This is a genomic window from Rhizobium sp. CFBP 8752 (genome assembly GCF_014842035.1).
Lineage (GTDB): Bacteria > Pseudomonadota > Alphaproteobacteria > Rhizobiales > Rhizobiaceae > Neorhizobium > Neorhizobium soli.
The window spans coordinates 172,476-230,146 of sequence record NZ_JACYUZ010000002.1; the positions used below are offsets into that span (position 1 = coordinate 172,476).

Sequence of the window (57,671 nt, forward strand, 5' to 3'; positions counted from 1 at the left end):
CATGGTCTCTTCTACAGTCCAGCAACGCAACCTATTGGTTGCCTGGAGGACTGAAAACAGCAGCGGCCGGGGTGCAAAACAAACCCGTCTACTATGGAATTCGGATCGAAAGCGTCTCGGGGAGAGAGGCTTATCTTTCGAGCGAGAGCGAACGTGTGTCCGGCATGCATCCGCATTGATGCGCGCGATGTCGCCCGGCTCACGCGCCAGCCGGGCGACATCAAAGCCGTCCGGCTTCGGCTGCCGCAAGACTTAGACGCGCGCTACTCTGCGGGGTGCTGCTTGCGCGTGTGGAACCGCGCTTTCAGCCAGACCAACAGATCATCGAGGAATGTGAACACGACTGGGATGACCAGCAAGCTCAGGAAGGTTGAGGTGATGAGGCCGCCGATCACCACGATGCCCATCGGCTGGCGGAAGCTTGAATCGCCGGATACGAGGCTGAGGGCGGCAGGCAGCATGCCGCCCGCCATGGCGATCGTCGTCATCACGATCGGCCGCGCCCGCTTGTGGCAGGCATCCACCAGCGCGTCATAGCGTGACATACCGGCGCGCCGCGCCTCGATCGCGTATTCGACGAGCAGGATCGAGTTTTTCGACACGATGCCCATCAGAAGCAGCAGGCCGATGACCGCAGGCATCGAGAAGCTTGTTCCCGTCAGCACCAGTGGCAAGAGCGCGCCGCCGAGAGCCAGCGGCAAGGCCATCAGGATCGTGACCGGCTGCAGGAAGTCATGGAAAAGCAGGACCAGCACCGCGTAGACGCAGAAGATGCCGATCGCCATCGCCAATCCGAAACTGCTGAACAGCTCGCTCTGGCGCTTCAACTCTCCCTGCTCGACGAATTTCACGCCCTGCGGAAGGTTCTTGTAGCCGGGCAGCTGCGCTGCCTCGTTCGTCACTTCCGAAAGGCTACGGCCGTTGAGCTCGATCGTGAGCGAGACGTTGCGCGACCGGTCGAGCCGGTCGATCTGGCTGGGGCTGGAGCCTAGCGATATGTCGGCGATGGCGCCGAGCGCGACATTGCCGTCCTTGCCCTCGACCGGGATGAGCGACAGCGCATCCAGCGATTGCCGGCTCGCCGTGTCGAGCATGACCCGGATGGGGACCTGGCGTTCCGGCAGGTTGAGCTTCGACAGGGCCGCATCATAGGCGCCGGCCGTTGCGACCCGAATGGCGTCGGCGATCGCCTTCGACGTCACCCCCAGAGACGCGGCTTCTGCGAGGTTAGGCCGGATGGTGATCTCTGGCGATTGGGTCGCGGCCGACGAGGTCACGTTGCCGATGCCGGGTAGCGTGCGCAGATCGGATTCGAGGCTGGCGGCCGCTTTTTCCAGAAGGTCGGAATCGTCGCCGGCCAGCGTCAGCGTCAGCTGCGTACCATTGCCGCCGGATCCGATCTCAAGACGGACGCCGGGCAAGGTTTCCAGCGCCTTGCGCAAACCCGCTTCGATCTGAGATTGCTTGACGTCGCGGTCGTCGATCGACGTGAGGTTGACGACGAGCGTCGCACTGTTGGTGCTGGCATTCGAGGTGCTGTTCATCCCGCCTGTGGAGGCCGTGCCCGTTGCCTGGAAAACCGAGGTGACGTGGTCGACGCCGGCAATGACCGCGGACGCCTTTCGCGCCGCTTCGTCGGTCGATTCAATGGTCGAGCTTGGAGGCGTCGTGATCGTGACCTGGGTCTGGCTGCTATCGGAAGCCGGAAAGAACCCGGTCGACAGATGGCTGAGCAGCAGGATCGTGAAGGCCAGAAAGCCGACCGTGCCGAGGACCGGTATCCAGCGCCGACGAAGCGCGCCTTTGACGGCCCAGAGGTAGGATCGCATCAGGCGACCGTCCTCTTCGTGTGCCTTGCCGCTCGGCTTCATAATGTAAGCCGCCATCATCGGCGTCACCAGGCGCGCGACGAGAAGCGAGGCGAGGACGGCGACGGAGGCCGTGATGCCGAACTGCTTGAAGATGATGCCGGGAATACCGCCCATGAAGGCTGTCGGCAGGAACACGGCGACCAGGGTGAAGGTGGTGGCGATCACGGCGAGGCCGATCTCATCGGCCGCTTCCATGGCTGCATCCATGGGGCTTTTCCCCATGTTCAGATGTCGTTCGATATTCTCGATCTCGACGATCGCATCGTCGACCAGGATCCCGACCACAAGAGACAGCGCCAGAAGCGTGATCGTATTCAGTGTATAGTCGAGGAGATACATCACGAGGAACGTCGGAATGATCGACAAGGGCAAGGCGACGGCGGCCAAAAGCGTCGCCCGCCAGTCACGCAGAAAGAGCCAGACCACGAAGATCGCAATCAGCGCGCCCTCATAGACCATATGCATCGACGATTCGTAGTTCTGCTCGATCGGTACGATCGTGTTGTAGGCCTCCTCGATCGTCACTTGCGGATTGGCGGCGGCAAAGGTCTTCATCGCTTCGCGGATACTGTCCGTGACGGCAACGTCCGAGTAGCCCTTGGACCGCTTGATCTGCGCGGCAATGACCGGCTTGCCGTTGATATAGGCAAGCGAGCTGAGATCGCTGTGGGAATCGGTGACTGTCCCGAGTTCATCCAGCCGAACCCAGTTTCCTGCCGGCAATGGTATCGGCAGTGCGCGGAGCTGTTCAACGCTGCCGACGGCCGCCAGCGTTCGGACAGACTGGCTTTCGCCGCCGATCCGCCCCTTGCCGCCCGACAGGTCAGACTGCACTGAATCGAGCTGCCCGTTGACGTCGTTTGCAGACAGACCGAGGCCATCGAGCAGATTGGCGTTGAGTTCGACGCGGACCTCCCGGTCGACACCACCCAGGCGCCCAACTTCGCCGACGCCTTCGACAGCCATCAGGGCACGCGACATGTTGTTGTCGATGAACCAGGAGAGTTCGGCCGCATCCAGCGTGTCTGACCGCACCACATAGGTAATCAGCGGCGATGCATTCAGCGACTGTTTGGAAACCGTCGGTGCGTTCATTTCTTCCGGCAAGTCGTCCTGCGCCTGATCGACGGCGCTCTTTACCTCGTCGAGTGCCTCTTGCGTGTTCTTTCCAACTTCGAAGGCGACGGAAATGCTGACGGAACCATCGGTGACCGTCGTGGTCACGGAATCGAGCCGCGTCAGTCCCGTCAGTTCGTCTTCGATCTTGCGGGCGACCTCGGTCTCAAGCTGTGAGGCTGCGGCCCCGTCGAGCGACGCACTGATCTCGATCGTCGGAAGATCCATGTCGGGAAAGTTCTGGATGTCGAGACGGTTGAACGCCCACAGGCCGCAGGCCGTCAGCAGGACGAACAGCAGGATTGGCGGAACGGGATTGCGGATGGACCAGGAGGAAAAATTCACTTCGTCGCCTCCGTCTCGGCTGCGGCGACCGTATCGACCACCCGCACCACGGAACCGTCCGCAAGAAACGCGCCGCCGGAGACGACGACTTCCTCGGTCGTGTCGATCCCCGATACGATCTCGACCCGGTCGCCTTGCCGCCGGCCGGTCTCGACACGCTTGCGGGTGACCGTCGGCTGATCTGTCGCGTTGAGGACGAACGCGTAGGAAAAGCCGTCCCTCAGGGTGACGGCCGTTGCCGGAACTGTCAGCGCATCGGTGGCGCTGAATTCGAAATTGCCGCTGACGAGAATGCCGGTCTTCGGTTGTGGCATTCCGACTGCGGGCTGCAGGGCGACATAGACAGTGACCCGACCGTTGGCGGTCGAGCTCGTGGGCGAGACAAGCCGCACCTCGCCACGGACATCGCCGAGCGGCGTGGGAATGACCGCTTTGGTGCCTTCCTTGACATCGGCCAGCCGCTTGACCGGCAGCTCCGCCTGCCACTCGATGCGGTTCTGGCGGATCAGCTTGAATAGTTCGTCGCCGGCGGTCACCACCTTGCCAAGCGACGCGGACCGTTCCGAGATCACGCCATCGTCGTTCGCGTAGACCTTCGTGCGGTCAAGGGTCAGCTGCGCGGATGCCAGCGCGGCCTTCGACGACGCAAGGGCTGCTTTCGACTTGCGCTCCGTGATCAGATACTCCGTCGTCTGCTGGGCGGAGATCGCACCGGAGCCGGTCAGCCCGCGGGCACGGTCGGCATTCGCGACCGCCTGATCGAGATCGGCCTTTGCCTGCTGTTGCTCAAGCTCGGCCTGCGCGGTTTCGGCGTCGAATTGCACCAGCAACTCGCCTTTTTTTACCGTCGCTCCCACATCCGCATTGATGCCGATGATCCGCAATCCGCTGACTTCGGCGGCGATCACCGCTTCATGCCAGGCCGCAAGGCGCCCACTTGCCGGAATGAGCACCGGCCACTGGGAAACCTCCGGTTTCGTCACGCTGACCGTGAGGGCGGCCGCGCCGGCGGTCGTCTGCGTCGCGTCCTGTGCCCGGCCTGCGGGCGTGAAAGCAAGACAGACGACGCAGGCAAGCGCCATCGTCGTGAGCGGGTGTGATGTTTTAAGCATTAGTTGAGTTCCCGTGCAGAAGAGGCAGCGGCGGTCGGAATGGACCAGCCTCCGCCAAGCGCTTTGTAGAGGGCGATCCAGTATTGGACGGCGTCGCGCCTGATTTCGATGAGAGTGATGGCCGCCGATTGCGCCGATCGGCGGGCTTCTTCGCGGTCGAGAATGCTGACGCCTCCGGACGCCCAGTTCTGGTCGACCGCGCGAAAATAGCGCTGATAGTTGTCGGCAGCGCTTTTCGCATCCGAAATCCGCCGAAGCGCCGTATCGACCCGCAACATCGCCGTCTCGACTTCGGCAACGGCACTGAGAACGCCCGACTTATAATTTGCGACCGCGAGATCGTAATCCGCAACTGCGCTACGCACCGCCGCCCGTCGTGCTCCGCCATCCAGCAACGGCACCGACAGCGCCGGTCCGAAGGACCAGGGAACAGACCGGCCGGTCACGCTGGACTGGCTGATCGAGATCGATCCGCTGAGGCTGAGGCTGGGGTAAAGATCGGCCTTCGCCGCGCCAACATCCGAAATCGTTGCGGCGACTTCAGCCTCCAGCGCATTGACGTCGGGCCTCTGTCGCAGGACGTCGGCAGGCACGGCAGTGATCCGCACCGCAGATGGCTGCGGAATACGCCGTTTGCCCTGATTGAGTAGCCGGCGGACCGCCGGTTCGTCTCCGCCCGTCAATTGTGTGATCGATTTGATCAGGATCTCGCACTCGCCGCGCTGGGCCGTCAGGCTTGACGAGGAGGCCGCAGCGCTTGCCCGTGCCAGCGCCAGGTCGCCGGTGGAGGTAAACCCTGATTGCGCCGACCGTTCCGTGGCGCGGATGGTGGCCGTCTGCGATGCAAGCTCGTCGCGGTAGAGGCGCTCCAGTTCGCGGCAGGCGCGGTACTGGACATAGTCGTCGCCCACTTCGGCGGCAATTGAAACGCGGGCATCGTGCCAGGACCAGACTTCGCCAGCGGCCCGCGATGCAGCGGCGCGCACCTGCTTCTTGGTCTTGCCGAACAGATCGACTTCCCAGGCGGAATCAAGCCCGCCGCTTTTTGTCGTCCCGGCGGTCAGCCTGTTATTGTCGTTACCCTTATTGCCCTCACGGCTCGCCGATGCAGAGCCGTCGAGCGATGGGAAAAGCCCTGACGCGGTGCTGTCGAGCGTGGCGCGCGCCTTGTCTATATTCGCCACCGCTTGCTCGATAGTCGGGTTTTCGCGGTCCGCCATGTACAACAAGGCATCCAGCGAGGGATCCTTGAAGCTTGCCCACCAGGTCACGAGATCGGCTGATCGACCGCCATGCGGAAGCGTCGCATGCCAGAAGGCGGCAACAGCCGGCGTCGCCGACTTGAGAGTGCCGATGCTTGTGCAGCCGCTAAGCAGGGCCGCGACGGCCAGGACTGGTAGAACTGAAGAAAGAGTGCTGCGCATCGATTGGACACCGCCTTAACTGAAGGCCGCAGTATAGGGATCGCCATGTTAATGTCGGTCAAGAGCAGGTTAAGTTAGGTAAAACTGCTGTCTTCGCAGCCTCAAGGTCGTAAAGCTGAAGTTATCGAAGGAGCAAGAGCAGGGCATGACCAAGCTACTATTGATCGATGACGATGCCGAGCTGACCAACCTGCTGGGCGAGTATCTGACAGAGGAAGGCTTCGCCGTCGAAACGACCGCGGATGGTCGCGTCGGCGTGGCCGAGGCCATGTCCTCCTCGACGGATCTGATCGTGCTCGACATCATGATGCCGCGGATGAACGGCATCGAGGTTCTCCGCAAGATCCGGCAGGTGAGCGACGTGCCGGTGCTGATGCTGACCGCGAGGGGAGACGATATCGACCGCATCGCCGGCCTCAATCTCGGAGCCGATGATTACGTCTCCAAGCCCTGTTCGCCGGGGGAACTGGCCGCGCGCATTCGCGCCATCCTGCGCCGCTCGGGCCGAACCGAGCGGGACGGCACCGTCAACGAGATCAGGACGGGCGAACTGGTGCTTTATCCGTCGAACCGCAGGGCGATGTGGCGGGCGGCACCCCTGGAACTGACCGGAACCGAGTTCAGCCTGCTGGAAGTGCTTGCCCGCTCCTCCGGCCAGCTCGTCTCCAAGCAGGAGATATCGTTGCGGGCGTTTGCCAAGCCGCTCACCGCGTTCGATCGCCGGATCGACGTCCACATCAGCAGCATCCGGCAGAAACTCGGCGCCCGCCCGGATGGGCAGCCCTGGATCCAGGCCGTGCGCGGCCGCGGCTACCAGTTGCTGGAAGGCTGACCATGCATCGCCTGTTCTGGAAATTCTTCACCGTCGTCTGGTTGGCCATGGCCGGCTCGATTGCGATCCTGTTTGCGATCAGCACGCTGTTCCAATCACCGTTCGAGGAGGAGGTTGCTGGCCGGGAACTTAGCCTGACGCTGGAGACCGCAGCCCAGGTGCTCCAGTCGGATGGCCTGGAGGCGACGGCCAGGCTGGTGGCGGCGGTTCGGCGGACCGGTCGCGACATCCCGGTTACCGTCACGACCGACGGGCCGGCGATCGATTGTGCCGAACAAAACGAGGAGGCGCTCGTTCGAACCGCCGTGCGCGACGGAGAGTGTTATCGCCTGGAAATTGCCGGCGCAGCGCCGAGCATGATGGCTAAAACCTGGCCTCGGGCTGTTCCGTGGCTGGCAGCCCTTCTTGCGGCAGCAGCTGCGGCCTATTGGCTCGCCCGCTATTTCATTACCCCGGTCGAGCAGCTGCGCTATGGGCTGCGCTCGCTTGCCAGGGGAGAACTGGATGTGCGGATCGCCCACAAGATCGGCGCCAAACGCGACGAGATCGCGTCGCTGGCGCACGATCTGGATATCACCGCTGCCCGGTTGCAGGAGCTCCAGATGGCTCAGCAGCAGCTGTTCCACGATATTTCACACGAACTGCGCTCGCCTTTATCGCGTCTGCAAGCTGCTATCGGCGTTTTGCAACAGAACCCCGTACGGCTGGCGGTGATGATCGAGCGGATGAGCCGCGAGGTCGAGCGGCTCGACGAACTGGTCGGCGAAATCCTGACTCTCGCCCGGCTGTCGGATCGCGATACACCGAGATTCGAGCGGCAGACGCTCGACCTTGTCGATCTCCTGCGTGAGATTGTGGACGATGCCGGCTTCGAGGGACAGGCGCGCGGGGTAACCGTCCAGTATGAGGGCGTCGACACATTCGTGGCTTCCGTCAACGGCGAGCTGATCTACCGCGCGCTGGAAAATGTCATCCGCAACGCCATCACCCACACGGGACCAAGCACCGCTGTCCGTGTGACGTCCAAGGTCTTGGACCGGAAGCTGATCGTGACCGTCGAGGACGACGGCGAGGGTGTGCCGGAGACGGAACTGGAGGCGATCTTCAAGCCGTTTTCGCAAAGTTCAACCGTCACCACCCGTTCCGGCTTCGGCCTTGGGCTTGCCATTACCCGGCGTGCGGCGGAATGGCACGGCGGGGGCGCAAAGGCAGAAAACAGACCGGCCGGTGGTCTGTCCGTCCAAATCACAATTCCGACCTGTGCTGTCCCACGAAAGCTTGTGGCAGCAAATTAAGCGCCCATCGCGGTTCGGCCTTGGCAAATCGGTGTCGCCGACTACTTCACCCGGGAGTCGACAACGACAAGGAGACACAGGATGACCGCCATTCGCCGCATCGTCTTGGCAAGCCGACCGACCGGTCAGCCCGAGGCTGGGAATTTCCGCATCGAGAATTTCGAACTTCCGGAAGCCTCAGAAGGAGAGGTCACCTTGCGATGCCTCTATCTTTCGCTCGACCCTTACATGCGCGGTCGCATGAGCGACGCAAAGTCTTATGCAGCGCCCGTTCCCATTGATGGTGTTATGGAAGGCGAGACGATCTGCGAAGTGGTGAAGTCGCGCCACACAGCCTTTTCGCCCGGCGATATCGTTCGTGCTCGGACCGGATGGACGACCAATGCGGTTGTCCACGGAGATACCCTGACGCGTGTCGAAACGCACGGCGCACCGCTGACAACGGCACTCGGCGTGCTGGGAATGCCAGGCTCCACCGCCTGGAGCGGAATGAAGTTCATCGGGAAGCCGAAGCAAGGCGAGACCGTCGTTGTCGCCGCTGCCTCCGGGCCTGTCGGTTCGCTGGTCGGCCAGCTTGCGAAACTTGCCGGGGCGAGGGCAGTCGGGATTGCCGGTGGACCGGACAAATGTGCGTATGTGAAAGACGGTCTCGGCTTTGACGCCGTTGTCGATCACCGCTCGAAAGATTTTGCGTCCGATCTCGCTGCTGCATGCCCTGACGGCGTCGATGTCTATTTCGAAAATGTCGGCGGGCACGTTTGGGACGCCGTCCTGCCGCTGCTGAACCAGTTTGCCCGTGTCCCCGTCTGCGGGCTTGTCGCGCACTACAATGGCGCCGGATCTGCGGAAACCGACCGGCTTCCGATCACCATGTCGGCGGTTCTGAGGCGCAGCCTTCTCATCCGCGGCTTCATCCAGACTGAATTCATCAGCCACTTTGGAGACTTCCTCGATGAGGTTGGCCCGCGCGTCGCGTCCGGCGACATAAAGTATCGGGAAGATATCGTTGACGGCCTCGAACGTGCGCCGGAGGCTTTCATCGGTATGCTCACCGGCGGCAATTTCGGAAAGCTGATCGTGAAGATCGCTGACTGATTGGCTCAAGCAGCCTAATCCGGCCATGAATTCGCCGTGTGTAACAAAGACCAGACCCCGCACCGTGGCAACACCGTCGGGGGCCTGCAAATCATGGCCTGCCTCGGATCTCTCCGCTTGAATGATGCACTCGCGTTCCGGTCGACTGGCCAGGTGGTGCAGGCGAATTTGGCGTGGATTTCAGCCAGTTGAGTTCGGCAACATTTCGTGGCATCAACCGGCACCATTCACCTTTCGAAAGTCGCTGGTTACGATGCAGTATTCCGTATTGACGCGGCGATGGATCTCGGTTGCGATTATCGCGATCGTGTCCGCTCAGCTCGTTGCCTGTGCCAACAGGCCTTCGGCCTCTGTTCTCGATCCGGTCGCGGTCAACCCGGCATCCAGCCGTCAGCTTACCGTCCTTACTGCGACGAACCGGTCGCGGGACGGCGGCGGATACTCGTCCCGCCGTAACGCAGATCCGGCCTTCGAAACGTTCACGGTCGCAATCCCGCCCTCGCACCGCCCGCCGAAGATCGAATGGCCTGTCGGTAGACCCGACGCGTCGACGGACATGGTTGTTTCCGAAAGACGCTCTCTCGACCAAAAACAGTTTCTGGCGTTGGCGGACGCGCCCAACAAGGATGGGGCGGTTGGCATCTTTGTCCACGGGTATAACTATACGTTCCAGGAGGGATTGTACCGGCTCGCTCAGGTCGCAGCCGATTCCAAGACGGATGGAAAGCCCGTCCTTTTCTCTTGGCCGTCGCAGGGATCCCTTGCCGGATATCTCGCGGATCGTGACGCGGCCCTGGCTTCGCGTGACACCCTGGTCTGGCTCGTCAAATCGATGGCAGCCAAACGCGATGTGAAACGGGTCATCCTGTTCGGGCACAGCATCGGCGGCTTCCTGATCATGGAAACGCTTCGCCAGCTGAAGCTGGAAGGCCGCGGTGACGTCCTCGACAAGTTGGTCGTCGTGCTCGCGGCTCCAGACATTGACGACGATCTGTTCAGGTCGCAGCTGGAGGTCGTCGGTCGGATGCGTACCCCCATCACGCTGTTTGTTTCCAAGGACGACAAGGCGCTCAAGATCTCCAGTTTCATCAGCGGGGAGAAGCCGCGCGCGGGATCGCTCAATGTCGATAGCCCTTCGGTGCGCGACGCAGCCTTGCGCTATGGTCTGCGGATCATCGACATCTCGTCGGTCAAGGCAGCAGATGGGGTCGGGCACGACCGGTACGCCAATCTCGCACAACTGGGTCCGCAGCTTGCGCAGGCGGGTGGCGGGGCGGTTTCGGTGCCGGAGGCGGGCGCCTTCGTCTTCGACGTCGCGGCATCGGTCATTTCAAGTCCGTTCAGATTGGCAGGCGCGGTCGTCGGCGGGCGCTGAGCTTGCGGTTTCTGGCGGTAGACCAGGGAAGGATGATTGATCCTTCTCTCTCATTCTTGTGTCCGTGCGTGGTCGCACTTGTCGATTGTCACCCTATGTTGCGTGTGTTGAACCGAGAGACACCGATTTGCGCCGAGCATTCCACTTCCTCGCCCTGACGGGCGTTTTCATCGTCATTCTACTCGTCTCGGCGTGGTCATCGCTGGCACTGTGGTACCGTCTGCCATCGCCGCTCCCGGCAAGAGCGGTGATCGCTGCGCTGTTTGCCGCTCTCGGTGTCTGGACCATCGTCTCTGTGATCCGCCACCGATGGCGGGCTCCGACGGGCGTGTTCTCGGTGGCCTTCGCGATCGTGCTTTCGTGGTGGTTCACGCTCGCGCCCCCAGCGGTAGGAGACTGGTCGCCGGACGTTGCGCGACAGGTCACCGGAACGATTTCGGGCGACACGTTGACCCTGAACGGTGTGCGAGACTTCACCTGGAGAAGCGATACCGACTATACCGAAAACTGGAAGACCAAGACGTATGATCTAAAGACGCTGACGTCGGTTGATCTCTTCATGTCCTACTGGTCGGGACCGCTGATGGGCCACATGCTGGTCAGCTTCGGCTTCTCGAATGGCGAGCACGTCGCCTGGTCCGTCGAGGTTCGTCGCCAGCGCGGCGGCGCGTTTTCGCCGATCGCCGATCTCTTCAAGGCCAATCCGCTCGTGATCGTCGCGGCAGAGGAACGGGATATCATCGGGGTTCGTACGATCGTGCGCGGTGAGGACGTCCAGCTCTACCGGGTAAATGTCTTGCCGCAGACAGCACGCAACCTCCTGGTCGCCTATGTCGAGGATGCAAACAGGCTGTCCCGCCAGCCGCAGTGGTACAACTCGCTGATGACGAACTGCACGACTGCGGTTGTGGCCATCGTCAGAACGCTTGGAGGCACGGTCCCTCTCGACTGGCGGCTGTATGTGAACGGCTATTTACCGGAATACGCCTATGATCAGGGCATCCTCGACACTGGGTCCCCGATGGCGGTGCTCAGGCAACAGTCCCATATTGCCGAGAAAGCCAAGACGGCGGGCATGTCCGAGGACTTTTCAGAGGCGATCAGGCGAGATCGGGTAACCGAACCGCCTGCAACGAACTAGGCGCAGCTACCGGGAGCCTGTCACCTTACGACGTATAGGCGTTAAGCGTCTGCCAGACATCATAGGCCGAGATCACCGTCTCCATCTGCGCCGTATGGCCCGTGACGAAATCGTCGCCGTAGATAGTCTCGTCAGGATATTCGGTGATCAGCGTCAGCGGTACGGTATGGCGATCGTCAATCGACGACAGGCACGGGAAGCCGTTGATGATGCGGAAACCCGTCTCGCCGGCATGGGTTTCGTAGAGTGCGATCTGGCGATTGTTGTAGTCGAGAATGCCTGGAATTGCGCCGAGATGCCGGGTGACGTGGTCGAGGATGGCTTCCGCCTGCTGCGTCCAGCCGGCGTGGTGGCGCATGATCAGGAAGAAACCCTTCGGCAGCGTCCACATGCCAAAACCGCGCGGCACGTAGCCGGATAGCGGCCGCGTCCATTCATGCGACGGATAGCCGTGCAGGTTGATATGCAGCTGTGCGCCGCTCAATTCCTGCGCTGTGAAACGGATGGCTTTCTCGTTGAGATGCTGGCCGGAATTTTCCGCCGTCCGGTATTCAAGATCGTCGCCGAGCGCGGTGTAGCGGGCGGCGTGGTGCATGTGGCGCGGGTTATCGACACGCAGGCGCTGGTGCAGCGCGTAGCCATCCGGGTTCTCGATCGGCGAGATGGTGAAATGGGCGCCGGCACGCTGCTTGAGCGCACGGGCAGCGCGGATCGCGCCGACAATTCCGGTCGTCTCGTTCGGATGCTGGCCGCCGCTGATCATGACCGCCGTGTCGCTGCCACGCACATAGTGCGCCGAGAGAACGCGGCCGGAGCGCGACCGGGCATCGAATTCCTCTCCGCCGATGTCCGACAGCAGTCTCGACATCTGCGCAACGGCCGGTGGTTCGCTGGCCGTATCGATTTCCTGTTCGGGGCCATCCCTAAAACCTGTGCTCAGCGGCCGGGTTTCGACACGCACGCTGATCTCACCATTGCTGCGCACGATTTCCGGCACGATCTGGCCGGGCTTCAGACCACGGTCGCCGAGCGGGCGTCCGGACTTCTTCTGGAAGAATTCCAGCAGCGAGAAATAGAAGTCCTCGTGCAGGGCCTCGCGGAGGCTGACGACCTCGTCGCCAACCGCCAGCGGCATGTCTTCCGCCGGATGGGAAACGGCGATGTTGAGTTCTTCGAAATAGGGTTCTTCGTTGCCCCAGTCGTGGTTTGCGATCGCGTCGATTGCGAGGCTGAACAGGCGCTCGTAATCCGTCTCCAAGCTCTCGCCGGTCGCGCCATCGCGGCTGATCCAGCCGATCGGGGAGAGATTGGTTTCCCCGACCGCATCGGTATGCACGCGGTTCGGTGCCTGAACCTTCAGCGTTTCCGTCTGGCCGTTGCGGGTGAGCGCGACGTCATAGACCAGTTCGTCATCTTCCCGCGCGATGAACGCGATATCAGCGTCTCCGACAAGTGCCGCAAGCGGATAGGCTTCGAGCCGGAAACGGTTGGCTGGGGCGTCCGCATGAACCGGATAACGCACCTCGATCGCTGTGACGCCTTCACGGTCGATCTCTTCCAGAAACGCAAACAGAAGCGGCTTGTAGGCGCTGTGGATCCGCGCCGTGACGCCTTTGTCCTTCAACGCCTGTTCGGCGGCACGACGGCTTTTCGCATCGTCGAATGTCCAGGCTTCGATCGATTGACCGGGCGCTGCGCGCTCCACCAGAGTGTCGAGCGTACGCTCCAGTTTGGTTTCAAAGATCGAAGTCATGACGCTTAACCCTTGTTGAATGCCGTGCTGGTTATCGGGACGTGCGGCCGGTCGGATCGAGGCTGTCGCGCAGCCAGTCTCCGAGGAGGTTGAGCCCGAGCACCGTGAGCAGGATCGCAAGGCCCGGGAAGACGCTGACCCACCATGCGGTCTGCAGATAGGTTCGGCCATCGGCCAGCATGCCGCCCCAGCTTGGAATGGTGGGATCGACGCCGAGGCCGAGGAAGGTCAGGCTGCTTTCGAGCAGAATGTTGTTGGCGACATTGAGCGTCATCAGAACGATCACCGGTCCGATCAGGTTCGGCAGCAGGTGCTGGATGATGATGCGCCAGTCCTTCACCCCGATCGCGCGGGCCGAGAGGACGAACTCGCGCTCCCTCAGCGTCAGCACCGAGCCCCGTACCAGACGGGCATACTGCACCCATTGCGACACAATCAGAAGGATGATCGTGTTGGTCAGGCTTCCGCCGACGATGGCGATGAATGTGATAGCGAGCAGAATGAACGGCATCGCGAGCTGCAGGTCGGCAAAACGCATCACCAGCATGTCCCAGAAACCGCGGTAATAGCCGGCGATCAGGCCTACCAGCACGCCGAAGACGACGGCGCCGATGACGGAGGTGAAGCCGACCAGGAGCGAGATCTTTCCGCCGGCAACGACACGCGCCAGCACGTCGCGGCCCAGCGGATCGGTTCCGAACGGGTGAGCGGCGGTCGCAAAGGGTTTGGCGAGCCGCGCCATCAGGTCGATCTTGTCGGCGCCGCCCGGAAACAGCAGGTCGGAAAACAGCACTGCGAGGCAGATGACGACGGTGAGGGACATGCCGAGAACGAATTCGAGGCTTGCGAAGCGCCACCGGCTAGAGGTTTTTGTTGCCATTGCCGGTTACTCCGTGCGGATGCGGGGATCGACGAGGCCATAGGCGATGTCGACCAGAAGGTTGATGCCGACGATCATCAGCGACAGAACGGTGATGACGGCCTGAAGCACGGGAAAGTCGCGGGCGCCGACGGCGTCGAAGGCAAGCGTGCCCAGTCCCGGCCAGTTGAAGACACGCTCGATGACGACGATGCCGCCGAGCAGGCCACCGAACTGCAGGCCGAAATAGGTGATCAGCGGAATGGCGCAGTTGCGCAGCGCGTGCTTGTAGAGAACCTTGCTCTCGCTCAAGCCTTTGGCGCGCGCGACCATGATGTATTGCGACTGCAGCGTTTCCAGCATCGAGGTGCGGACAAGACGCACATTCGTCGCGGTCAGGATCACGCCCATGGTGACGGCGGGCATGACATAGCTCGAAAAGCCCGACATGCCGCTTGGCGGCAGCCAGCCGAGCGTGATGGAGAACAAGAGGACCAGCATGGTGGCGAGCCAGAAATTCGGAAACGACAGGCCGATCAGCGAGAAGATGCGGATGGCCTGGTCGGCAGCCTTGCCGCGCGAGGTGGCAGCCTTGATGCCGAGCGGGATTGAAAGCGCGATCGACACGAACATCGAGATAAAGGCGAGCAGCAGGGTCGCCGGCAGGGCATTGCCGATCAGCATCGAGACCGACGTGCCGCCGGAAAAGCTGCGGCCGAAATCGAGCGTGACCAGCCCCTTCATGAACGTCCAGTACTGGACGAGGAACGGCTGGTCGGTTCCGAGCGCTGCGCGAATGCGCGCCAGATCGTCTTCCGTCATGCTACCGCCGCCCTGGAACATCGTGACGGCCGGATCACCGGTGAGGCGAATGGCGAACGAGACGATGAGCGTGATGGCGATGACGACGAAAATCGCCTGTAGCAATCGCTTGATGAGGAAACCGGCCACTGTGTTGTCCTTAAGGAGAAGTTCGGCCCCGCCCGGGTTGGCCCGGGCGGGGTGGCTTTTCAGATGACTACTCGACGGTGACGTCGGTCAGCTTCAGGCGGTTGTCCGGGGGCGCGATAAAGCCCTTGACCCGTTTGTTGATGCCGAAGATGGCGTTGCTGTTGTAGAGCGGCAGTTCGAGCGCGCGTTCCGACGCATAGGCGCCGACTTCCCGCAGGATCTTTTCGCGGGCCGCACGGTCGGTCAGCGGACGCTGCGATTCCAGCAGCTTGTCCAGCTTTTCGTCCTTGTCGTACGGGTTCCACTTTTCGCCAGAGTGGTACATCGAGTAGGCGGTGTTGTCGTAGTCGAAGGTCCAGCCGCCCCACTTCTGCTGGAACATCGCGCCGGTCTTGCCCTGCGGGATGATGTCGTTCAGGAGAACGTTGGTCTCATAAGGCTTGATGGTGGCGGTGATGCCGACCATCGACAGGTAGCTCGAAATGACCTGTGCCACTTCGTTCATCGTCGCATCATTGCCGCGGATATCGATCTGCAGCGTCGCACCCGTCTTCACGCCGGCTTCGGCAAGCAGCTTCTTGGCGCCCGCCGGATCGTAAGGGATTGCCTTCAAGTCTGGATCGAAGCCGAAGGAAAGCGCGCTCTGGAAGCTGGTGATCTCTGAGGCCTGGCCGGCGAGGATCGACTTGACGATCGTGCCGCGATCGACAGCCATGATGATCGCCTTGCGCACCTTTGGGTCGGCAGTGATGCCGTCGCGGGTGTTGAAGCGCAGCGCGTCGACAGTCGGGCCGGGAACGGAAACGATTTCCAGCTTGTTGTCGCCTTCGATGACCGGCAGCATGCCGATCGGAATGGTCGGCGGGATCACCAGATCGACGCGGCCAGCCTGCAGTTCGGCAACAGCGGTTGCCGGCTCAGAGATAAAGCGGAACTGAAGTTCCGAAAGTTTCGGCGCGCCCCCCCAATAGTCGGCATTGGCTTCGAGCTTGATGTCGACCTTGGGCTGGTAGGATACGAACTTGAACGCGCCCGTGCCGACCGGGTTGAGGTTGAAATTGTCCTCACCCTTTTCCTGGATGTATTTCGGCGGAACGATCATCGCGCCGTAACCGGCGAGCTTGGTCAGAAGAACCGGATCGGCAGCCTTCAGCTTCAGGTCGACCGTATAGTCGTCGATGACGTCGATGCTCTCGATCGAGATGTAGTTCGAACGCTGCGGACCCTTGGCACCCTGTTCGCCGAGAAGGCGCTCGAAGGTGAACTTGACGGCTGCTGCGTTGAAGGGCTCGCCGTTGTGGAACTTCACATTCTGGCGCAGCTTGAAGCGGATCCGCTTTCCTTCGTCGAGTTCTTCCCAGGATTCAGCCAGACCCGGAACCAGTTTCAGATCGGGACCACGATAGGTCAGTCCGTCGAAGATGTTGGTGGCAACGGCTGCCCACTGCACGAGAAACGTATCGATCGGATCCCAGCTGCCCGGATCCTGTGGGCTCGAAATGGTCAGCTTTCCGGCAGCGAAGGCGGGCGCAGACGCGAAAGCTGTCGAGAGCGCAAGCGCCACTGCGGTCGCCTTCAGTCCCCGTTTGAATGTTGTCATTGATCTGTTCCTCTTCAGATGGTTGCGATTGTGTCGCTGGTTTCAGGCGCTCTTCGCGACGAAGTGGCCTGGATTGATTTCCTCGTGCACGAGGATGGCGGGCTCGTCACCGACGCGCTTCACCGGATTGGGAATTTCGCCCTCGATCATCGCCGACTGGCGGGCAACGGCCGGATCGGCGACCGGTACCGCGGACAGAAGGCGACGGGTGTAATCGTGGGCAGGCGTCTCGAAAACCTGGCGTCGTGAGCCAAGTTCCATGATCTGGCCGAGAAACAGAACCGCGACGCGGTGGCTCATCTTCTCGACGACGGCCATGTCATGGCTGATGAACAGGTAGGCGAGACCGCGTTCGGCCTGCAGGTCCATGAACAGGTTGATGATCTGTGCCTGGATCGACACGTCGAGCGCCGACAGAGCCTCGTCGGCGATGATCAGCTTCGGATCGGAGGCGAGCGCGCGGGCAATACAGACGCGCTGCCGCTGGCCGCCGGAAAACTCGTGCGGATAACGGGTTGCGACATCGGAGGTGAGGCCGACACGCTCCAGCAGTTCGTCGACGCGGCGGCGGACGGCCTTGGCATCGGAGATCAGGCTGTGGGTGTTGATCGGCTCTGCAATTGAGAAGCCGACGGTCTTGCGCGGATCGAGCGAGGCGAACGGATCCTGGAAGATATACTGCACATCCTGGCGTAGGCGGAAACGCTCGGCAGCCGACATGGACGAGAAGGTTCGGCCATTGAAGGCGATGTCGCCGGACATGGCAGACTGAAGCTGCTGGATCGTCCGGCCGATCGTCGACTTGCCCGATCCGCTTTCGCCAACCAGTGCCAGCGTCTCACCGGGGTTGATGTCGAAACTCACTTTCTGCACGGCGCTCAAGCGATGGGTGGCCTTGCCGAACAGGTTTTTCTTGATGTCGAAGCGGACGTAGAGATCCTTGACCGACAGGAGCGGCGTTGCGCCATTCTTGACCGTGTCCTGGATCCGCTCCTCGCCGACGACGGTCGGCTTGCCATCTTGCAAAATGGTCAGCGGCAGACGCTTGGGGAAAGTCTCTCCCGTCATGCTGCCGAGCTTCGGCACGGCGGAAAGCAGGGCCTGGGTATAGGGGTGCTGCGGGTTGGCGAAGATCTCGCGAACCGGGCCTTCCTCGACTTTCTTACCCTTCCACATGACGACGACATGGTCTGCCATTTCGGCAACGACGCCCATGTCATGGGTGATGAACACCATGCCCATGCCGAGGGTCTTCTGCAGATCGCGCATGATGTTGAGGATCTGCGCCTGGATGGTGACATCAAGCGCAGTCGTCGGCTCGTCGGCAATCAGCAGCTTCGGGCGGCAGGCAAGCGCCATCGCGATCATCACACGCTGCCGCATGCCGCCGGACAGCTGGTGCGGATAGCGGGTCAGAAGTTCTTCAGAGTCAGGCAGGCGCACCATGTCGAGCAGCCGGCCGGCCTCGGCCAGGGCCGCGCTCTTGCTCATCTTCTCGTGCAGGACAAGCACTTCGCAGATCTGGTCACCGATGGTGAAGACCGGGTTGAGCGAGGTCATCGGCTCCTGGAAGATCATGGCGATCTCCTTGCCGCGGACCGATCGCATCTCTTTCTGGCTGGCTTGCAACAGGTCGCGGCCGTTGAACATGATGCGACCGGATGCATAATGTGCACCCATCATGTCGGCGAGACGCATGGTCGACAGCGAGGTCACCGATTTGCCCGAACCGGACTCGCCGACCACGGCAACGGTTTGCCCGGCCTCGACCGTAAACGACAGGTCGTCGACCACGCGGCTTGCGCCGAATTCGACGCTCAGGCCCTCGACCGACAGGAGCGGCTTGCTGTTTTCGGTCATGCTCATGTCCGCGTCTCCGTCGTGCTAGTGGTTCCGGCGTCGTCCGGGGCGATACGGGCAATGACTGCGCCGGCAGTCTGGGAGGATCCGGCCTTTGCCAGTAGGCTGATGATACCGTTAACGGGTGCGGTGACGGCGGTTTCCATCTTCATCACGTCCATCATGGCAAGAACCTCGCCTTCACGGACGGCTGCGCCATCCTCGACATTCCATTGCACGAGCAGGCCGGGAACGGAGGCGCGAACAGCGCCGGCATCATTCTCGGCAGCGTCCGGTCCGGCGCTCGATGCCGTCGCAGGCATCTGGCCCAGCAGGCGAAGGAAATTATCGGGAATGCCGATCTCGACACGTTTGCCGTCGATCTCGACATGGCCGCGAAGAAGCCCGCTGGCGGGTGCAGGGGCAGGGCGGGCAGCGTCTTCGAGCGTCTCTGCGAAATCCGTTTCGATCCAGCGCGTGTGGACGCGGAAGTCCGCGCTCGAGAAATCAGCGTGGTCGAGCACCGCGCGGTGGAACGGCAGGACCGATGGCACGCCTTCGATCGTGAATTCGCTGAGCGCACGGCGGGCACGGGCAATGGCCTGATCGCGTGTCGCACCCCAGACGATCAGCTTGGCAGCCAGCGAGTCGAACATCGGCGGAATGACCGAGCCTGACGTGACGCCGCTATCGAGACGCACGCCCGGCCCCGATGGCGCCGTGAAATTCGAGATCTCGCCGGCGGACGGCAGGAAGCCGCGACCGGGATCTTCCATATTGATGCGGAATTCGATCGCGTGGCCACGCGGCTCCGGCATCGTGGTCACGCTGATCGGCAGCTCTTCGGCAATGCGGAACTGTTCGATGACGAGGTCGAGACCGGTGGTCTCTTCGGTAACCGGATGTTCCACCTGCAGGCGGGTGTTCACCTCGAGGAAGGAGATGACGCCATCGGCGCTGAGCAGGAATTCGACTGTGCCGGCACCGGTATAGCCGGCCTCCGCGCAGATATCACGCGAGGCGGCGTGGATCTTTTCGCGCTGCTCGTCCGAGAGGAACGGTGCGGGGGCTTCCTCGACAAGCTTCTGGTTGCGGCGCTGCAGCGAGCAATCGCGAGTGCCGACGACAACCACATTGCCGTGGCTGTCGGCCAGAACCTGAGCTTCGATATGCCTTGGGCGGTCCAGGAACTGCTCGACGTAGCACTCACCACGACCGAAGGCCGCGACCGCTTCGCGCGTAGCCGATGAGAACAGTTCTTCGACCTCATCGAGATCGCGCGCGATCTTCATTCCGCGTCCGCCACCGCCATGCGCCGCCTTGATGGCGATCGGCATGCCGAATTGGCGTGCGAAAGCTAAGGCCTCGGCAGGCGAGGTGATTGCGCCGTCGCTACCGGCAACCAGCGGCGCGCCGACCTTCTGCGCGATCGCGCGGGCCTGGAGCTTGTCGCCGAGCGCTTCGATCACGTGAGGGGCAGGGCCGATCCAGATCAGCCCGGCATCGATGACAGCCTTTGCGAATTCAGCGCGCTCGGAGAGAAAGCCATATCCCGGATGCACGGCGTCGGCGCCGGAGCGCTTTGCGACCGCGATCAGCTTCTCGATGTCGAGGTAGGTTTCCCGGGCCGTGGCACCGTTCAGGGAATAGGCTTCGTCTGCCTGAGCCACGAACATCGCATCGGCATCGGCGTCCGCATAGACGGCAACCGAGGTCAGGCCGTAATCCTTGCAGGCCCGAATGATCCGCACCGCGATCTCGCCGCGGTTAGCTATCAGAACCTTCTTCATGGGTATTTTCCTAAGATGGACCGGGGAGCGAAGGCGCTGATCGCGTTGAAACGGATCTTCGCTCCGACAGGGATCTGGCCTGCGAGATCGAGATGATGGCGGGCGACATTGGCAATGACCGGATAACCGCCGGTCAGCGGATGATCGGCAAGGAACAGGACCGGCTGACCGCTCGCCGGCACCTGAAGCGCCCCGCGCACGGTTGCCTCGCTCGGCAACTCTGCGTGGTTCTGGCGCTCCAGCGCTTCACCGGAAAGACGGATGCCGACTCGACTCGATTGCGGTGTCACCGACCATTCCTGGGAAAGGAAGTTCTCGACGGCGCTTTGTGTGAACCAGTCTGTGCGCGGCCCCATGACCACGTCGAGCACGACGGTTTCGCCTGCGACCGGCATGTCGAACGCCGGTAGTTCTGACGCAGCAACAGTCGATCCGGGCGCGGGTGGGAGAATTCCGATAACGGCGCCCGCGCCAAGTGCTGCAGGCCCGATCTGCGCCAGGGTATCCGTCGCCGCGCTGCCGAGAACCGGCGTCACGTCAAAGCCGCCTCGCATCGCCAGATAGGAGCGCATGCCGGCCGGAGGCTGTCCGAGAGAAACGATGTCGCCGTCATCGAGCGCGATCGCCTCGCCATGGGCTACCGACAGCTTTTGGCCAAAGGTGATGACAATCGTGATCGGCGCCAGCGCACCCGTCACCGCCATCACGCCGCGGCCGCGCATGCGAAAACGGAAGCCGCCAAGGGAGATCTCCAGCGCCGGCGTGCCGACCGGATTGCCGACGAGGCGGTTGGCGGCCTTGAAACTGCTGCGATCGACTGCGCCAGATACGCTGATGCCCTGGTTTGCTTGACCAGCGCGGCCGAGATCCTGAAACAGGACCGGCAGGCCGACGGCCAGAACCTCGATTGCGCAGTTTGAATAGCTTGCCGCGACAGGAGCAGTCGCAGTTTTCGCAGGGGCCGAAACTTCGTAGGCTTTGTCGGCCGCCATATCGCGAAAACGCACGCGACTTCCCGGCTGGAGAAGCGAGGCGGGTGCGCGATCGATATCGAACATGGCAAGCGGCGTCCTGCCGATCAGCTGCCAGCCGCCTGGGCTGGTCTTGGGATAGATGCCGCTGAATTCGCCGGCAAGGCCCACCGCTCCTGCCGGAACTCGTGTCCGGGGAGACTTGCGCCGGGGTACGTTGAGCCGTGGATCGCCGCCCGACAGATAGGCGAAACCCGGTGCAAAGCCCGTGAAAGCCGCGACATACTCGCTTTCGCCATGCATGCGAATGACTTCAGTGACGCTCACTCCCAGGATGGCGGCAACTTCGCCAAGATCCTCGCCATCGTAGCGAACCGGGATTTCGACCAGCGGGCCTGACGCCGCCTTGCGCTCCCCACCCGAGAGTGCGGCAACCGCATCCGTCAGCGCTTCGTTGGAGATCACGCTCGGATCAAAGGAGATCAGAAGCGTCCGCGCTGCCGGAATGATCTCACGGATACCGTCGACTGGGTTGGTTTCCAGTGCGTCGAACAGCGCCAGCGCCTCGGCCAGATCGGCGAGTTCGACCAGAATGCTGTCGTCACGCACGGGCAGAAAGCGCATGGATGTATCACGAGGCATGGACGGGGGAGCGATATGCATGCCGGGTTATACGGCCGGCGCGAAGGGCTGGACGGCATGGCCGGATTCTTCCAGAAGCGCGCGCAGCCGCTGCGCGATCGCGACTGCGCCTGGGCTGTCGCCATGCACGCAGATGGACTGCGCATCGATCTTCGTCATCGTGCCGTCGATCGCTTCGATCGCACCGTCGCGGACCATGCGCAGCATCCGCTGGGCCACGAGTTCGGGATCATGCAGGACCGAGCCTTTTTCGCGGCGGGAGACAAGGTTGCCTTCCGGCGTATAGGCGCGATCGGCAAAGGCCTCGGCAACGACGGTCAGGCCGGCACTACGGGCCTGCTCAACCAGCTGTGAACCGGCCAGCGCCATCAGCACCAGCGAAGGATCGATGGCCCGGATTGCGGCGATCACATCGGCTGCCTGCCGCGCGTCGATGGCGATCGTATTGTAGAGCGCGCCATGCGGCTTCACATAGGTAACGCGGGTGCCGGCAGCCTTGGCCAGGCCCTGCAAGGCGCCGATCTGATAGATCACGTCGCCAATCAGTTCTTCGCTCGAAGGATCCATGTTGCGACGGCCAAAGCCTGCCAGATCGCGATAGCCGACATGCGCACCAATCGCCACGCCACGTTCTGCGGCGGCCTTCACTGTCTTGAGAATCCCTGCCGGATCGCCGGCGTGGAAACCACAGGCGACGTTGGCGCTGCTCACCACGTCGAGCATGGCGGAATCGTCACCCATCTTCCAGGCGCCGAAGCTCTCGCCCAAGTCACTGTTGATGTCGATGGTCAGCATACTGTCCGCGCGCCCTCATCCTCGTTGACTAGACGCTAACAAAGGCGAACAATGCTGTCCAGAGTGTTGAACAATTTTTATATGTTGCTCTACAGTTAGGCAAATGCGCAATAATGATGCGTCACCCGCGTTTTGCAAGGTTTAGTGGACCATGCGGGTTCGAGTTCGGCTCATTTCGCTTGTGACGGGGTTCGAAGCGCTTTACCGAAAATTGAGACGAGATCCGGAGCGAGGGGCAAAGGCTTGGCTGAACGCAAACTGCAAGGCGCTGATAAAGGCGTGCTTTCTGTTCCAGACGGCAACGGTCCAGTGATTGCGCGTCCGGGCGAGCCGGTGCAGACGCTTGCCGAAAGCGTTGCCAGTCGTATCCGCGATCAGGTTATCTCCGGCAGGCTTACCCCCGGGAGCCATCTTTCCGAACTGACGCTCAGCGACGAGATGCAGGTATCACGCAACACGTTGCGCGAAGTATTCCGCATTCTGACCAAGGAAGGGCTGCTGCGATACGAAGCCAATCGGGGCGTTTTCGTTTCGACGCCCAGCATGGCAACAATCATCGATATCTACCGCGTCCGGCGGGTCATCGAATGCTCGGCAATTGCCAATGCCCATCCGCGCCATCCGGGCGTGGCCAAGATGCGGGCGGCCGTCGAGGCGGCGGCACTTTCGCGGGAAACGAAGGACTGGTTGAGCGTCGGTACTGCCGATATCGCATTCCATTCCGCCGTCGTCGAACTCGCCGACAGTTCGCGCCTTTCGGCCTTCTACGCACAGATATCCCTGGAACTGCGCCTCGTCTTCGGCCTATTGCGCGATCCGGAGCTGCTGCATGGTCCGTTCATCGACCAGAACCTCGAGATCCTCACCGAACTGGAAGCGGGTCGCGCGCAGGAAGCATCCATCATGCTCGAGGCCTACCTTCTGCGCGCCGAACGGCTCATTCTGGGCGCCTATGCGCGCGTGACGAAGTAACGCTTTAGTCTTCGAATTCGACCATCACGCCGGGCTTCACCATGCTGGCCAGTTCCTCGGCGTCCCAGTTCGTGAGACGCACACAACCGTGCGAGCCCGCCTTATCGATCAGCGACGGCTCCGGCGTTCCGTGAATGCCATAGGTCGGCTCCGACAGATCGATCCATACCGTTCCGACCGGATTGTTGGCACCGCTCGGGAGTGTGAGCTTGGACTTGTTTTGTCCCTGCTGGAAGTTGATTTTTGGATTGTATTCATAGGTCGGGTTACGGGCGACGCCGTTGACCTTATGCTTGCCGGAGGGCGAAGGATTATCCTCGCTCCCGATCGTGGCCGGATAAACCGCGATGATAGCATCCTGATCGTCGTAAGCGACCAGCTGTCCTTCCTTGCGGCGAGCTTCTATCCGTTTGACGACGCCGGCGCGGGGCGCACCGATGTTGGCGACCAAGATGGTTTCGCCGGCCTCGAATTTCGCCGATGGGTTCAGTGCATGCACAAGGTCCACGTCCATATGGAACCGCTCGGCGAGCTTTTCAGCGACGCTGGTAAAGCCAAGATGCTCCATCTTGGCCTGTTCGGCATAGTCCTTCGGAATCTCGGCGACGATGTCTGCAGCATCATCGGGATCGATCTGGTATGGACCGACGACATGCTGATCGTCTGCCAGACGCGTAACCACGTCGGGGTCGACTTTCCCGTCGACGGGAAGGCTCTGGAGAGCTTCGAAACCCGCGACAGCCTTGCGGACATTGTTTCCATCCAGGCCGTCGATCACGCCGGGGGAAGCGCCGGCGCGATCGAGGAGAACCTGAAGGTGAATGATCGTGGGATCCGGGGCAGGCTTCTCCTGCTGCTGGACGGGCTCTGGCGGAACAGCCGCGATATCCGCGTTATTGACCGCCTCAGCGGTCAATTCCTGCGCTTGCGCGGCTCCGAATGTGATTGAGGATAGAAGCGAGACGAGCAGGATTTTGTTTTTCATGGCGTTAGAAGGCGTGAGTCCGACCGAAGTTCCGTCCTTTTAGAAATTCTGGTCGGGCAAGCGGCTCAGACAGCCAGAGAACGCGCCAGCCGTTATCCTGACGAAGGGTTTACAGCCCGCGAATATCGAGCCGTCCCGACTTCTGCATGTCTTCGAACCAGCGCTTTTCGGCGCCCCAGGCATGACCGTCCCAGCCCTCGAACGAAAAGCCCGCCACGATCACAGGCGGTGCATCGTCCGGGCGATCGAGGAGGGTTTCGAACGCATAGACAAAGCCCGAGCTCAAGGCTGCGTCCGGCGCCGCGCCACGTGCCTCCAGCTCCTGTCGGGCCTGATCGTGAACGGATTGCTCGATATAGCGCACGCGTTTTCCGATGCCCTCCAGCAACGACGTCAGCTCCAAGGCGCCGCATTCGTCGCCGGGATCCGAACTCAGCGGAAAAACCAAGGTAATCAGTGCGGCTTTCCGCACCGCGGGGCGATTGGTGAACTCCGGGTCGGCCAGCCATTCGGTCGCCTGTCCGCCGCGGCTGACGAGAACCAGTTCGGAGATCGCCGTCCCCGAGACGTCCATGAACCCAGCGGTATTGTTGAAGCGCGTGACCCAGTCACAGCGATCCGTCATCTGCCCGGCATCGACGAAGTCAGGGGAGTTGCCGATGATCGCGATATGGCTTTCGTCTCGGATGTTTGTCTCGTCCTTCAAGATCTTGCCTTTCCAGACTTGGCTATTGCCTGCCGGTAGAGCGCCATGGTCTCGCGACCGAGATAGGGTCTATCGAAACGGCCGGCTGCCAGCACGGCGCGATGATGCAGTTGTTCGCGCAGTTGTGGCGACTGGATAATGGATCGCAAGGAGGCTGCGATGTCCTGGGGAAGCGTTCGTTCCGCGAGTAGCCCGGCTCCGGTGGCTCCGACGAATTCCCGCGCGCTCGGATCTTCAGCCGACGCAACCACGGGCCGCCCGAACGCAATCGCCTCCTGGTAAACCAGTCCGAAGCTTTCGTATCGCGACGGTGCCGCAACGATATGAGCCTGCCGATAGAGGTCGTGGAGCATTTCGTCGGGTTGGCGGCCCAGGGCGGTTACCCGTTCGCGCGCATGAGCGCTCATCTGCGACGGCAGATCGACGGACGGCACGCCGAGCAGATTGACGTGAAACGGAGGAAGTGTTCCGGAAGCGACTTCGGCGGCCAGAATTTCTACCGCACCCATCAGCTCTGCAAAACCCTTGCGCTGTTCCGCACGTCCGACGAACAGGATTCTGACAGGTTCCTCTCCAGCCGGGTAGGGCGATGACTGTGCCGTCTTCAGCAATTCAGGCGGCAGCGAAAGACCGATCGTCCGATGCGGTATTTGGCTATCGATCTTGTAGAGGTCGACGATCCGTCGACCGTGTTCGTCCGTGTTGGAGATCAGCCCGGCGCTCGACCCTGCCTGCTTCTTTTCCAGCAAGTCCGCAGCAGCCGCGTCCAGCTTGTCTCGAACCGGCAGCTCAGCCATCCTGCTCCAGGCAGCGGGCGTCGAATTGCGCGTCACAAGCGCAAATCCGTGCCGACCCGTCAGCAAACTCGCTGGCGCGTACCAGTTGGTTGCTTCCACCACGTCGAAGGGCTTTGCCGCATGATCACGCAAAACGGCCTGCCGGAACCGCAGCGGTGCGGCGGCGTGACCGATCGCTGCCCATTTGCGCAGGCGGCCGATACGGGATTGATCCGGGATATCACAACCGACGACGTGAACGCCGTCTATGTTCTGAGCTCCCGAGCGATCGAGCGTAAAGACAGTCACGTCGCAGCCCTCGCCAGAGAGCGCCATAGCGATCTCCCTGGCCGCCGTCGAAAGTCCGCTTGGAGACGGCGGGTAGTCCCAGGCGAGAAGCGCTGTCCTCATCACGACTTCAGCATCCTCTTGTACATCTCGATATAGTCCCGCGCCATGCGGTCTGCGGTAAAGCGCTCCTCGAACCGGGCGCGGATGCGGTGGCGATCGAGGCTTCCCACCTTGTTGACCGCTTCGACTGCCTGCGCTTCGTTCTCGACGATAAAGCCGGTGACACCGTCTTCCACCACTTCGGAGACCGAACCCTTGTTCCACGCAATCACGGGCGTGCCGCAGGCCATGGCCTCGATCATGACCAGACCGAACGGTTCCGGCCAGTCGATCGGAAACAGCAGCGCTGTCGCACCGCGGAGCAGCTCGCTCTTGGCCGCATCACCGACCGGGCCGACATACTCGACACCATCGCCAAGCTTCGGCCGGACATAGGTGTCGAAGTAGAGCGGATTGCCGACGTCAACCGTACCGGCGAGCTTGATGGGGTGACCGCACTCGACCGCAACGTCGATTGCCTTGTCCGGCCGCTTCTGGTCGGTCATGCGCCCGATGAAGGCGAGATAGGACCCGGGCTCGAAGGAGGGCTCGAAGCGGTCTCCGTCGACGCCGTGAAGGACGACGCCGGCGCGGTTGGCTTCTGGGATCCCACGTTGCTGGGACGCTGAAATGGCCGCGACCGGCAGGTCGGGGAAGGCATTGAAGAACAGCTTCCGGTCAAGCTCGTCGACGCGCCAATGGATCGTTGTCAGCGATTTCGAGCGCTGATCGCCCAGCAGGGTCGCGTGAAAGAACTCGCCGTGGAAATGCAGGATGTCGAACTCGTCGAGCCGCTGGCGAACCTCATCCAACGTCACGCTTTCGAGCACTGCCGGTATCGAAGGCGGCACGGTGCCGTGTTCGCTCTCCAGAAACTGCAAGCTCGGCAGGGACCCGATGCGGGTGACCGGCGTGGTGCTGTCGGATGCCGCAAACAGGGTAATCTCACAACCCTGGCGTTGCATCGCTACGCAGAGATCGTGGATTACACGCTCCGTTCCGCCATGATCGCGGGGAGGAACGGGGAAGATACTTGGTGCAACCTGCGCAACCCTTATCGGCTTCGGGAGTTCCGGTGCGCATTCTAGCATTTTGTATCCTTGTTGCTCAGAAAGGTTGTGTATGTTCGTTCTTCATGTCGCACTTCAAGGGTGTCTGCGCGGAAATAATGTCGAGTATGGGCTAACGGCCGATACCGGCGGGCATATCCGCTACTTGATGGATCTTGTCGGCGCCTGTGAAGCCTCTGACACCGCCTCCAAAATAGTGATCGCAACGCGTGCCTTCGAAGGCCAAGGCGAGGACTATCAGCGGCCTTCCGAGGCCGTGAGCCCCCAGGTTTCGATTGTACGGTTGCGTACCAACCGCCCCGATTATGTCAGTAAAGAGGATATGCATGCGGAGGTTGCATCCTTCAGCGACGCGCTGATCGCGCACCTTCGCGAACATGGGCTTCCTGACATTGTCCATGCGCATTACGCCGACGCTGCGGTCGTCGCTGCGCGGATCAAAACAGAGTTGGGCATCCCTTTCGTTTTCACGGGGCATTCGCTCGGCAGGGTGAAAATTGCGGCCATGCCGGAAATCGCATCGGACGCATCCATGACGCATCGTCTTGCGGCGGAAGAATGCGCGCTTGAACAGGCGTCCCTGATCATTGCGTCCTCGCGCGACGAGGCTGAGCTGCAGTACAAGGGGTATGACAACTACGACGCCGGCAAAATCCGCGTGCTTCCGCCCGGCAGCGACCTTGATGCTTTTCAGGGCGCCCAGTCATCGGAAACTGTCGAGGTCCAGCTCGCCCGTTTCCTCGCTGAACCGGAAAAGCCTGTCTTGCTTGCCATCGCGCGCCCGGTCACCAAAAAGAACCTGATCGGGCTTGTACGGGCCTACGGAAAATCGCCAGCGCTCCAGGAAGCTGCGAACCTTGTGATCCTCGCCGGCAACCGCTGCGAAATCGACGAGCTCGAACCGGATCTCGCGGACAACCTGCGCGAAATCCTTCATCTCGTCGATACCTACGATCTGTACGGCAAGATCGCCTATCCGAAGATGCATCGACCGGATCTGGTGCCAGCCTATTATGCCTATGCTCGCAATCGCGGTGGCATTTTCGTCAATCCGGCACTCAACGAACCGTTCGGATTGACGCTCCTGGAAGCCTCGGCCGTTGGTCTGCCGTTGATCGCGACAGACAGCGGCGGCCCCAATGATATCGTCGAGACCTGCGGCAACGGTGTCTTGATAGACCCGCGCGACGAGGACGGTCTTGCTTCCGCCGCGCTGAAAATTCTGGGCTGCTCCGAAACGTGGCAGACTTACTCCAAGGCCGGCGAACGTGCTGTCGCCTGTTATGACTGGGCTCGACATACCGAACGGTATCACGGCCTGCTCTCGGAGCTGATCGACAAGCCCGCAGCCAAGACGGAAAAGCCCTCGCAGCTACTGATCAGCGACATCGACAACACTCTGGTGGGATCGGTTCCGCATCTGCATGCCTTTGGCAATTGGCGGCGACAGCAGAGTGGATTGTCTTTCGGGGTCGCGACCGGTCGTTCCTTCCACAGCGCCATGGCCATTCTCGAACAGGAGGATGTACCGAGGCCGGAAGTCATGATCACCTCGGTCGGATCCGAGATCTATCACCTGAGCGAGAACGGCGTCTCCTACGAGTATGACCGGCATTGGGCCGAGCGCATCGCCGTGAACTGGGACCGAAGCGGCATCGAGAGAGTTCTGCGCAAGGCAGGCTTCCTCACCCCGCAGGCATCGCTCGAACAGCGCGATTTCAAGCTCAGCTATTTCAGTGACGGCTCGAGCGGCGTCGTGGCACGCATCAAGGAACTGCTGGAAAAGGCAGGTTTGCGCGCGTCGGTGATCCACAGCCATCGACGGTACCTCGACGTCCTGCCGCTCAAGGCTTCAAAAGGGACGGCCGTTGACTACGTCCGTCGTGGTGCTGGACTGTCTGAAAACATGGTATTCGTCGCCGGCGATTCCGGCAACGATATCGAGATGCTTCAGGCCATCCCGCAGTCGATCATCGTAGCCAACTACTCGGATGGACTGGCCACGCTTCCTGCACTCAGCCATTCCTATATCGCTTCAGAAACCCACGCGGCAGGCATTATCGAAGGTGTTCTCCACTTCCGCAGACAGGCGGAGGCTGAATGTCTCTCAGTGTCCTGACCCTGGTTCGTGGCCGCGAGCGACATCTCGCCAACCTGATGCGCAGCCTTGGGGAGCAGTCGTGCCTTCCCAAGGAGCTCGTGATCGCCTGGATGCAGCCGGAGCCTTTCGAGGATCTGCCGAGCCTGCCGTTTCCGGTCAAGCACGTGTTCGTCGAGGGAGAGGACTTGCCGCTTGCCAAGGCGCGGAACGCGGCGGCAAACGCGGCGTCGGGGGACACGCTCATGTTTCTCGATGTTGACTGCATCGCGTCGCCAACGGTTGTTGAATTCTACTCTGCCGCCTTGAACGAGCATGACGGTATCTGTCTGAGCGAAGTTCTGTATCTGCCGGCAGAAGTGACCGATTTCCGGGGAGACTACGGTGTGCTCGACGAGCTCGGCAAACCGCATGTCTCCAAGCCTCGGTTTCCTGAATTCGGCCGTGTCGAGCAGGAACCGGATGGCGGCCAGCTTTGGGGCCTGTCCTTCGCGCTGCGAAAACGCACGTGGCAAGCGATCGGCGGTATGGATGAGCGCTTCGTCGCGTATGGCGGGGAAGAAACCGACTTCGCCGCATCGGCAGAGCAGGCCGGAGTGAAGACCTACCGGGTGGGTGGCGCGCGCGTCTACCACCAGCATCACCCGGTCCTCATACCGCCTCTGCACAACTTCGACCCGATCCTTCGCAATGCCCGCCTCTTTCAGGAAAAGCATGGCCGCTGGTGCATGGGCTACTGGCTTGGCCAGTTCCGCGAGGCGGGGCTGATCCGATGGGAGGAGGATGGCGATGCGCTGGACGTCCTGCGCTTTCCGGACCCGACTGAAATTGAGGCCGCGCGACAGCCCGGTACCGTTCTGTATTCATAGGAATTATCGAGTATGAAAAAGCCAATCGCGTTTTTCGCCCATCATCAGGGCCGCGGACATGCCAACCGTATTATGGCCATTGCCGAGCATTTCAGCCAGGACAGGCAGGTCTCTGTTCTGACGGCCGGGCCGGACTATTTCGAGTCCGTAAGCTCAAGCGTCGAGGTCGTCGCGCTGCCGAACATGATCGGCGAAACGGTCCCGACCGCGCGGCTGTTCGATGAGCCTACACCATCGGTCATGCACTGCGTTCCCTTGGGCCTGCCGTCGATGCGGAAAACGATGCGCACCATCGTCGAGCATCTCGACGACCGCGATATTGGTCTGTTTGTCGTGGACGTGTCGTCGGAGATCGGAATGTTGGGTCGGATCTGCTCCACCCCAACAGTTCAGATGCGCCTCCACGGCGACCGCAACGACGTCGGTCATATCGGATCCTACGAAGCGATGGTCGGCATTCTGGCGCCGTTCGACGAGCGTATGGAGCAGCAGGACTATCCGCGCCATCTTCGCGACAAGACGTTCTATACGGGTGGTCTTTGCACCACCCGCGATCAGGTTCTGTCCCGTGCAGAGGCACGCCAGAGACTTGGGCTGCCCTCGGATCAGAAGATCGTGCTGGTCATGACAGGTGGCGGCGGCAGCGGCACGCCCTATGCGCCGCTGACGATTGCCGCACGGGCCGTCCCGGATGCGCTGTGGCTCGTCGCCGGTCCTGTTCTGCGGGAAGGCCATGAGACGGATTTCCCCAATTTGAAGGAACTCGGCTGGGTCGACAACGTCACGGACCATATCGCAGCGGCCGATATCGTTGTGGCCTCCGCTGGCGACAACACGGTTCATGAGATTGCGCGTGCGGCCCGGAAATTCGTGGTGATGCCCGAATGGCGGTATTTTTCCGAACAGCATCGCAAGGCATCCGAGCTCGTCCGACTTGGCGCAGCGGTTTCCGCTCCATACTGGCCGGGAGATTACGAGGGATGGCGGGGGCTTCTGCAGCGTGCCGAAGAGCTCGACACGGAAGCACTTGCAACTCTGCACGAGCCGGCCGCTGCGGCCAGGGCCGCAAACTGGCTGGAAGAGCTCTGCGACCAGCTCTGGATGGGTGATGCGCGGCGTATTGCAAGCCCGTTGCTCAAGGTCGTCTGATCATGGTCACGTTGACGACCGTCCTGCGCTCCGGGGGGCGCTACGAGCCGATCTGGGTGGAACGCCTTGCCCGCGGGGCGAGGCGGCATATTGCGGGCCTTGATCGCATCGTCTGTATCACGGATTTCGATGAGGCAATGGACGGTGTCGAGACCGTCAAATTTCGCCACGACTGGCCGAAGTGGTGGTCGAAATTCGAGACTTTCCGTCCCGAGCTCTCCGACGATGTCAACATACTCTGCGACCTGGACACGATCTTCATGTCCTCGGCCAGCGAGCTTGCATCAAAAGGCGATGCCGTTGTGATGGAGGATCATTTCCTGAAGTCTCGAGCGTCGACCGCGTTGATGCGCTGGAACAAAGACGATTTCTCGTTTCTGTACGAGCGGTTCAAACGCGATCCGGATCACTGGATTGCGCCGGGCAGTTGCGGAACCGTTCCCAACTCCGTGCACGGCGACCAGGTCGTGGTCGACCATTTCCTACGCGACCAGCAACCGTTCCCGGGCTTCATCCAAAACGAGTATCCTGATCTACTCGATTTCTACGATCCGGTTCGCAAGAACAGCGGACCGGTACTGATCTTCATTGGGGATTCCAAGCCCGACAACGCGACGGCCGACGTCAAGGACGCATGGCTGAACAGCTAGCACTGTCGGGAAGTGCTAGCTGCTGCCACCTCAGACTGTGAGCACGGCCCCGATTTGAGCCATTGACGCATCCATCTTCAGCACAAGTCCTGTGGGATTATAAGCGACATCAACAGATCCCATCGAGCCCAGGCTCGACTTGATCAGTTTTGATCCGAAACCCTTGTGCTCTGGAACGGCGACGATTGGTCCGTCCACTTCGATCCAACTAAACTGAAGCCTGTTCTCGCCACCCTGTGGCACGACAGACCACTCGATATCGATATGGCCAACCTCGTTGGAAAGCGCACCGTATTTGACGGCGTTGGTCATCAACTCGTGAAGTACCAGGCCGAAGGACATGGCAGCCTGGGGTCCGAGCATGACGGTCGTCCCACGAACCTTGATGCGGTCGCTGTCCTGCATCCCGATATTGCAGACAGTGTTGGCCACCACATCGCGCAATTCGGCTCCGCGCCAATCCTCTTGCGTCAGCATGTCATGCGCTTTGGAAAGAGCGGAGAGGCGCGACTGGATCTTGTCGCGCGCATCGTCCACCGTCTGGGCATTGCGCAAAGACTGGGTGGTGATGGCCTGCACCACGGCAAGCGTGTTTTTGACCCGGTGCGCGAGTTCGTGCATCAGCAGCTTTTGTGTTTCTTCGGCCTGCTTACGCTCGGTGATTTCGACAGATGCACCCGAAAAACGCACGGGCTCGCCGGAGGAGTCGCGGATAAGACGGCCCTTTGCGTGGACCCAGCGAACACCGCCACCTGGCTGGATGATGCGGTATTCGTTATCGAAGGTCGACTGTCCCTCGAACAACCGCCCCAGTTCCGCTTCGAACGCTGGCATGTCGTCGGGATGGAAATTCCGTGTGTATTCCTCAAGCGGCGCGCCAGCGGCTGCGCGACCCGGTTCTACCGTATAGATCTCGGCGAAGTTGGGGTCGGCATAGATCAGGTTCGTCTTCAGATCCCAATCCCAGATGCCGACCATTGTCGATGCGCCGAGAGCAAGCTGCAGGCGCTCTTCGCTTCGTGAAAGCTTGTCCTGCATGGATTTGAGCTCGGTGATATCGAGCGATACGCCGCACATCGCGACGGCCTGCCCCCGGTCATCGTGGACGAGCTGGCCACGCGCGAGCACCCAGGCCACAACACCGTCGGGACGGATGACGCGGTACTGGACATCGTAGTCCGAGCTTCCTGCCAGGGTTTCCTCCACCGCGGCTTGCATGCGGGGCAAGTCGTCGGGATGGATAGCGCTCTGCAGATCGTCATAGCTGAGGGACTGGTCCCTGTGACGACCGAAGTTTTCCCGGCACACGTCAGAGGTCTGGAGTGCCATGGTCGCGAGGTCGAGCTCCCAATACCCAAGGCTTCCAGCCTCGAGAGTTTCCTTCATCCGGCGCTCGGAGCGAATGGCTGCCTGTTCCGCTTTTTTCGTTCCTGTGATGTCGCGGGAGATGGACAGGATCCGATCGGGCTTGCCGTCTCCTCCAAGGATTGGGGAAACTTTCACTTCCCACCACCGCGAGTTTCCTTTGGCCGTTTCCGCCGTCCCGACAAAGCTACAGCTACGTCCGGAGCGCGCAGCCTCAAGCGCTTCGCGCGCTGCCGCGTTCCCGTCGTCTTTCCAAAAATCAGGCCAAGGACAGTTGCGGATGGTTTCGAAATCGTCGATTTCCATGACGCGCATGCCGCCAGCGCTCATGAACGTAATGTTGCCGGCGAGGTCGATAACCTTGATACAGTCGTCGCTTGCGGACAGGATTTCCGCCATGAGAGCAACGTCCATCGTGTTTGCCAATGCGACTTCGTGCGGTCGCTGGGATACCGTGTTCATTGTGTATCCGATCGCAAGCGTATGGATATCCGTGTCGAAGTCATTGTCGGCCGTTTCTGAACTGCGAGTGCAAGGTAGCCGCGAGACGGCAGTGGGCGAATGTTGCGGGGAGTTCCCGGTAGTTCAATCAGTCTCAATCACGGTGCAGGCGGCGCGACGATAATGCTGGGTGGAACGCTCAACCCGATGTCGCCGCGCAGAAGTCGCGCGATGTATTCGAGAGCATTCTTCAAGCCGTTCATCGTATACGGCTTTTCGATTACACCGATTGCACCCACGAAATCTTCCGGAATGCGCTTCAGGTTTCCGGTGATGAATACGTACGGGATCCCCCGGTCGGCAAGGTGCCGCCCGACCTCGAGCCCGGTCGGGCCATCGGTCAGATGCACATCGACAAAGGCAAATTCCGGTATCTGGCCTTCCAGAATGGCCAGCGCCTTTTTCCGGTTCATGGCCTGACCGATTACAGAATGGCCCGCCGCCTCGACTTCTTCTTCGAGCTCAAGCGCCAGAAGGGCCTCGTCTTCAACGATCATGATTTTCAAGCTATGCTCCATATCAGCTATCTAGCGGCAAGATGATGCGGACAGTGGTTCGCCGACCCTCTACCTCACGTTCGATCTCGGCCTCGACCTGACGGCAGCACGTCTCCAGCATCAGCCGTCCGAATTCGTTATCCTCTTCGTCGACGTCGACCGGATCGACCGTATCGCGGACTTCGATGATGAAATGCCCGTTTGGACGATTGACCACGAGGTGGATCTCTCCACCGCCCACGCTCAATCCGCGTCGGACCGCATCGCCAATGAGTTCATTGACGATCAGAGCCAGTGGGGAGGCCTTGGCGGCGGGCACAAGAACCGGTGACAGATCCATGGTGATCCGGATATCGTCGCGCCCGAGCGATCCCACAAGGTCGACAACGTGATCGCGGGCAAAGTCGGCGACATCGAAGCGACCGACGTCGTTCGACATGAAGAGCTTGCGTTGCACCGTGCTGAGGGCCTCGACACGGTTGAGGACCGACAGGAGCGTATGCCGGACCGTTTCGTCCCGTGTTTTCCTGGCCTTGAGTTTCACGATCGAAGCGATGGTCAGCAGGTTGTTCTTGACGCGGTGGTCGACCTCGTGGACGAGGGTCGTCTTTGCATCGAGGGCCTGGGTGAGTTCTGCTGTTCGGGCAGCGACCTCCGCCTCGGCTCTCCGACGCGCCGAAGCCGACTGCATCTCCAACGTCTTGTCGTCCGTGAAATCAAGCTGCGACGCGAAGTAGTAGAGCGGATCGCCCTGATCGTCGAACACAGGGCTGATGAAAAGAGCGTTCCAAAATGTCGAGCCGTCTTTCCGGTGGTTGACGATATCGATCGCGATCGACCTCTGGTCCCTGATCGCTTCCCTTATCTTCTGAACTGCCGATGGGTCGGTCTCGGGTCCTTGCAGGAAACGACAGTTGCGGCCCACCAGTTCGTCCGCCGGATATCCGGTCAGGTCACTAAAGGCCTTGTTGGAAAAGATGATCGGATTGTCGTACTGGCGCGGATCCGTGATGATCATCGGCATCCGGGTTGCTTTGAATGCTGCGGAGAAGGGATCCTTGGAAGAATGCTCTGCAAGAAGCTTGTCCCCGGCGTCCTGTGCCCCCCTTTTCGCCGAGATCGAGTCGTTCATGAGCATGCCTAATTTACAATTTGCTTTCCAACGCGTGCTCTTGGCTAAATGTTCCGCGCGGTAAAGCCACACGACGGTTTGGGTGCTTTGTGTCACGCGGCCGCTTCAGACGCCGCATCTAAACAGCGCACAGATCTTGATCGTCGTGCGGGATATTACCGGGACAACACCAAAGACCGATGCAGCGGAAACGAGCACTCGACTGACAACCATCTCATATGATCGGTTCGCGCCGATATTCCTGAGCGCCTCTCGCTTGCTGATCAGGCGATTTTCAGTAAGTGTAAATAACTGTAAATAAACGTAAATGTCAGATCCCTGATAGGAACCGCATGGAGCTTTTGCTGTTGTTCGCTTGCTATCAAAGGAGCTGACATTGAAATACTCTGCATACCTCGCGACAGGATTGGTCGGCATACTCGTGCTGACCGGGATCTCCACTGCCAATGCCCAGATGATGGGGGCGAAGCCGCTTTCCAAGGGTGACGTTCAGCTTGTCCAGAAGCAACAGGGCAAACAGCATATGCTCAAGGGCCACCGCGGTATGAAGGAACGCCGTCAGGGCTACCGGCGCCACAGCGACGGCTACTGGTACCCGCCCGCAGCATTCGCGTCTGAGGCTCCAAAGAAAAAACCAGGCCGATCCGACAAAGCTCCGTCACCGGTCAGAAAATTCTAGGAGAGAACGCGGCTCATGGGCACTCATCCTCAAGCCGTCAACGAGGTAGTGCCGCGTATTGTGCATAGCTGCACTGCAACATGCCGCCTTCCTACATTCGGATAAATGGAATATCCAGTCTTCCAACGAAGCAATGCACCTCCTCCCGCAGAGCTTCGTGTTCCAGGCGACCCACTCCTCCCAATGGGCGTCTGGCAGAACAGCGGCACTCCTCCTCCCAGCCGTTGTTCGATCTTTTCGAAAAGCCTGCCGCACCTCCTCCCGCGGCAGGCTTTTTCGTTTTGGGCGAGCCGTAAGGCGCGCTCGACTGGCCGGCACTTTGGCGCTGCAGCTTGCGCTTTGTGGCAAACAGGGGTGTGAACGAAGGCGATTCGGTTCTTCTTTGAGGTTCACCTGTAGTTTTCGACAACCTTATGCCGTACCGAGCGTTTCGATCCTTTACCGACGTCGTCCAGGGAGAAGCGCGTGCCGCAGGAATTTCGTTTCGAGATGCTAGCTAAGTTCGGTTATGCCGCGCGAGGTGTCGTTTTTCTTCTGGTTGCGGCGTTGGCGCTGTTCTCGAGCTTCGGCGGCGGTCGTCCCGAAAGCAAGTCGGCCATATCGTCGTTGCTGGATCAGCCGTTCGGCAAAGTGTGGGTCGGGATAATCGGCATCGGGCTTTTCTGTTTTGTGGCCTGGCGGCTTGCCCAGGCTCTGGCGGACAGTGACGGACATGGCAGCGATGCCAAAGGAATGGTCATTCGGGCGAGCCTTCTCGGCAGCGCCGTGACCTATGTCGGTCTCGGGATCTACGCAATCGGGCTTTCGGTCTTTTCGGGCGGCGGAGGCGGTGGTTCTGGAGAGAAGGGCCTGGCGACATGGATCATGTCCCAACCTTTCGGCTCCTACCTCGCCATCATCGCCGGCATTGGACTGTTCGCAGGAGGTGTCGTTACAATGATAAAGGGCCTGACGCGGAAATTCGAGAAGTATATCAGCATCCCGAGCAACGCCAGCTGGCTCACTTATGTCTGTGTATACGGTCTCGTCGCCCGCGGTGTCGTCTTTGCCGTTGTCGGCATCCTGTTTGCCTATGCCGGCTTCAAGGTCGATCCTGATCAAGCTGGCGGCATGGCTGACGCGATGGACTGGTTGAGCGAGCTGCCGGGCGGTGCGACCATCTTCATCGTCATCGCAGCCGGGCTCGCAGCGTTCGGTATCTATAACCTTGTCGCCGCAAGATACCGGACAGTCCGTGGCCCCTCCATGGCAGACGTCAAGCGCACTGTCAGCCGGCCCTTCAACTAGCCGATCGGGACCGTTGACTGGGATCCTGCACTCAGCTGGTCATCGAAATCGCGACCATCATAAACGCGTGAGGGGGTGGGAACGGTCCGTTCCCACCCCCTCATTTGCTATATCCGGCATGCCACGAAAGCAGTGACACGCCGGGCTATTTATTGCGTTAGGCGAGCATGCGCACCTTGGGTTCGCGATCCCAGTACCGCTTTGCAGCGGCCTTCAGGAAGCCGTCCATCCCGACAACACCGTCATCGGTTTCGACGCCGGCTTTCTGCAGCAGTGGCTGGGCCTCGTTCGTATGGCCGATAGCCTTGAGGTGGCCGAACGCATCCATCACCCACTGGACCGCTGCTGCTTCTCGGGTCAGCATGTCGCTGCCTTCCTTCGAGAGGAGAACCGCGACCGCGTCGAAGAGCTGTGACGGCGAACCGGCGAGCTGACCATCGGCTTTCGTTACGTTGCCGTCGGACAGTTTTGCCTTTCCGATCTTAGGCGCAACGACGAATGCGGTGGCGCCAGCCTGGCTGATGGCGTTCTTCAGATCACTCAATGCCTTCGCATCGGTGCCATCAGCAATAAGGATGCCGATCTTTCGACCCTTGACCGTCTCGACCATGTTCTTCTGGATCGACAGGGCTGGCGACGGATCGAGATCGACCGGTTCCCGTGCAGCCGGATTGGCAGCCGGAAGGTCGATTCCGAGACCATCGGCGACCCGCTGCGCCAACTCCTCGTCAACGTTCAGGAGATTACCAATAACGCGCGGCGGAACGTGATCGAACTCGACCTTGGAAAGCTCGAACACGAAAGACGACGCGATATGCGCTCGCTCGGACGCTGTCTGAGACTTCCAGAACATTCGTGCCTGGCTGTAATGGTCGGCAAAGAGCTCGGCGCGGACCCGCAGCTTGTCGCCCTGTTCCTGATCACCTGTCGCCCGTTCGAACGACCGGAAGCCAGTTGCGGGACACTCGCGTGGGCCGCCTTCTTCTCCAGCCATTGAGAGGCTGTTGGGTTCGTAATTGGCACGACCCTTCGGAACGCTCATCTGCATCATGCCGTCACGCTGGAAATTCTGCATGGGGCACTTCGGCGCGTTGATCGGCAGCTGATGGAAATTGGCCGTGCCGAGACGCGATTTCTGGGTATCCAGATAGGAGAACAACCGGCCTTGCAAAAGCGGATCGTTGGAGAAGTCGATTCCCGGGACGACGTTCGACGGCAGGAAAGCCACCTGTTCCGTTTCGGCGAAGAAGTTATCGGGGTTGCGATCAAGCACAAGCCGACCGACGATCTTGACCGGCAAAATCTCTTCCGGGATGATCTTGGTGGAGTCGAGCACGTCGTAGGGGAGCTTGCTTGCGAATTCCTCGTCGAAAAGCTGAACGCCGAGCTCCCATTCCGGAAAGTCACCACTGTCGATGGCTTCCCAGAGATCGCGACGGTGGTAGTCGTTGTCGGCGGCCTGAAGCTTGAGCGCCTCATCCCAGATCGTCGACTGAACGCCGAGCTTCGGCTTCCAGTGGAACTTCACGAAGGTCGACTTGCCCTCTTCGTTGACGAAGCGGAACGTATGAATGCCAAAGCCCTGCATCATGCGCAGCGAGCGCGGAATGCCACGGTCCGACATGGCCCATAGAAGCATGTGGGTGGTCTCAGGCATCAGCGACGCGAAATCCCAGAAGGTACCGTGCGCGCTGCCGGCCTGCGGATAGGCGCGGTCAGCTTCCATTTTCACCGAGTGAATGAGATCGGGAAACTTGATTGCATCCTGGATAAAGAAGACCGGAATGTTGTTGCCGACCAGATCCCAGTTGCCTTCCTGCGTGTAGAATTTGACGGCGAAGCCGCGAACGTCGCGAGGGGTATCGACAGAGCCAGCGCCGCCTGCAACGGTCGAGAAGCGGACGAAAACCGGAACCTTGTCCCCTACACGCTGAAACACGTCGGCTTTTGTCACGTCACTGAGGGATTCCGTGAGCTCAAAGTAACCGTGTGCGGCAGAGCCTCTGGCATGCACGATGCGCTCAGGGATGCGTTCGTGGTCGAAATGAAAGATTTTCTCGCGGAGAACGAAGTCCTCAAGCAAGCTCGGACCGCGATTGCCGGATTTGAGACTGTTCTGATTGTCGGAGATCCGAACGCCGTGGTTTGTCGTCAGGTGGGCCTGAGCAGGATGCGAGCCATCGGACGGAACATGCTGGTGGGTCTCGCCGCCTTCACCGCGGTCCGTATCGTATGTCGTCGGGTCAGCCATTGGATGGTCCTTTGCTCGAATTCAATCCAGCAACAGATATGCCCGCGCGACGCTGCGGCAAGCGTCCGTCGGAGAGATTATCTAAGGGATTGCTTTCAAAGCTGCAGGTCAGGCACCGGAGGTGGCTGTGGGCTGAGCTCCCGAGAGTGGTCAGTAAAGGCGTCTCGTAGTCCGCTGTGCCGGCATTCGTGGCCTGACCGGCGTTCGATGAGGCGCTGCGGTGACGCGGTTCCGGCGGGGAGAGATGCCTATCCCACGCAGAACTTTCCCGATTGCTCTCGTAGCAAAGCAAGCCCTTGCTCTGTCACGAGGTTCATCCTCGGGTTTCCGCGGCGCCCCGCGAAAAGGTCCGGATACTGGGATGACGTGACAAGTCTCACTTCCGTTCGCGGCAGCTTCTGCAGGTGAACACTTGCACCCTTACGCGCAATATCGACTCCCAGCGCACGAAGCGCATCAGGTGCCGCGATCCAAAGAGTGCCGCTGATGTTCAGCATCCGGATGGTGTGTCCATGGCAGGTCACGGTGTTCATCGTCCGTCCTCAGCCGTCGCGACGTCAGCCAGGCCGTCGCTCGAAATCGCAACGACGACGGCTTTCGACGGAGAAACAGGTGTATCTCCAACCGCTCCGAAAAATCCTGACAGCATCCGTAAATCCTTCGTGAACCACCGATTATGTGCATTGCACAAAACTAGACGCCGGTTATATACGTGCCCGACTGTATGTAAACTATTCTTGTGCGGAGCACTCGATGCCTAAGGCGTTGCGATCTATCCTGACCATCACTTGCCTCCTCGCCCTCGTCGGGTGCCAGAAGGAAGAAGCCGCAGCACCTCCGGCGCCGCCTCCATCGCCCGTTGGCGTGGTGACGGTGCAGCCCGAGACCTTGCCGATTACCAGCGATCTGCCCGGCCGTATCGCTCCGACCCGTCTCGCCGAGGTGCGCCCGCGTATCTCCGGGATCATCGTCGAGCGCGTCTTCGAACAGGGATCCATCGTCAAGGCGGGCGACGTGCTTTACCGCATCGACCCGGCACCGTTCCAGGTTCAGGTCGACAGCGCGCAGGCCACGCTTCGGAGTGCGCAGGCAGCGCAGATGCAGGCTCGCCAGACCGCCGATCGTCAGACCCAGCTCAGCAAATCGAACGTCGCCACTCGCCAGGACCTCGATACCGCGATCTCTGCACTGGCGCAGGCGGACGCTCAAGTCGCCGTCGCCCAGGCCGGCCTTGCCCAGGCCGAGCTCAGCCTGCAATACGCCAATGTCACGGCACCAATCAGCGGCCGCATCGGCCGTGCGCTGATCACGGAAGGCGCCCTGGTCAGCTCGACTGGCTCTGAAAACCTCGCGACCATCCAGCAGCTCGACCCGATCTATGCGGACTTCACCCAACCGGCCGCCGATCTGATCCGCCTGCGCAAGGCGCTGCAGGACGGCAAGCTGATGACGGGACCGAACGAGGCGAACGCCTATCTCATGCTCGACGACGGCACCAAATACCCGGAAACGGGCCGTTTGCTGTTTTCGGAAGCAGCGGTCGATGAAACCACCGGGCAGGTGACCCTGCGCGGTGAATTCCCCAATACCAATGGGGATCTCCTGCCGGGCATGTATGTCCGCGTGCAGATCGAGGAAGGTCTTGAGCGCGATGCCTTCGCCGTGCCGCAGCAGGCCCTGCAGCGCGATTCCGGAGGCCAGGCGAGCGTGCTCGTGGTCGGCGCCGAAGACAAGGTCGAGCAGCGCCGCGTTACCGTGGGGCGTGCGCTTGGCGAACGCTGGGTCATCTCGCAAGGCTTGAAGGCCGGCGATCGCGTGATTGCCGAGGGGTTCCAGAAGACGGCCCCCGGCGCCACCGTCAAGCCTGAGCCTTGGTCCGCGGACAAGCCGGCGACGGAGCAGTCGGCGCAAGGCGACGCCAATGCCGCTCCCGCAGAGCCGGCGAAGCAGTAAGGACCAGGTCACATGGCAAGTTTCTTTATCGACCGGCCGATCTTCGCTTGGGTCGTCGCAATCTTCATCATGCTCGCAGGCGTGCTGACCATCCCGATGCTGCCGATCGCGCAGTATCCGAATGTCGCGCCCCCGCAGATCACCGTCTCCACCAACTATCCCGGCGCTTCCCCTGACGATATCTACCAGGGCGTGACGCGTCCGATCGAAGAAGAACTGAACGGCGTTCCCGGGCTGATCTATTTCGAATCGACGTCTGAATCGTCGGGCCGCGTGTCCATCAACGTCACCTTCGCACCCGGTACGAATATCGGCGAAGCGCAGGTCGAGGTGCAGAACCGCATCGCCCGCGCCGAACCCCGCCTGCCGGGCGCCGTCACATCGCAGGGCGTGCGCGTCGAGCAGGCAGGCACATCGTTCCTCATGGTCGTGTCGCTGACCTCCACGGACGGCAATACTGACGTCATTGGTCTCGGCGACTACCTGAACCGCAACGTGCTTGGCGAGATCCGCCGCGTGCCCGGTGTCGGCAGCGCGCAGCTGTTCGCCACCCAGCGCTCCATGCGGATCTGGATGGATCCCGACAAGATGGTCGGCCTCAAGCTGACGGCCTCCGATGTTACGGCTGCGATCAGCGCCCAGAACGCCCAGGTTGCCGCCGGTCGTATCGGCGCGACGCCGAACCCGATCGGCCAGCAGATTTCCGCAACCATCAACGTCCAGGGACAGTTGACCAACCCCGAAGCGTTCGGAGCGATCGTTTTGCGTGCCAATCCCGATGGTTCGTCGGTGCGGTTGCGCGATGTCGCCCGCATCGAGGTCGGCGGCGAAAGCTACAACTTCTCCAGCCGCCTCAACGGCAAGCCAAGCGCTGCCATCGGCGTCCAGCTGTCGCCGACCGCCAATGCACTCGATACGGCGAAAGGCGTGCGCGCGGTCATGACCGAGCTGCAGCAGTATTTCCCGTCCGGCATCGAATACGAGATCCCGTACGATACCAGCCCGTTCGTGGAAGTCTCGATCGAGAAGGTCATCCATACGCTGATCGAGGCGATGATCCTCGTCTTCGTGGTGATGTACGTCTTCCTTCAGAACATCCGCTACACGCTGATCCCGACACTGGTCGTCCCGGTGGCGCTGCTTGGCACCTGTGCGGTGATGTATGTCTCCGGCTTCTCCATCAATGTGCTCACCATGTTTGCGATGGTGCTCGCGATCGGCATTCTCGTCGACGACGCCATCGTCGTCGTCGAAAACGTCGAGCGCATCATGGCGCAGGAAAAGCTGTCGCCGAAGGAAGCGACCCGCAAGGCGATGGGCCAGATTTCGGGCGCCATCATCGGCATCACGCTCGTCCTGAGTGCGGTGTTCATCCCGATGGCCTTCTTCCCCGGTGCGGTCGGAATCATCTATCAGCAGTTCTCGCTGACCATGGTGGTCTCGATCCTGTTCTCGGGTTTCCTTGCCCTGTCGCTCACGCCCGCACTGTGCGGTTCGTTCCTCAAGCCGATCATAGGCGATCACCACGAGAAAAAGGGCGTCTTCGGCATTTTCAACCGCGGTTTCGACAAGGCTTCGCATGGCTATTCCCGCACGGTCGGTGGCATCATCAAGCGATCCGGTCGCTTCATGGTCATCTACGTCGCGCTTCTCGTCGGCCTCGGCTGGGCCTATCTGCAGCTGCCGAGCTCGTTCCTGCCCAACGAAGACCAAGGCTTCCTGATCGTCGACGTTCAGGCACCGGCCGAGGCAAGCACCGACCGCACCACCGAGGTCGTCGCGCAGATCGAAAAGATCGCGCTCAGTGAAAAGGCCGTCGAGCGCATTATCGCCATCAACGGCTATTCCTTCTCCGGCAGCGGCCAGAATGCCGCGCTCGCCTTCATCACCCTGAAGGACTGGTCGGATCGCGGTCCCGAGGATTCGGCTGATGCGATCGCAAAGAGGATCAACGGCCAGATCTTCGGCATCCGCGATGCGATCGCGTTCTCGCTGTCGCCGCCGCCGATCCAGGGTCTCGGCAACTCGTCCGGCTTTACCTTCCGATTGCAGGATCGTGCCGGCAACGGCCAGACGGCACTTGGCGCGGCGCGCGACCAGTTGATGGCCGCAATCGCCAAGAGCCCGGTTCTCGCCGGCGTTCGCATCGAAGGCATGCCGGATGCAGCGCAGGTCAACCTTCTTATCGACCGCGAGAAGGCCAACACGTTCGGTGTCACGTTCGGTGACATCAACTCGACGATCACCGCAAACCTCGGCTCGTCCTATGTGAACGACTTCCCGAATGCGGGACGCATGCAGCGCGTGCAGGTTCAGGCCGACGGCAAGCAGCGCATGAAGACAGAAGACCTGCTGCGGCTCAACGTCCGCAACGCCAATGGCGGCATGGTGCCGATGGCCTCATTCGCGTCGGTCGAATGGGTCCGGGGCCCGTCGCAGGTTGTTGGCTATAACGGCTACCCGTCGATCCGCATCGCCGGCCAGGCAGCACCGGGCTTCTCCTCCGGTGACGCCATCACCGAGATGGAACGGCTTGCCGGCGAACTGCCGAACGGTTTCGGTTACGAATGGACCGGCCAGTCGCTGCAGGAAATCCAGTCGGGGTCGCAGGCACCCGCCCTGATCGCGCTCAGCGTGCTCTTCGTGTTCCTGCTGCTGGCAGCCTTGTACGAAAGCTGGTCGATCCCGATCTCGGTCATGCTCGTCGTGCCGCTCGGGGTCATCGGTTCGGTTGCGGCCGTCATGCTTCGGGGAATGTCGAATGACGTCTACTTCCTCGTGGGTCTGATCGCCATTATCGGTCTGTCGGCGAAGAACGCCATTCTGATCATCGAGTTCGCCAAGGACCTCCGCGCCGAAGGCCGCTCCACGTTTGATGCGACGGTCGAGGCAGCGCATCTGCGCTTCCGCCCGATCCTGATGACGTCGCTCGCCTTCACCCTCGGCGTCGTCCCGATGGCGATTGCCACCGGTGCCAGTGCTGCCAGTCAGAATGCGATCGGCACCGGCGTGCTCGGCGGGATGATCTCGGCGACCTTGCTGGCCATCTTCTTCGTTCCCGTGTTCTTCGTCTTCGTGATGAAAGTCTTCCGCGTGAAGGAGCCGAACCACGAAGCAGAAAAGGCAGCTCCCAAACCGGCGGAGTAGGGGAGAGCGGGAAGAGGAGGACAAGGATGAGACGAACGAAAGCCGAAGCGGCCGAGACGCGCTGTGCCGTCCTGACCGCAGCCGAGCAGCTTTTCTTCGAAAAAGGCGTCGCCAACAGTACTCTGGACGAAATCGCGGCTGCCGCTGGTGTCACACGTGGAGCGGTCTACTGGCACTTTGCCAGCAAGAGCGACCTGTTTCTCCAACTCTACAACGCGGCGCAGCTTCCCCGGGTCGACATGAGCGACGCTGCCGGCTCGGGTTGCGAGGATACTGATCCGATCTCGGCGGTGGAAACCATTGCTCTCGATTGGTTTGGGATGCTCGCAAGCGACGTTCAGCGGCAGCGGCTCCTCACGATCCTTCTGAGAACTAACTTCGAACATGAGTTCGAACCTGTCCTGCAGGAGATGGACGCCCTCAGCGCTGAGCACACTAAAAACATGGAGCGCATCTTTGCCAAGGCTGAAGACAAGGGACAGCTGTCACCCTTGTGGACTCCTGCCGCGTGCAGCCGCGCCGTGCACTGGCAGATGAAGGGTATCTGCTGGGAGTGGCTGCTGTTTGGCCGGAAGTTCGACCTCGTCATCCTGGGCGGAGACAGCGTCCGAAAGCTGTTCGCGACCTTCAGGCGCTAATCGTGATGGATGGGGCGAAATCGGCAGGCTCGGTCAAGCAAGTGGACAGTGTCGCCGGATCTGTCGATGCTATGCTTTCCCCGATGACCGATATCTTCCAGGTCTATTCCGACGGTTCGTTCGACGCCGCTTCCCGATCTGGCGGGTGGGCGATCGTCGCTTTCAAAGGCGACGTGCAGATCCATGTCGCCTCGGGGACGACGATCGGCAGCTCGAACAATTCGTTCGAGGTGCTGTCTGTCATGCGCGCGGCGTCTTGGCTTGAAGCCGAAGCGACGGGAATGGCTGCGGTGATCTGGACCGATTCCGCCCATGTCGTCGAAGGGTGCCATCGATGGCGGTTCATCTGGCGCGGCAACGGCTGGAAGCGGGTAAGATCAAACCCGCACGAACGTCGTCGGCCAATTCCGGATGCAGATGTATGGCGCGAACTGGACGCTTTCCTCGAGCGCAACCCGCTTGTTACAATTCAATTGTGCAAAGGGCATTCCGGAATCTCGGGAAATGAACAGGCCGATGCGGCAGCGAGATCCGCCTTGGGTCTGGGATAAGGCACGTTGCCGGCTCCCGAGCGCGAAAGACCTGCTGAACTTGACAGAAGTCATGTGGCGGACTTGCAACTGTGATTGTGCAGTCGCTACTGCAAGATCATCTTTATTAGCTCTTTCCGTTAGCAAACAGCGCGACTCTGATAGTGGATTGAATCACCGATCAGGCATCGGACCACTAAAGGATATGTCATGAACACTCTCTCAAAAGCCCTGGCCACCGTTCTCCTCGCCTCGGCAATCGCAGTCCCGGTGTCTGCCGCAGATCTCGCGCCCATGGAAACTCCGCTTGCCGCACCGGCGACGTCAGGTTTTTACTTTGGTTCGCTGAGCTCCGTAAACTTCCTTGACGATACAGGCTTTGATTTCGGCGCCGCGTCGGTGTCCACCGAGTATGATGTCGGCTACTACAGCGCACTGCGCGCCGGCTATAACTTCGGATCGATGGGCTTCGTTTCGCCGCGCCTCGAGCTTGAACTTGGTTACGGCAGCGCGTCTGTCGACGAACACAGCGTTTCCGGACTGGGCGGCGCTGGTGGTATCGACTCCTACGGCGACGCTCGCTCGTTCCAGGGCTATGTCAACGGCTATCTCGATATCCCGCTTGCAGCTGAAGGCGCAGTCAGCGCGATCACGCCTTACGTTGGCGGCGGTGCAGGTTTCATGAACCTGGAACTGCGCAAGCAGGGCGTCAGCGGAACCGGTACCGGCACGCTGATGGATGATTCCGACACCCAGTTCGCCTACCACCTTGATGCCGGCGTTGGCATCAATCTGCAGGCTATCGGTCTGTTCACGAACACGTCGCTGTTCGACAACACGACGTTCGATATCGGGTATCGTTTCACAGCTGCCGACGATTTCAACTTCGAGGCCCGCGACGGATCCACGTCGAGCACCGACTTCCGCAGCCATGCTGTGACATTCGGCCTGCGTCGCCAGTTTTGATCTGAGGGTCTGGCCGGTTTCGCGACCGGCCAGACCTATTCTGCTTGAGACGTTTCAGATCTCGCCCTCGGGCTTTTCGCCCTTGGCGTCTTCAAGGCCTTTTTCGGCCTTCTTCAGCAAATCCTCACGGTCCTTGTCGGCATTCTCGCTCGTGCGATCCGCATCGCTTCCGGTCTTTTTGTCGTCACTCATTTTATTCTCCTTCTGGTCAGAGATTCACGATGGCCAGATGGTCCAGAACATAATTCCGACCACCACGATGAACGACAGCGGCAGCGCCAGGAACCGCAGCATGCCAGTGCCTGTGTTGTCCCGGCCCAGCCAGGCAAACCACCAGTCCGGGCCTTGATTTCCGCTCTGTGACATCAGCGCCCCTTCACTTGGTTGTGCCGTATCCGGTCGTACCCGTTTTCTCCGAGGCGTCTTTGCGTTCCTGCTCCGGAGTTCGCGTCGTGTCGACGCTTTCCTTGAAGCGCTGGTGCCCATCATTTTCGATCAGCGTTTTGTCGGCGTCCTCGGTAACCGGTGGGTTCCTCACGGTCATTCCTTCCAGGCCTGTCACGACGAGCTCATGAGCCCGTAGATGACGATTGCGATATACAGGCTGAAGGCGCCGAGCACGTATATGCCAAGCACGACGATCACTCCGCGCCCTAACAGTCCCTTCTTCTTTCGGACTTCAGGCGGGTCTCTCATTTTGTCGATACTGGGTTCATCTTCGGGCTTCATCGCATTTCCTTTCATTCAAGGAGGCGAACAGTCCGCGAGCCGCATAGTTCCAGCCGTTTCGAGGCGCAGCAGAATGTGAGGACAATCCGTGCGGCCTATCCACCAGTGCCGTCTTCTTTTGAAATTTAAACGCAAAATTTCGGCGAGACGTCGATCTCGCCGAAATCCGGTGTTTACCCTGCGTTTACTGCTGCGGTTCGTGGAACGGACAGCCGTTGAACTTGGCTCTGAAGTCGGCAGAGTGGCGGTAGGTTTCGTTACGTGCCCGGTTGATGCCGCCGAGAGGCTGGTGATCTGCAAGGCCGGTCCAGACGCTGAACCGCATTTGCTCGTCGACTTTCTGCACCTTGGCGTCGCTCCAGCTATCCTGCGGAGCGGCGCTCAAAGTTGCAACGGTCACGAACGGAGCTTCGTCTTCCTTCCATTCTACGGTCGGATCCTCGATCGGTTGCGCTTCGATATCGCGACAAAGCTGGACCTGGAATTCCCACAGGCCTCGCGTTTCCTGCATTTCCGCCTGGACCGTCTCACGGATGGCGTTCTCGCGGACGCTGGCATCGATTTCGGTTCCGGTGCGCTTGGTCAGATCCGGTGAGATCGGCTTCACGCGGAACTTCGCGACGTAGTCACCATAGCGGAACGGGGTGACACTGAAATAGGTCTCGCCGAGCGGATCGACATTCGGCGCGCCGCCGAGCGACTGAATGGTGGGGCTCGTCACGCCGACGGCTTCGAGGCCCTTGTTGACGGTCTGAAGCACGCTGGACATCACGGTCTTTGTGCCTTCCATCTTGTCCGTGGTCTTGGCAAGGAGCTTGAGGCTGGAAAGAAACTTCTTGGGATCCGGCGTCTGGAAGACCGGGCCGTTGACCATCACGAAGTCCTGGTTAGTGCCGTCCGCGCCCGGCAGGCGAGAACCCTCGACGCCGACGACCTTGATCGCCAACCCGCGTGGAAGAGCAACAGCGTCGGGCAAGATGTCGCCGGCGTTTGTGGAAAGACGCATGTAGACCGGATGTTCGCCCGGTTTGGCAAACAGACCTTGCGCGAACTCGGGCGGCAGCCCGTCCTTGACGGTCATTGTACCCTCAAGGATGCCGTGTGCTTTTGCGTGCACGGACCGAACGGCATGGCCGTAATCCTCGGCAGTCTTTTCAAGAATGATGTCGAACTGATCGATCAGACCCGAGATCGTCTCGCGCTCATCAGGTTTGACTGTTTCGAGGTCTGGGGAATAACGGACGGGCGTGGCTGCAATCATCTGGCGCTCCTTCAAAATCGAAAAACGCCAGAATAGTGCTCCTGGTTCCAGCGCAAGCTAATATCCTCGCCGGCTGAGGATGCGGCCCATCGGGGAGCCGCATCCTGAGTAGTCACTCAGGCGCTACGGGCCTGCTGTGGGTGTTTGCCCTCTTCGAATTCCTCGACGATCTTCGCACAGAAAGCCGGCAAATCCTTCGGGGTGCGGCTCGTCACGAGCCCCTTGTCGACAACAACTTCCTTGTCGACCCAGATGCCACCAGCGTTCTCAATGTCCTTGCGAACTGTCGGATACGATGTCACCGTCCGGCCATTCAGGACGTCTGCTTCGACGAGAAGCCACGGTGCGTGACAGATGACGCCCACGGGTTTTGCCTGCTGGAAGAATGCGTGCACGAAGGCGATCGTCGCCTTGTCGGCTCTCAGCTTGTCGGCGCCCACGCATCCGCCCGGAATGACGAGGCCGTCGAACTCGTCAGCCGAGACATCACTGACCGTCTTGTCAACGGTATAGCTGCTCCCGGCGTCGAGGTCGTTGTTGTTCGTCTGGGCCTCGCCGCTTTCAAGGCCGATGACAGTGACCGTGGCACCGGCTGCCTCGACCGCGTCTTTCGGCTGCTTGAACTCGGGCTCTTCAGTGCCGCGCGGAGCGATAAGAATGGCGATTTTTTTGCCTTGAAGGGTCATCGTGTTTCCTCACTTTTCTTGATGTGGAGGAGCGTTAATGACGGTTGGCATGAAAAGTTTCATCCAGCCGAACACTTCGACTTGTCACCTTGCTCTGCCGCCAGTCGAAGTTTCCGGAGGCGCTCGCTTTTTTCCTCCCGACGTCGCCGTTCGTCATCTGCAGTCTCGCGCGCAACGGCATTGGTGTGCTCGAAGGCGGCCGCGCGTTCGCCCATGGTCAGCGTTCTCCTGATCCTTGAAACCATCGTATCCATCTCTGTGATTGCTTCCCCGATACATGGGACTCGTTGAGCGCCTCATCAACATGTTGCGCCTGTACGGTAGCGGACCGACACGACACGAAGGCACGCGGGACATCGCAGATCGCGGAGGAATCCCCATATCAGCAAGGTGAAACCCGGCTCGTTGCTGTTTGCTCACTCTGGACAGATGGGGAACATCTTTCGATGTCGGTTGTTCTGTCAATGTGCGCCGCTTTCCGCGGGGCAGGAGATTTAGATGCGTAAACGCGTAGCCATTATTGGATCGGGTCCGACAGCCATATTCGCACTGCAGGACCTTGTGAAATGCAGCGCCTCTCTGGATATTGCAATTTTCGAGCGAACCGACGTCGCCGGCAAGGGAACACCCTACCAGCGGGGCATCAACGACCTCGCGATGCTTTCGAATATACCGAGCATCGAGGTGCCGGCTCTGCCGGTGATGCTCCACGACTGGCTGGCACTCCAGTCCGACGAGTACCTGAACGAGATTGGTGTTGCTCGCTCGGAAATCACAGACCGTGCATTCTATCCGCGTGTCGTGGTTGGCGATTATTTCAGATCTCAGTTCGACGCGATCATAGACGCATCGCGGGCCTCCAGGCATACGGTCGACGTGTTTGAGAACGCAGCCGTCGACGACGTTCAGCCTGTCGGTGATCAGTTCAAATTGTGCCTGAGCCCTGAACACGGCGGCGCAGAGGCGCTGTTCGATTACGTCGTCATTGCGACCGGACATAGCTTTCCGTCCGAACCTGAGACGTCGCCCGGCTACTTCGAGGCGCCATGGCCCGCAACCGCATTGCAGAGCATCCCGAGCGGCAAGATCGGAATCTTGGGGACTTCGCTGAGTGCGATCGATGCCGTCATGACGGTCGCGACCAAGTTCGGTGAATTCACCAAAAGCAAGGGTGGCGAACTGAAGTACTCCGTCAACGCGAACGGCCAGGCTCTTGATATCGTGATGATGTCGCGCAAGGGTCTTCTTCCGGAAGCCGATTTCTATTTTCCGATCCCCTATCTTGAGCCGAAGATCTGCACGCAGCAGGCGGTCGATGACCGCATCGCGCTTGGCAGCAGCGGACTGCTCGATGACATTTTCGAGCTGTTTCGCCAGGAACTTGCTGTTGCCGATTCGGACTACTCCAAGGCCATCGATCTAGACGGCTTGACCGTCGACACGTTCGCCGTTGCGTATTACGGGGTTCGCGACAAGGAAGACCCCTTCGAATGGGCGGCGTCCAACCTCGCCGAAGCCAAGCGGAATTATGCCCAGAAGCACACTGTTCCGTGGCGCTACGCCATTCTCATTACCCATGAGATCATCGAGACGGCGGTCGGCTTTATGAACGCTGACGACCTTGGCCGGTTCAACCGGAACTTCAAGAGCATTTTCGCCGACGACTATGCGACCGTTCCGCACCTGTCGATCGAGCGCCTACTTGCGCTTCATCGGAGCGGTTGTCTTGGTATCGTCGCCCTTGGCGATGACTCGGAGATCGTGAAAGAAGGTCTTGAACGGGGCGCTACTGTCGAAATCGCCGGTACCACGTTGCGCTTCGATACGTTTATCGACGCCACGGGCCAGAAAACTCTGTCGGCGACCGACCTGCCATTCCCATGCCTCATCGAACGAGGGCTGATATCCGAGGCAAAGACGATGACAGCTGTCGGCAATCACCGCCGTACGGGCGGGATTGACGTGGACGACCAGTGCCGACCGCTGATCGCGGGCGTGCGACCGGTGAGGCGACTGTACGTTCCGGCTGTCTCATATCTTCTCCACAAACGTCCGTTCATCCAGGGCATCACAAGTGCTGCCGAACTCGGACAGATCGTTGCAGCATCCATCATTGCCGAGGTGACAAGACCGGTCCGCAGCCGCCGCGTCAGGTCATCCGCTCGTGCACAGGCGCCGGCTGAGATCGCAGCGTAGGATCTGCGTGCTAGTGAGCGTTGGTCGACTGAAGTGATAATCCCGCCTCTCGAGGCGGGATTTCTTTTTCAATGCCTGCTCACCTTGACCATACGCGGTTCTCGCTGACGGTGCGGGATTTTCGATTATGGCAACTGAAACCACTCTAGCTAGGCGGCAGCGGAGAGGCACGCTTACAACCTTGAGCAATAACGTACTGTGGCATCATAACAGCACGATCGCGCCGACCGGCGTCAGCGTGGCCGGCAATCTCTCGGCTGTGACCCGGACCTGCGGATGACGAGCAGCAGGGCTCCCCTGAGATGCGTGTCGGACGAGAAACCGTCAGGACTGACCGAAGGGGAACGCAACGAAGCCTCTGTCTCATTTCTGAGAGCAGAGGCTTGTCTCTTGAGATGGTAGTCGGCTGGTCGAAGAAAATCAGGCCCTCAAACGCTGAGCTTAATCTCTGCTTTAGCCCGCCGTGGCGTTTCGAATGGCGTCGATGACAGTTGCGAGAACGCTTTGACCTTCGTCGGTAATCTCCGCTCTCTTTCCGTCAATGCGGATGAGGCCGCCGTCTTCGAGTTCTGCCTGGCCCTTCGAGCTTGCGTGATGACCAGCACCATCGTCCAGAACGACTTCCTTTACGGGGTCACCGCTGAGGAGTTGATGATAGGCCGCAAACACCAGGATGGAACGCGCATCGTCTGAAAGTTTCATAGGGATCTACCGTTTTGTTTGAGGATGAAGGGATGGTGCCCCTTCCAATCACACTGTCGATGTCGGGTCTTCTGCGGGGACCTTGCCATCCGGGGTCAGCTCATCGACCGCACGGGGAAGATCCTTGCTCAGCCGCGCAAGTATCTCATCTCGCGATAGTCCTGTTTTCGCTGCCAGTTCATCGAGAACTTCGGGTCCGATCGCTTCGGCAAGCTGATCCCCATCTATGTCCTCGTTGGATCCGGGCTTGACCCAAGATTCGGCCTTCTGACCATATCCGTTCTGCTGGAAGGTTTTCAGGAGGTCACCCAGACCACCACTCAAGACACCTCCTGACGCAAGTCCTCCCAGAATTCCGCCAAGGCCGCCTGCTTCCTTGCCGCCCGTAAGCTTGCCGAGCAGATCCTCAAGGCCACTTGTCTGCCGGGGATTGGTCTCCGGAGCGGTGTTCGCTCCAGCCGGTTGGGTCTTGTTCACGCCCCTTAGGAGCTCTGCGATTTTGTCCCTGTTCTGAAATCCAGCAACGGCGAGTACGCCGAGCAGTGCTTTCAATTGACCGCTTGCCATGGTGTTCTCCTCGATTTCGCAGCCATAGCCGGGATGGCGTTAAGGCTTCATGCAAAGCAAACGACCAGTCGGCGGCGAGGTTCCTGCACGGGAACCCGTTGGCCGAACTTTTGCTGCGGGGAGAGGGTTCGGGGCGGTTCGGAATAGCTCCGAAGGTGAGGTGACAGGGCCGCCGATACGCTGCCGTGGTCCAAAAAAACGAAAAACCCCACCATTGCTGGCGGGGTCAGTCATTTACGCACCGGTGAAGATGTTAGCGGCAAACCCGGCGTGGGCCCGAGTTCGGCTGGTAGGTGTTGTCCGAAGCGCGATACGAGCGGTAACGCGCTGCGCAGCTGCTGCTGCCGTTGCGGTTCTGCGAAGCGATCGCACCACCGATGAGGGCACCTGCAGCCAAGCCGCCGATGATGGCGCCGGTGTTGCTGCGACGACGGTTGTCGTAGCGACGGTCACGGCGGCGGTGGTTGCTGTAACGGTTGCGGCGATCATAGCGGTCACGACGATCATAGCGATTGTTGTATCGACGCTCGCCACGGGGGACGTAACGGCGGTTGTCGTTGCGGTACTGGACCTGCTGGACGTCAGCCGCCGGTGCAGCCGCGGTAATCGCTGCCTTCGGCATGGCCTGCGCGGGCACGTATCCGGTAAACGCGGTCATGATCGAAATGATTATAATTGCGAGCTTTTTCATCTGTCTCTTTCATTGTTGTAAAACGGAGATAGGGCGAATCTCCCGTATGGGTAGAGCGCTGGTTGAACTTGTGAACACGTCCACGACACAAGCGTTTGCGCAAACACCGGTGTCAGAGTTCGACCGCAGCTGGTGGTCCGCGGAAGGCATCGAGTCGGTCTGGGGCCTGGAACCTCACGGGCGCTCCCGATCGCGCTGACTCGTAGATTGCTTCCATCACAACATGATCCTGCACACCTTCCTCGCCGGGCGTTCGTGGCTTGCGGTCCTCGATGATGCAGGTCGCCATGTGGTCGATCTCGGCCGCGAACTGGTTGTTGAGCGCGATCTCGACCTTTTTCTGCACGGATTTTTCGCCGTCCAGTTCGGTGACAGTTAGGCTCTGGCCGTCGTATTTGTAGGCGTTCGCCATATCCACGGTGGCGTTTTCGAAATTGAGCCGCTGATGCTTGTCGTCTCGCGCGCCATAGCTGGTGAAGCAGTTGGCGATGAAATTGGATGGGAAGCGCAAGGTGAACGAGACCGTTTCCTCGACCTCGGCATAGCGAGGGTCACCTTCGGGGCTGTATTGCGTCGCCATGACTTCGACCGGTTCCTCACCTGTGAGGAAGCGTGCGGTGTTCAGGCAGTAAAGCCCAATGTCAGGGAGTGATCCGCCACCGGCAAGAGCCTTCTTGTGCCGCCATTGCTCGGCACCGTTTTCGGCAACCGTCTGAACGTTGATCGCGGACATGCCGACAAGGCGGCCATAGGCTTTGCTGCGGACTTTTTCGGCGAGGTAGAGATTGGCGGCTTCGTACTGGATGCGGTAGGCCACCATCAGCTTGACGTTCTGCTCTTCGCAAACCTTGACCATTTCCTGCCCGTCCGCCGAGCTGATCGACATGGGCTTCTCGCAAAGGACATGCTTTCCTGCCCGCGCTGCCCGTTCGACATATTCGCGATGCATGCTGTTGGGCAGAACGATGTAGACGGCCTTGATGTCCGGATTGGCCTTGATGGCATCGAAACTCTCGTAATCGTAACAGGCATCCTCAGCGATGCCGTATTGCCGGGCGACGGCCGATAGCTTCTCCGGCGTTCCGGACACGAGTGCCACGAGTTTCGATTTTTTCGTTTCGCCAAAGGCGGGAAGTATTTCTTCGAGGCTGAGACGACCGAGAGCTACGACCGCAAAGCCGACCCTATCTTCCGGAGGAAGCGGCGCTGACGGGTTTCCGCTCGGGGTCTCATCGGGCCCGCGCCATTCCGGGAACTTGACCTTGCCGTCCTCGACCATGCCGGTGTCCACCTGCGTCGGTGCGGGGTAGCTCTGAGCGCCGGCAACCGTCGTGGACAACACCACCCCCGTTGCGCCCGCGGCTCCAAGTTTCAGAAGATTGCGTCTGTTGAAAGCGCTTGCCTGATCCATGCCGGTCTCCAAATTGCTCGCCGCCTCACAAACAACGCCGTTTCGCCGATGTTCCTTTGCATTTTGCGTTTGTCGGATGCGGAAGGTGGCTTGGGTATGCGGGTCCGGTGTGAGTATTCGTCGGCGCGTGGATGCCAAGTCGTCGCGGCGCCGACCCTTCTCGCAACTCGCCTCTATTTCCCTTTCGAGAATTGCTGGTTGCACCGAGAAGCCTATATCCCCGTGAGGACCTCATGGAAGGAGCTATGCGTGATCCCGAAAAAAGCACCGCCCGTTACTCTCGTCATCTTCGGCGCCACCGGCGACCTGACGCGTCGCCTGCTCATTCCGGCGATCATCAACCTGACACGCAGCGGCCTGGTCGGAGACGATCTCGCTATCCTCGGCGTCGGGATCGATGAAGGCGACGACGAATTTCTGCGCGGTCGGCTCGATGAGTTCCTCACCCATCTCAGCCCAGACGGCGAAGAGCCGACCCGCAAAGACGACGCCTGGTTCAGTCTGCGATCCCGCATTTCCTATATGAGCGGCGATTTCACCAGGGACGATATCTATCAAGCGATTGAAACGCGGCTTGGATCGTCGGCAAATGCTGCTTTCTACCTCGCCGTCCCGCCCGTTCTGTTCGGACCGATCGTCGAGAAGCTGGCAGTACATGGCCTGATGCAGGAAACCGAGACATGCTTCCGGCGCGTCGCGATCGAGAAACCCTTCGGGACCGATCTCGCCTCGGCGAAGGCTCTCAATGCCCGTATATTGTCGAATGTCGAGGAAACCCAGGTCTACCGGCTGGATCATTTTCTCGGCAAGGAGACTGTGCAGAACCTGATGACGGCCCGTTTTGCCAACATGATCATCGAGGGCCTGTGGAGCAACACCTATATCGACCATGTTCAGATCACGGCGGCGGAGGTTGTCGATGTCGGCAGTCGCGGCAAGTTCTACGATGCGACAGGTGCTCTCCGCGACATGGTTCCGAACCACCTGTTCCAGTTGCTGGCCATGATCGCGATGGAACCGCCGAACAGTTTCGATGCCGAGGCTATTAGAAACGAGAAGGGCAAGGTGCTGAAAGCGCTGCGTGTCTATTCGGCTGAAGAGGCCGCCGCAAACAGCGTGCGCGGCGCCTATGGTTCGGGCGATCTCGGCGGCAAGTCGTTGTCAGCCTACGGGGACACCAAGGATGTCGCGCCCGACAGTCGGACCGAAACCTATGTGGCCCTCAAGCTTTATGCCGACACCTGGCGCTGGGCCGGTGTACCGTTCTACTTGAGGACGGGTAAGGCTTTGACCGCCCGCGACACTGAAATCGTCATCACGTTCAACAAGGTCCCATTTGCCCAGTTTCGCGAAACGGACGTGACGCGTCGTCTGCCGCCCAACCGGCTCGTCATCCAGGTTCAGCCGGATGAAGGGATGAGCATGGAAATCTCGATCAAACGCCCCGGCCAGTCCGTCGAGACGGTGCCGGTGACACTGGATTTCCGCTATTCCGACAGGTTCGACATCGGCAACACGACGGGCTACGAATCCCTTATCTACGACCTGTTCATCGGCGATCAGGCGCTGTTTCAACGCGCCGACAGCATCGAAGCCGGATGGGCTGCCGTCCAGCCTTTCCTGGACGCCTGGGCAGAAGACGGCTCGGTTCCAGAACCCTACGCCCCCGGCAGCATGGGTCCAGCCTCGGCCGATGACCTCATCCGCAAAGACGGTCGTGAGTGGCATGAACTCGGGGTGGTGCTGCATCAGAGGAAGTGAAACGGGTGTCGTTGCGGGCGGTTGGGTTTTTAGTGATCGTTCTGGCTACTGGCTACTGGCTACTGGCTACTGGCTACCTCACCGCACCCACTGCATGCCGTCGATCTGGATGTCCTGTCCTGTGAGGAAGTTCGGCTCCGAAGTGGCGAGAAAAGCGACCACGCTTGCCACATCCTGTGGCGTGCCGACGCGCTTCATAGCAATGCCGGCGGCGAGTTGGGCTTCTCGGGCGTCGATCATGGCGTTCGAG

Annotated in this window: 50 protein-coding genes (2 of these 50 cut by a window edge); 20 read left to right on the forward strand and 30 right to left on the reverse strand. The window is 60.6% G+C overall.

Annotated elements, in window-relative coordinates; all coding sequences use genetic code 11:
* Nucleotides 1–179: the final stretch of a pyridoxamine 5'-phosphate oxidase family protein gene (locus tag IFT59_RS14025; RefSeq protein ID WP_162734831.1), read on the forward strand. 268 nt of this gene lie to the left of the window's left edge; 179 of the gene's 447 nt are visible here — the last part of the coding sequence; the start codon falls outside the window, past its left edge; it ends in the stop codon at nt 177–179.
* Nucleotides 180–263: 84 nt separating this feature from the next.
* On the opposite strand, the gene IFT59_RS14030 is transcribed toward IFT59_RS14025, so the two are convergent.
* Genes IFT59_RS14030 through IFT59_RS14040 form a run of 3 tightly spaced genes read right to left on the reverse strand, consistent with a single transcriptional unit; the run spans nt 264 to nt 5,868 of the window.
* A complete protein-coding gene (locus tag IFT59_RS14030) occupies nt 264–3,332 on the reverse strand; it encodes an efflux RND transporter permease subunit (protein ID WP_192087262.1) in 3,069 nt (1,022 codons plus the stop codon).
* Entirely contained in the window at nt 3,329–4,444 is a 1,116-nt protein-coding gene (locus IFT59_RS14035) for an efflux RND transporter periplasmic adaptor subunit (protein WP_192087263.1), read from the reverse strand. Before IFT59_RS14035 ends, IFT59_RS14030 begins: the two co-directional genes overlap by 4 nt.
* On the reverse strand, nt 4,444–5,868 hold the full coding sequence (locus IFT59_RS14040) for an efflux transporter outer membrane subunit (protein ID WP_192087264.1): 1,425 nt from the start codon (nt 5,866–5,868) through the stop codon (nt 4,444–4,446). Before IFT59_RS14040 ends, IFT59_RS14035 begins: the two co-directional genes overlap by 1 nt.
* A 145-nt stretch (nt 5,869–6,013) precedes the next feature.
* Between IFT59_RS14040 and IFT59_RS14045 the strand changes: the two genes are divergently transcribed.
* From IFT59_RS14045 to IFT59_RS14065, 5 genes are all read left to right on the forward strand, one after another.
* A complete protein-coding gene (locus tag IFT59_RS14045; protein WP_062459393.1) occupies nt 6,014–6,700 on the forward strand; it encodes a response regulator transcription factor in 687 nt (228 codons plus the stop codon).
* A 2-nt stretch (nt 6,701–6,702) separates the two neighbouring features.
* The gene (locus IFT59_RS14050; RefSeq protein WP_113166109.1) at nt 6,703–7,995 is read left to right on the forward strand and encodes a HAMP domain-containing sensor histidine kinase; all 1,293 of its coding nucleotides are present in this window, start codon (nt 6,703–6,705) and stop codon (nt 7,993–7,995) included.
* An 81-nt stretch (nt 7,996–8,076) separates the two neighbouring features.
* Entirely contained in the window at nt 8,077–9,090 is a 1,014-nt protein-coding gene (locus IFT59_RS14055; protein WP_192087265.1) for an NADP-dependent oxidoreductase, read from the forward strand.
* Nucleotides 9,091–9,343: 253 nt separating this feature from the next.
* Complete coding sequence (locus IFT59_RS14060; RefSeq protein ID WP_192087266.1) at nt 9,344–10,465, forward strand: alpha/beta hydrolase; 1,122 nt, start codon at nt 9,344–9,346, stop codon at nt 10,463–10,465.
* A gap of 127 nt (nt 10,466–10,592) precedes the next feature.
* Complete coding sequence (locus IFT59_RS14065; protein WP_192087267.1) at nt 10,593–11,606, forward strand: Lnb N-terminal periplasmic domain-containing protein; 1,014 nt, start codon at nt 10,593–10,595, stop codon at nt 11,604–11,606.
* A gap of 25 nt (nt 11,607–11,631) precedes the next feature.
* Here the strand turns inward: IFT59_RS14065 and IFT59_RS14070 are convergent, their stop codons facing one another.
* The 8 genes from IFT59_RS14070 to IFT59_RS14105 form a co-directional block, all read right to left on the reverse strand.
* Nucleotides 11,632–13,359 carry a M14 family metallopeptidase gene (locus IFT59_RS14070; RefSeq protein WP_192087268.1) on the reverse strand — a complete coding sequence of 576 codons (1,728 nt, stop codon included), beginning with the start codon at nt 13,357–13,359 and terminating at the stop codon, nt 11,632–11,634.
* Between the two features lie 31 nt (nt 13,360–13,390).
* Nucleotides 13,391–14,239, reverse strand: a complete 849-nt coding sequence (locus tag IFT59_RS14075) for an ABC transporter permease (RefSeq protein WP_062459423.1) — start codon at nt 14,237–14,239, stop codon at nt 13,391–13,393.
* Nucleotides 14,240–14,245: 6 nt separating this feature from the next.
* The gene (locus IFT59_RS14080) at nt 14,246–15,169 is read right to left on the reverse strand and encodes an ABC transporter permease (RefSeq protein WP_092663235.1); all 924 of its coding nucleotides are present in this window, start codon (nt 15,167–15,169) and stop codon (nt 14,246–14,248) included.
* 67 nt (nt 15,170–15,236) lie between these two features.
* Nucleotides 15,237–16,769, reverse strand: coding sequence for an ABC transporter substrate-binding protein (locus IFT59_RS14085; protein WP_192087269.1), 1,533 nt, complete (start codon nt 16,767–16,769; stop codon nt 15,237–15,239).
* Nucleotides 16,770–16,811: 42 nt separating this feature from the next.
* Nucleotides 16,812–18,629, reverse strand: a complete 1,818-nt coding sequence (locus tag IFT59_RS14090) for an ABC transporter ATP-binding protein (RefSeq protein WP_446737839.1) — start codon at nt 18,627–18,629, stop codon at nt 16,812–16,814.
* A gap of 2 nt (nt 18,630–18,631) precedes the next feature.
* Nucleotides 18,632–20,398, reverse strand: coding sequence for an acetyl/propionyl/methylcrotonyl-CoA carboxylase subunit alpha (locus IFT59_RS14095; protein WP_192087271.1), 1,767 nt, complete (start codon nt 20,396–20,398; stop codon nt 18,632–18,634).
* A complete protein-coding gene (gene pxpB, locus IFT59_RS14100; RefSeq protein ID WP_192087272.1) occupies nt 20,395–21,993 on the reverse strand; it encodes a 5-oxoprolinase subunit PxpB in 1,599 nt (532 codons plus the stop codon). The genes IFT59_RS14095 and pxpB overlap by 4 nt, the downstream gene beginning before the upstream one ends.
* A 45-nt stretch (nt 21,994–22,038) precedes the next feature.
* Nucleotides 22,039–22,806, reverse strand: a complete 768-nt coding sequence (locus IFT59_RS14105) for a LamB/YcsF family protein (protein ID WP_062578181.1) — start codon at nt 22,804–22,806, stop codon at nt 22,039–22,041.
* Nucleotides 22,807–23,115: 309 nt separating this feature from the next.
* On the opposite strand from IFT59_RS14105, the gene IFT59_RS14110 reads away from it, so the two are divergent.
* Complete coding sequence (locus IFT59_RS14110; RefSeq protein WP_446737840.1) at nt 23,116–23,778, forward strand: GntR family transcriptional regulator; 663 nt, start codon at nt 23,116–23,118, stop codon at nt 23,776–23,778.
* A 4-nt stretch (nt 23,779–23,782) separates the two neighbouring features.
* On the opposite strand, the gene IFT59_RS14115 is transcribed toward IFT59_RS14110, so the two are convergent.
* From IFT59_RS14115 to IFT59_RS14130, 4 genes are all read right to left on the reverse strand, one after another.
* Nucleotides 23,783–24,763, reverse strand: coding sequence for a L,D-transpeptidase family protein (locus IFT59_RS14115; RefSeq protein ID WP_192087273.1), 981 nt, complete (start codon nt 24,761–24,763; stop codon nt 23,783–23,785).
* A 109-nt stretch (nt 24,764–24,872) separates the two neighbouring features.
* The gene (locus IFT59_RS14120) at nt 24,873–25,469 is read right to left on the reverse strand and encodes a hypothetical protein (RefSeq protein WP_192087274.1); all 597 of its coding nucleotides are present in this window, start codon (nt 25,467–25,469) and stop codon (nt 24,873–24,875) included.
* Complete coding sequence (locus IFT59_RS14125; protein ID WP_192087275.1) at nt 25,466–26,656, reverse strand: glycosyltransferase family 4 protein; 1,191 nt, start codon at nt 26,654–26,656, stop codon at nt 25,466–25,468. Before IFT59_RS14125 ends, IFT59_RS14120 begins: the two co-directional genes overlap by 4 nt.
* Complete coding sequence (locus IFT59_RS14130) at nt 26,656–27,726, reverse strand: glycosyltransferase family 4 protein (protein WP_192087276.1); 1,071 nt, start codon at nt 27,724–27,726, stop codon at nt 26,656–26,658. Before IFT59_RS14130 ends, IFT59_RS14125 begins: the two co-directional genes overlap by 1 nt.
* A 31-nt stretch (nt 27,727–27,757) precedes the next feature.
* Between IFT59_RS14130 and IFT59_RS14135 the strand changes: the two genes are divergently transcribed.
* Genes IFT59_RS14135 through IFT59_RS14150 form a run of 4 tightly spaced genes read left to right on the forward strand, consistent with a single transcriptional unit; the run spans nt 27,758 to nt 32,471 of the window.
* Nucleotides 27,758–29,824, forward strand: coding sequence for an HAD-IIB family hydrolase (locus tag IFT59_RS14135; RefSeq protein ID WP_192087277.1), 2,067 nt, complete (start codon nt 27,758–27,760; stop codon nt 29,822–29,824).
* A complete protein-coding gene (locus tag IFT59_RS14140; RefSeq protein ID WP_192087278.1) occupies nt 29,806–30,672 on the forward strand; it encodes a glycosyltransferase family 2 protein in 867 nt (288 codons plus the stop codon). Before IFT59_RS14135 ends, IFT59_RS14140 begins: the two co-directional genes overlap by 19 nt.
* 12 nt (nt 30,673–30,684) lie before the next feature.
* Nucleotides 30,685–31,821, forward strand: a complete 1,137-nt coding sequence (locus tag IFT59_RS14145) for a glycosyltransferase (protein WP_192087279.1) — start codon at nt 30,685–30,687, stop codon at nt 31,819–31,821.
* A 2-nt stretch (nt 31,822–31,823) separates the two neighbouring features.
* A complete protein-coding gene (locus tag IFT59_RS14150) occupies nt 31,824–32,471 on the forward strand; it encodes a hypothetical protein (RefSeq protein WP_192087280.1) in 648 nt (215 codons plus the stop codon).
* 30 nt (nt 32,472–32,501) lie between these two features.
* On the opposite strand, the gene IFT59_RS14155 is transcribed toward IFT59_RS14150, so the two are convergent.
* The 3 genes from IFT59_RS14155 to IFT59_RS14165 form a co-directional block, all read right to left on the reverse strand.
* The gene (locus tag IFT59_RS14155) at nt 32,502–34,298 is read right to left on the reverse strand and encodes a PAS domain-containing sensor histidine kinase (RefSeq protein ID WP_192087281.1); all 1,797 of its coding nucleotides are present in this window, start codon (nt 34,296–34,298) and stop codon (nt 32,502–32,504) included.
* 137 nt (nt 34,299–34,435) lie between these two features.
* Complete coding sequence (locus tag IFT59_RS14160; protein ID WP_062459470.1) at nt 34,436–34,843, reverse strand: response regulator; 408 nt, start codon at nt 34,841–34,843, stop codon at nt 34,436–34,438.
* Between the two features lie 13 nt (nt 34,844–34,856).
* On the reverse strand, nt 34,857–35,966 hold the full coding sequence (locus IFT59_RS14165; protein WP_192087282.1) for a PAS domain-containing protein: 1,110 nt from the start codon (nt 35,964–35,966) through the stop codon (nt 34,857–34,859).
* 376 nt (nt 35,967–36,342) lie between these two features.
* Between IFT59_RS14165 and IFT59_RS14170 the strand changes: the two genes are divergently transcribed.
* Both IFT59_RS14170 and IFT59_RS14175 read left to right on the forward strand, forming a co-directional pair.
* A complete protein-coding gene (locus IFT59_RS14170) occupies nt 36,343–36,645 on the forward strand; it encodes a hypothetical protein (RefSeq protein ID WP_192087283.1) in 303 nt (100 codons plus the stop codon).
* Nucleotides 36,646–37,110: 465 nt separating this feature from the next.
* Nucleotides 37,111–37,932 carry a DUF1206 domain-containing protein gene (locus IFT59_RS14175; RefSeq protein ID WP_062459479.1) on the forward strand — a complete coding sequence of 274 codons (822 nt, stop codon included), beginning with the start codon at nt 37,111–37,113 and terminating at the stop codon, nt 37,930–37,932.
* Between the two features lie 157 nt (nt 37,933–38,089).
* Here the strand turns inward: IFT59_RS14175 and IFT59_RS14180 are convergent, their stop codons facing one another.
* Entirely contained in the window at nt 38,090–40,183 is a 2,094-nt protein-coding gene (locus tag IFT59_RS14180) for a catalase (RefSeq protein ID WP_192087284.1), read from the reverse strand.
* A gap of 753 nt (nt 40,184–40,936) precedes the next feature.
* Between IFT59_RS14180 and IFT59_RS14185 the strand changes: the two genes are divergently transcribed.
* The 5 genes from IFT59_RS14185 to IFT59_RS14205 all read left to right on the forward strand — a co-directional run bounded on the left by IFT59_RS14185 (nt 40,937) and on the right by IFT59_RS14205 (nt 47,417).
* Nucleotides 40,937–42,136 carry an efflux RND transporter periplasmic adaptor subunit gene (locus tag IFT59_RS14185; protein WP_192087285.1) on the forward strand — a complete coding sequence of 400 codons (1,200 nt, stop codon included), beginning with the start codon at nt 40,937–40,939 and terminating at the stop codon, nt 42,134–42,136.
* A 12-nt stretch (nt 42,137–42,148) separates the two neighbouring features.
* The gene (locus tag IFT59_RS14190) at nt 42,149–45,283 is read left to right on the forward strand and encodes an efflux RND transporter permease subunit (RefSeq protein WP_192087286.1); all 3,135 of its coding nucleotides are present in this window, start codon (nt 42,149–42,151) and stop codon (nt 45,281–45,283) included.
* A 26-nt stretch (nt 45,284–45,309) separates the two neighbouring features.
* Nucleotides 45,310–45,921, forward strand: a complete 612-nt coding sequence (locus tag IFT59_RS14195; protein ID WP_062459490.1) for a TetR family transcriptional regulator — start codon at nt 45,310–45,312, stop codon at nt 45,919–45,921.
* A 5-nt stretch (nt 45,922–45,926) separates the two neighbouring features.
* Complete coding sequence (locus IFT59_RS14200) at nt 45,927–46,472, forward strand: RNase H family protein (protein WP_342366103.1); 546 nt, start codon at nt 45,927–45,929, stop codon at nt 46,470–46,472.
* A 189-nt stretch (nt 46,473–46,661) separates the two neighbouring features.
* Nucleotides 46,662–47,417: an outer membrane protein gene (locus IFT59_RS14205; protein ID WP_249407596.1), complete on the forward strand. Its 756-nt coding sequence runs from the start codon at nt 46,662–46,664 to the stop codon at nt 47,415–47,417.
* Between the two features lie 54 nt (nt 47,418–47,471).
* Here the strand turns inward: IFT59_RS14205 and IFT59_RS14210 are convergent, their stop codons facing one another.
* From IFT59_RS14210 to IFT59_RS14235, 6 genes are all read right to left on the reverse strand, one after another.
* Nucleotides 47,472–47,609: a hypothetical protein gene (locus IFT59_RS14210; protein ID WP_156461778.1), complete on the reverse strand. Its 138-nt coding sequence runs from the start codon at nt 47,607–47,609 to the stop codon at nt 47,472–47,474.
* Nucleotides 47,610–47,633: 24 nt separating this feature from the next.
* A complete protein-coding gene (locus IFT59_RS14215; RefSeq protein ID WP_156461777.1) occupies nt 47,634–47,783 on the reverse strand; it encodes a hypothetical protein in 150 nt (49 codons plus the stop codon).
* Between the two features lie 10 nt (nt 47,784–47,793).
* A complete protein-coding gene (locus IFT59_RS14220; RefSeq protein WP_192087287.1) occupies nt 47,794–47,979 on the reverse strand; it encodes a hypothetical protein in 186 nt (61 codons plus the stop codon).
* A complete protein-coding gene (locus IFT59_RS14225) occupies nt 47,976–48,146 on the reverse strand; it encodes a hypothetical protein (protein ID WP_156461775.1) in 171 nt (56 codons plus the stop codon). Before IFT59_RS14225 ends, IFT59_RS14220 begins: the two co-directional genes overlap by 4 nt.
* A 184-nt stretch (nt 48,147–48,330) precedes the next feature.
* Nucleotides 48,331–49,407: a catalase family protein gene (locus IFT59_RS14230; RefSeq protein WP_192087288.1), complete on the reverse strand. Its 1,077-nt coding sequence runs from the start codon at nt 49,405–49,407 to the stop codon at nt 48,331–48,333.
* A gap of 116 nt (nt 49,408–49,523) precedes the next feature.
* Entirely contained in the window at nt 49,524–50,093 is a 570-nt protein-coding gene (locus IFT59_RS14235) for a type 1 glutamine amidotransferase domain-containing protein (protein WP_062459496.1), read from the reverse strand.
* Between the two features lie 498 nt (nt 50,094–50,591).
* Here IFT59_RS14235 and IFT59_RS14240 point away from each other — a divergent pair, with 498 nt between their 5' ends.
* On the forward strand, nt 50,592–52,289 hold the full coding sequence (locus IFT59_RS14240; protein ID WP_192087289.1) for an FAD/NAD(P)-binding protein: 1,698 nt from the start codon (nt 50,592–50,594) through the stop codon (nt 52,287–52,289).
* A 453-nt stretch (nt 52,290–52,742) separates the two neighbouring features.
* Here the strand turns inward: IFT59_RS14240 and IFT59_RS14245 are convergent, their stop codons facing one another.
* The 4 genes from IFT59_RS14245 to IFT59_RS14260 all read right to left on the reverse strand — a co-directional run bounded on the left by IFT59_RS14245 (nt 52,743) and on the right by IFT59_RS14260 (nt 55,660).
* Nucleotides 52,743–52,991: a hypothetical protein gene (locus IFT59_RS14245; protein ID WP_062459499.1), complete on the reverse strand. Its 249-nt coding sequence runs from the start codon at nt 52,989–52,991 to the stop codon at nt 52,743–52,745.
* 48 nt (nt 52,992–53,039) lie between these two features.
* Complete coding sequence (locus IFT59_RS14250; protein WP_192087290.1) at nt 53,040–53,558, reverse strand: YidB family protein; 519 nt, start codon at nt 53,556–53,558, stop codon at nt 53,040–53,042.
* 253 nt (nt 53,559–53,811) lie between these two features.
* On the reverse strand, nt 53,812–54,249 hold the full coding sequence (locus tag IFT59_RS14255; RefSeq protein WP_192087291.1) for a BA14K family protein: 438 nt from the start codon (nt 54,247–54,249) through the stop codon (nt 53,812–53,814).
* Nucleotides 54,250–54,361: 112 nt separating this feature from the next.
* Nucleotides 54,362–55,660: a Gfo/Idh/MocA family protein gene (locus IFT59_RS14260; protein WP_192087292.1), complete on the reverse strand. Its 1,299-nt coding sequence runs from the start codon at nt 55,658–55,660 to the stop codon at nt 54,362–54,364.
* A 249-nt stretch (nt 55,661–55,909) separates the two neighbouring features.
* Here IFT59_RS14260 and zwf point away from each other — a divergent pair, with 249 nt between their 5' ends.
* The gene (gene zwf / locus IFT59_RS14265) at nt 55,910–57,421 is read left to right on the forward strand and encodes a glucose-6-phosphate dehydrogenase (RefSeq protein ID WP_342366104.1); all 1,512 of its coding nucleotides are present in this window, start codon (nt 55,910–55,912) and stop codon (nt 57,419–57,421) included.
* A 78-nt stretch (nt 57,422–57,499) separates the two neighbouring features.
* On the opposite strand, the gene IFT59_RS14270 is transcribed toward zwf, so the two are convergent.
* Nucleotides 57,500–57,671: the 3' portion of an SDR family NAD(P)-dependent oxidoreductase gene (locus IFT59_RS14270; RefSeq protein ID WP_192087293.1), read on the reverse strand. 593 nt of this gene lie beyond the right edge of the window; 172 of the gene's 765 nt are visible here — the last part of the coding sequence; its start codon lies off the right edge, out of view — the gene reads right to left on this strand; its stop codon occupies nt 57,500–57,502.

Excerpts from the sequence above, each read along its gene's own strand:
- IFT59_RS14035 (WP_192087263.1), bottom strand. The coding sequence starts at position 4,444 with ATGCTTAAAACATCACACCCGCTCACGACGATGGCGCTTGCCTGCGTC.
- IFT59_RS14040 (WP_192087264.1), bottom strand. The coding sequence starts at position 5,868 with ATGCGCAGCACTCTTTCTTCAGTTCTACCAGTCCTGGCCGTCGCGGCC.
- IFT59_RS14045 (WP_062459393.1), top strand. The coding sequence starts at position 6,014 with ATGACCAAGCTACTATTGATCGATGACGATGCCGAGCTGACCAACCTG.
- IFT59_RS14050 (WP_113166109.1), top strand. The coding sequence starts at position 6,703 with ATGCATCGCCTGTTCTGGAAATTCTTCACCGTCGTCTGGTTGGCCATG.
- IFT59_RS14055 (WP_192087265.1), top strand. The coding sequence starts at position 8,077 with ATGACCGCCATTCGCCGCATCGTCTTGGCAAGCCGACCGACCGGTCAG.
- IFT59_RS14060 (WP_192087266.1), top strand. The coding sequence starts at position 9,344 with ATGCAGTATTCCGTATTGACGCGGCGATGGATCTCGGTTGCGATTATC.
- IFT59_RS14070 (WP_192087268.1), bottom strand. The coding sequence starts at position 13,359 with ATGACTTCGATCTTTGAAACCAAACTGGAGCGTACGCTCGACACTCTG.
- IFT59_RS14075 (WP_062459423.1), bottom strand. The coding sequence starts at position 14,239 with ATGGCAACAAAAACCTCTAGCCGGTGGCGCTTCGCAAGCCTCGAATTC.
- IFT59_RS14085 (WP_192087269.1), bottom strand. The coding sequence starts at position 16,769 with ATGACAACATTCAAACGGGGACTGAAGGCGACCGCAGTGGCGCTTGCG.
- IFT59_RS14090 (WP_446737839.1), bottom strand. The coding sequence starts at position 18,629 with ATGACCGAAAACAGCAAGCCGCTCCTGTCGGTCGAGGGCCTGAGCGTC.
- IFT59_RS14095 (WP_192087271.1), bottom strand. The coding sequence starts at position 20,398 with ATGAAGAAGGTTCTGATAGCTAACCGCGGCGAGATCGCGGTGCGGATC.
- pxpB (WP_192087272.1), bottom strand. The coding sequence starts at position 21,993 with ATGCGCTTTCTGCCCGTGCGTGACGACAGCATTCTGGTCGAACTCGCC.
- IFT59_RS14105 (WP_062578181.1), bottom strand. The coding sequence starts at position 22,806 with ATGCTGACCATCGACATCAACAGTGACTTGGGCGAGAGCTTCGGCGCC.
- IFT59_RS14115 (WP_192087273.1), bottom strand. The coding sequence starts at position 24,763 with ATGAAAAACAAAATCCTGCTCGTCTCGCTTCTATCCTCAATCACATTC.
- IFT59_RS14125 (WP_192087275.1), bottom strand. The coding sequence starts at position 26,656 with ATGAGGACAGCGCTTCTCGCCTGGGACTACCCGCCGTCTCCAAGCGGA.
- IFT59_RS14130 (WP_192087276.1), bottom strand. The coding sequence starts at position 27,726 with ATGCTAGAATGCGCACCGGAACTCCCGAAGCCGATAAGGGTTGCGCAG.
- IFT59_RS14135 (WP_192087277.1), top strand. The coding sequence starts at position 27,758 with ATGTTCGTTCTTCATGTCGCACTTCAAGGGTGTCTGCGCGGAAATAAT.
- IFT59_RS14140 (WP_192087278.1), top strand. The coding sequence starts at position 29,806 with ATGTCTCTCAGTGTCCTGACCCTGGTTCGTGGCCGCGAGCGACATCTC.
- IFT59_RS14145 (WP_192087279.1), top strand. The coding sequence starts at position 30,685 with ATGAAAAAGCCAATCGCGTTTTTCGCCCATCATCAGGGCCGCGGACAT.
- IFT59_RS14150 (WP_192087280.1), top strand. The coding sequence starts at position 31,824 with ATGGTCACGTTGACGACCGTCCTGCGCTCCGGGGGGCGCTACGAGCCG.
- IFT59_RS14155 (WP_192087281.1), bottom strand. The coding sequence starts at position 34,298 with ATGAACACGGTATCCCAGCGACCGCACGAAGTCGCATTGGCAAACACG.
- IFT59_RS14165 (WP_192087282.1), bottom strand. The coding sequence starts at position 35,966 with ATGAACGACTCGATCTCGGCGAAAAGGGGGGCACAGGACGCCGGGGAC.
- IFT59_RS14180 (WP_192087284.1), bottom strand. The coding sequence starts at position 40,183 with ATGGCTGACCCGACGACATACGATACGGACCGCGGTGAAGGCGGCGAG.
- IFT59_RS14185 (WP_192087285.1), top strand. The coding sequence starts at position 40,937 with ATGCCTAAGGCGTTGCGATCTATCCTGACCATCACTTGCCTCCTCGCC.
- IFT59_RS14190 (WP_192087286.1), top strand. The coding sequence starts at position 42,149 with ATGGCAAGTTTCTTTATCGACCGGCCGATCTTCGCTTGGGTCGTCGCA.
- IFT59_RS14195 (WP_062459490.1), top strand. The coding sequence starts at position 45,310 with ATGAGACGAACGAAAGCCGAAGCGGCCGAGACGCGCTGTGCCGTCCTG.
- IFT59_RS14200 (WP_342366103.1), top strand. The coding sequence starts at position 45,927 with ATGGATGGGGCGAAATCGGCAGGCTCGGTCAAGCAAGTGGACAGTGTC.
- IFT59_RS14205 (WP_249407596.1), top strand. The coding sequence starts at position 46,662 with ATGAACACTCTCTCAAAAGCCCTGGCCACCGTTCTCCTCGCCTCGGCA.
- IFT59_RS14210 (WP_156461778.1), bottom strand. The coding sequence starts at position 47,609 with ATGAGTGACGACAAAAAGACCGGAAGCGATGCGGATCGCACGAGCGAG.
- IFT59_RS14215 (WP_156461777.1), bottom strand. The coding sequence starts at position 47,783 with ATGTCACAGAGCGGAAATCAAGGCCCGGACTGGTGGTTTGCCTGGCTG.
- IFT59_RS14225 (WP_156461775.1), bottom strand. The coding sequence starts at position 48,146 with ATGAAGCCCGAAGATGAACCCAGTATCGACAAAATGAGAGACCCGCCT.
- IFT59_RS14230 (WP_192087288.1), bottom strand. The coding sequence starts at position 49,407 with ATGATTGCAGCCACGCCCGTCCGTTATTCCCCAGACCTCGAAACAGTC.
- IFT59_RS14235 (WP_062459496.1), bottom strand. The coding sequence starts at position 50,093 with ATGACCCTTCAAGGCAAAAAAATCGCCATTCTTATCGCTCCGCGCGGC.
- IFT59_RS14240 (WP_192087289.1), top strand. The coding sequence starts at position 50,592 with ATGCGTAAACGCGTAGCCATTATTGGATCGGGTCCGACAGCCATATTC.
- IFT59_RS14245 (WP_062459499.1), bottom strand. The coding sequence starts at position 52,991 with ATGAAACTTTCAGACGATGCGCGTTCCATCCTGGTGTTTGCGGCCTAT.
- IFT59_RS14250 (WP_192087290.1), bottom strand. The coding sequence starts at position 53,558 with ATGGCAAGCGGTCAATTGAAAGCACTGCTCGGCGTACTCGCCGTTGCT.
- IFT59_RS14255 (WP_192087291.1), bottom strand. The coding sequence starts at position 54,249 with ATGAAAAAGCTCGCAATTATAATCATTTCGATCATGACCGCGTTTACC.
- IFT59_RS14260 (WP_192087292.1), bottom strand. The coding sequence starts at position 55,660 with ATGGATCAGGCAAGCGCTTTCAACAGACGCAATCTTCTGAAACTTGGA.